The sequence below is a fragment of the Mesorhizobium sp. C089B genome (genome assembly GCF_030323125.1).
In the GTDB taxonomy this organism is placed as follows: domain Bacteria; phylum Pseudomonadota; class Alphaproteobacteria; order Rhizobiales; family Rhizobiaceae; genus Mesorhizobium.
Genome location: NZ_CP100469.1, coordinates 1,907,656 through 1,961,767, shown reverse-complemented (window position 1 = coordinate 1,961,767; position 54,112 = coordinate 1,907,656). Strand labels below are relative to the sequence as shown.

63 protein-coding genes, 2 tRNA genes and 1 pseudogene (1 of these 66 cut by a window edge) are annotated in these 54,112 nt (G+C 61.5%); 41 read left to right on the top strand and 25 right to left on the bottom strand.

Going from position 1 to position 54,112, the window contains the following annotated elements; all coding sequences use genetic code 11:
- The 4 genes from serS to NLY44_RS09975 form a co-directional block, all read left to right on the top strand.
- A protein-coding gene (gene serS, locus NLY44_RS09990; RefSeq protein WP_023706002.1) for a serine--tRNA ligase crosses the window boundary here: on the top strand, positions 1-770 show its 3' portion. Its footprint begins 535 nt before the window's first position; 770 of the gene's 1,305 nt are visible here — the last part of the coding sequence; its start codon lies beyond the left edge, outside the window; its stop codon occupies positions 768-770.
- Positions 770-1,531 (top strand): 5'/3'-nucleotidase SurE, encoded by a 762-nt coding sequence (gene surE, locus NLY44_RS09985; protein WP_023710683.1) that lies wholly within the window; start codon positions 770-772, stop codon positions 1,529-1,531. The genes serS and surE overlap by 1 nt, the downstream gene beginning before the upstream one ends.
- 26 nt (positions 1,532-1,557) lie before the next feature.
- Positions 1,558-2,211: a protein-L-isoaspartate(D-aspartate) O-methyltransferase gene (locus tag NLY44_RS09980; RefSeq protein ID WP_023667683.1), complete on the top strand. Its 654-nt coding sequence runs from the start codon at positions 1,558-1,560 to the stop codon at positions 2,209-2,211.
- Positions 2,212-2,535: 324 nt separating this feature from the next.
- The gene (locus NLY44_RS09975) at positions 2,536-4,035 is read left to right on the top strand and encodes a peptidoglycan DD-metalloendopeptidase family protein (protein ID WP_023753361.1); all 1,500 of its coding nucleotides are present in this window, start codon (positions 2,536-2,538) and stop codon (positions 4,033-4,035) included.
- A gap of 100 nt (positions 4,036-4,135) precedes the next feature.
- Here the strand turns inward: NLY44_RS09975 and NLY44_RS09970 are convergent, their stop codons facing one another.
- Positions 4,136-5,011 (bottom strand): ATP-binding protein, encoded by an 876-nt coding sequence (locus NLY44_RS09970; protein WP_023688224.1) that lies wholly within the window; start codon positions 5,009-5,011, stop codon positions 4,136-4,138.
- A 271-nt stretch (positions 5,012-5,282) separates the two neighbouring features.
- On the opposite strand from NLY44_RS09970, the gene yajC reads away from it, so the two are divergent.
- From yajC to NLY44_RS09945, 5 genes are all read left to right on the top strand, one after another.
- A complete protein-coding gene (yajC, locus tag NLY44_RS09965) occupies positions 5,283-5,630 on the top strand; it encodes a preprotein translocase subunit YajC (protein ID WP_023667680.1) in 348 nt (115 codons plus the stop codon).
- Positions 5,631-5,684: 54 nt separating this feature from the next.
- Positions 5,685-6,680, top strand: a complete 996-nt coding sequence (locus NLY44_RS09960; RefSeq protein ID WP_031201800.1) for a SecDF P1 head subdomain-containing protein — start codon at positions 5,685-5,687, stop codon at positions 6,678-6,680.
- Positions 6,681-6,897: 217 nt separating this feature from the next.
- Positions 6,898-9,450 (top strand): protein translocase subunit SecDF, encoded by a 2,553-nt coding sequence (secDF, locus tag NLY44_RS09955; protein ID WP_023667677.1) that lies wholly within the window; start codon positions 6,898-6,900, stop codon positions 9,448-9,450.
- Between the two features lie 11 nt (positions 9,451-9,461).
- Positions 9,462-9,851: an Mth938-like domain-containing protein gene (locus tag NLY44_RS09950; RefSeq protein WP_023688226.1), complete on the top strand. Its 390-nt coding sequence runs from the start codon at positions 9,462-9,464 to the stop codon at positions 9,849-9,851.
- A gap of 25 nt (positions 9,852-9,876) precedes the next feature.
- Positions 9,877-10,695 carry a phytoene/squalene synthase family protein gene (locus NLY44_RS09945; RefSeq protein ID WP_023751547.1) on the top strand — a complete coding sequence of 273 codons (819 nt, stop codon included), beginning with the start codon at positions 9,877-9,879 and terminating at the stop codon, positions 10,693-10,695.
- 36 nt (positions 10,696-10,731) lie between these two features.
- Here the strand turns inward: NLY44_RS09945 and trmFO are convergent, their stop codons facing one another.
- From trmFO to NLY44_RS09930, 3 genes are all read right to left on the bottom strand, one after another.
- Positions 10,732-12,144, bottom strand: coding sequence for a methylenetetrahydrofolate--tRNA-(uracil(54)-C(5))-methyltransferase (FADH(2)-oxidizing) TrmFO (gene trmFO / locus NLY44_RS09940; RefSeq protein WP_023751546.1), 1,413 nt, complete (start codon positions 12,142-12,144; stop codon positions 10,732-10,734).
- 491 nt (positions 12,145-12,635) lie between these two features.
- Positions 12,636-12,779: a DUF1127 domain-containing protein gene (locus NLY44_RS09935; RefSeq protein ID WP_023667673.1), complete on the bottom strand. Its 144-nt coding sequence runs from the start codon at positions 12,777-12,779 to the stop codon at positions 12,636-12,638.
- A 51-nt stretch (positions 12,780-12,830) separates the two neighbouring features.
- The gene (locus NLY44_RS09930; protein ID WP_006335194.1) at positions 12,831-12,971 is read right to left on the bottom strand and encodes a DUF1127 domain-containing protein; all 141 of its coding nucleotides are present in this window, start codon (positions 12,969-12,971) and stop codon (positions 12,831-12,833) included.
- 235 nt (positions 12,972-13,206) lie between these two features.
- On the opposite strand from NLY44_RS09930, the gene NLY44_RS09925 reads away from it, so the two are divergent.
- From NLY44_RS09925 to NLY44_RS09915, 3 genes are all read left to right on the top strand, one after another.
- Positions 13,207-14,319 (top strand): DUF2157 domain-containing protein, encoded by a 1,113-nt coding sequence (locus tag NLY44_RS09925; RefSeq protein WP_023691115.1) that lies wholly within the window; start codon positions 13,207-13,209, stop codon positions 14,317-14,319.
- Positions 14,316-14,897 carry a GDYXXLXY domain-containing protein gene (locus NLY44_RS09920; protein ID WP_023805337.1) on the top strand — a complete coding sequence of 194 codons (582 nt, stop codon included), beginning with the start codon at positions 14,316-14,318 and terminating at the stop codon, positions 14,895-14,897. The genes NLY44_RS09925 and NLY44_RS09920 overlap by 4 nt, the downstream gene beginning before the upstream one ends.
- A 75-nt stretch (positions 14,898-14,972) precedes the next feature.
- Positions 14,973-16,421, top strand: coding sequence for an aromatic amino acid lyase (locus NLY44_RS09915; protein ID WP_023805336.1), 1,449 nt, complete (start codon positions 14,973-14,975; stop codon positions 16,419-16,421).
- A 101-nt stretch (positions 16,422-16,522) separates the two neighbouring features.
- Here NLY44_RS09915 and NLY44_RS09910 read toward each other — a convergent pair.
- A tRNA-Leu gene (locus NLY44_RS09910) sits at positions 16,523-16,607 on the bottom strand.
- Positions 16,608-16,946: 339 nt separating this feature from the next.
- Here NLY44_RS09910 and tig point away from each other — a divergent pair.
- The 4 genes from tig (at position 16,947) to NLY44_RS09890 (ending at position 21,149) form a co-directional block, all read left to right on the top strand.
- Positions 16,947-18,422, top strand: a complete 1,476-nt coding sequence (gene tig / locus NLY44_RS09905; RefSeq protein ID WP_023697608.1) for a trigger factor — start codon at positions 16,947-16,949, stop codon at positions 18,420-18,422.
- Between the two features lie 260 nt (positions 18,423-18,682).
- Positions 18,683-19,063, top strand: a complete 381-nt coding sequence (locus NLY44_RS09900) for a c-type cytochrome (RefSeq protein WP_023667668.1) — start codon at positions 18,683-18,685, stop codon at positions 19,061-19,063.
- Between the two features lie 152 nt (positions 19,064-19,215).
- Positions 19,216-20,148: a heme o synthase gene (locus NLY44_RS09895; protein WP_023805335.1), complete on the top strand. Its 933-nt coding sequence runs from the start codon at positions 19,216-19,218 to the stop codon at positions 20,146-20,148.
- A gap of 179 nt (positions 20,149-20,327) precedes the next feature.
- Positions 20,328-21,149, top strand: a complete 822-nt coding sequence (locus tag NLY44_RS09890; RefSeq protein ID WP_023805334.1) for a DUF2189 domain-containing protein — start codon at positions 20,328-20,330, stop codon at positions 21,147-21,149.
- A 62-nt stretch (positions 21,150-21,211) separates the two neighbouring features.
- On the opposite strand, the gene NLY44_RS09885 is transcribed toward NLY44_RS09890, so the two are convergent.
- The 7 genes from NLY44_RS09885 to NLY44_RS09855 form a co-directional block, all read right to left on the bottom strand.
- Complete coding sequence (locus tag NLY44_RS09885; protein WP_023681633.1) at positions 21,212-21,610, bottom strand: cytochrome C oxidase subunit IV family protein; 399 nt, start codon at positions 21,608-21,610, stop codon at positions 21,212-21,214.
- 9 nt (positions 21,611-21,619) lie between these two features.
- Entirely contained in the window at positions 21,620-22,342 is a 723-nt protein-coding gene (locus tag NLY44_RS09880) for a heme-copper oxidase subunit III family protein (protein ID WP_023667664.1), read from the bottom strand.
- Positions 22,343-22,355: 13 nt separating this feature from the next.
- Positions 22,356-23,060, bottom strand: a complete 705-nt coding sequence (locus NLY44_RS09875; protein WP_023805333.1) for a cytochrome c oxidase subunit 3 — start codon at positions 23,058-23,060, stop codon at positions 22,356-22,358.
- Entirely contained in the window at positions 23,057-24,826 is a 1,770-nt protein-coding gene (gene ctaD, locus NLY44_RS09870) for a cytochrome c oxidase subunit I (RefSeq protein WP_023681631.1), read from the bottom strand. Before ctaD ends, NLY44_RS09875 begins: the two co-directional genes overlap by 4 nt.
- Positions 24,827-24,848: 22 nt before the next feature.
- Positions 24,849-25,733, bottom strand: coding sequence for a cytochrome c oxidase subunit II (locus tag NLY44_RS09865; protein ID WP_023667661.1), 885 nt, complete (start codon positions 25,731-25,733; stop codon positions 24,849-24,851).
- A gap of 228 nt (positions 25,734-25,961) precedes the next feature.
- Positions 25,962-26,888, bottom strand: a complete 927-nt coding sequence (locus NLY44_RS09860) for a DMT family transporter (RefSeq protein WP_023705987.1) — start codon at positions 26,886-26,888, stop codon at positions 25,962-25,964.
- A 132-nt stretch (positions 26,889-27,020) separates the two neighbouring features.
- Positions 27,021-27,662 (bottom strand): glutathione S-transferase family protein, encoded by a 642-nt coding sequence (locus NLY44_RS09855; protein WP_031201796.1) that lies wholly within the window; start codon positions 27,660-27,662, stop codon positions 27,021-27,023.
- Between the two features lie 160 nt (positions 27,663-27,822).
- Between NLY44_RS09855 and NLY44_RS09850 the strand changes: the two genes are divergently transcribed.
- On the top strand, positions 27,823-28,737 hold the full coding sequence (locus NLY44_RS09850; RefSeq protein WP_023667658.1) for a LysR family transcriptional regulator: 915 nt from the start codon (positions 27,823-27,825) through the stop codon (positions 28,735-28,737).
- A 149-nt stretch (positions 28,738-28,886) separates the two neighbouring features.
- On the opposite strand, the pseudogene NLY44_RS32945 reads toward NLY44_RS09850, so the two are convergent.
- The 4 genes and pseudogenes from NLY44_RS32945 to map all read right to left on the bottom strand — a co-directional run.
- Positions 28,887-29,282 (bottom strand): annotated as a pseudogene (locus tag NLY44_RS32945) (isochorismatase family protein); the annotation flags it as partial.
- A 271-nt stretch (positions 29,283-29,553) separates the two neighbouring features.
- On the bottom strand, positions 29,554-29,952 hold the full coding sequence (locus NLY44_RS09840) for a RidA family protein (RefSeq protein ID WP_023667656.1): 399 nt from the start codon (positions 29,950-29,952) through the stop codon (positions 29,554-29,556).
- A gap of 196 nt (positions 29,953-30,148) precedes the next feature.
- Positions 30,149-30,916, bottom strand: a complete 768-nt coding sequence (radC, locus tag NLY44_RS09835) for a RadC family protein (RefSeq protein WP_023688238.1) — start codon at positions 30,914-30,916, stop codon at positions 30,149-30,151.
- Between the two features lie 113 nt (positions 30,917-31,029).
- Positions 31,030-31,863, bottom strand: a complete 834-nt coding sequence (gene map, locus NLY44_RS09830; protein WP_023805331.1) for a type I methionyl aminopeptidase — start codon at positions 31,861-31,863, stop codon at positions 31,030-31,032.
- Positions 31,864-32,142: 279 nt separating this feature from the next.
- Here map and NLY44_RS09825 point away from each other — a divergent pair, with 279 nt between their 5' ends.
- The 20 genes from NLY44_RS09825 to NLY44_RS09730 all read left to right on the top strand — a co-directional run bounded on the left by NLY44_RS09825 (position 32,143) and on the right by NLY44_RS09730 (position 43,860).
- Positions 32,143-32,439: a DUF982 domain-containing protein gene (locus NLY44_RS09825; protein WP_023688240.1), complete on the top strand. Its 297-nt coding sequence runs from the start codon at positions 32,143-32,145 to the stop codon at positions 32,437-32,439.
- A 146-nt stretch (positions 32,440-32,585) separates the two neighbouring features.
- Positions 32,586-32,861, top strand: a complete 276-nt coding sequence (locus NLY44_RS09820; protein ID WP_023688241.1) for a DUF6074 family protein — start codon at positions 32,586-32,588, stop codon at positions 32,859-32,861.
- Between the two features lie 332 nt (positions 32,862-33,193).
- Positions 33,194-33,862 carry a DUF2161 domain-containing phosphodiesterase gene (locus NLY44_RS09815; protein WP_023688243.1) on the top strand — a complete coding sequence of 223 codons (669 nt, stop codon included), beginning with the start codon at positions 33,194-33,196 and terminating at the stop codon, positions 33,860-33,862.
- Positions 33,863-34,192: 330 nt separating this feature from the next.
- A complete protein-coding gene (locus NLY44_RS09810; protein ID WP_286457061.1) occupies positions 34,193-35,203 on the top strand; it encodes a tyrosine-type recombinase/integrase in 1,011 nt (336 codons plus the stop codon).
- Positions 35,200-35,463, top strand: coding sequence for a tyrosine-type recombinase/integrase (locus NLY44_RS09805; protein WP_286457059.1), 264 nt, complete (start codon positions 35,200-35,202; stop codon positions 35,461-35,463). Before NLY44_RS09810 ends, NLY44_RS09805 begins: the two co-directional genes overlap by 4 nt.
- The gene (locus tag NLY44_RS09800; protein WP_023688245.1) at positions 35,456-35,971 is read left to right on the top strand and encodes a hypothetical protein; all 516 of its coding nucleotides are present in this window, start codon (positions 35,456-35,458) and stop codon (positions 35,969-35,971) included. The genes NLY44_RS09805 and NLY44_RS09800 overlap by 8 nt, the downstream gene beginning before the upstream one ends.
- A gap of 92 nt (positions 35,972-36,063) precedes the next feature.
- On the top strand, positions 36,064-36,264 hold the full coding sequence (locus tag NLY44_RS09795; RefSeq protein WP_023688246.1) for a hypothetical protein: 201 nt from the start codon (positions 36,064-36,066) through the stop codon (positions 36,262-36,264).
- On the top strand, positions 36,261-36,455 hold the full coding sequence (locus tag NLY44_RS09790) for a hypothetical protein (protein WP_023688247.1): 195 nt from the start codon (positions 36,261-36,263) through the stop codon (positions 36,453-36,455). The genes NLY44_RS09795 and NLY44_RS09790 overlap by 4 nt, the downstream gene beginning before the upstream one ends.
- Entirely contained in the window at positions 36,442-36,777 is a 336-nt protein-coding gene (locus NLY44_RS09785) for a hypothetical protein (protein ID WP_245262616.1), read from the top strand. Before NLY44_RS09790 ends, NLY44_RS09785 begins: the two co-directional genes overlap by 14 nt.
- Entirely contained in the window at positions 36,770-37,354 is a 585-nt protein-coding gene (locus tag NLY44_RS09780; protein WP_023688249.1) for a hypothetical protein, read from the top strand. Before NLY44_RS09785 ends, NLY44_RS09780 begins: the two co-directional genes overlap by 8 nt.
- Positions 37,355-37,718: 364 nt before the next feature.
- Positions 37,719-38,117, top strand: coding sequence for a hypothetical protein (locus tag NLY44_RS09775; protein ID WP_156935488.1), 399 nt, complete (start codon positions 37,719-37,721; stop codon positions 38,115-38,117).
- Positions 38,114-39,622: a terminase large subunit domain-containing protein gene (locus NLY44_RS09770; protein WP_050587440.1), complete on the top strand. Its 1,509-nt coding sequence runs from the start codon at positions 38,114-38,116 to the stop codon at positions 39,620-39,622. Before NLY44_RS09775 ends, NLY44_RS09770 begins: the two co-directional genes overlap by 4 nt.
- Positions 39,615-40,184, top strand: a complete 570-nt coding sequence (locus NLY44_RS09765; protein ID WP_156935996.1) for a hypothetical protein — start codon at positions 39,615-39,617, stop codon at positions 40,182-40,184. The genes NLY44_RS09770 and NLY44_RS09765 overlap by 8 nt, the downstream gene beginning before the upstream one ends.
- Positions 40,181-40,351 (top strand): hypothetical protein, encoded by a 171-nt coding sequence (locus tag NLY44_RS09760; RefSeq protein WP_023688255.1) that lies wholly within the window; start codon positions 40,181-40,183, stop codon positions 40,349-40,351. The genes NLY44_RS09765 and NLY44_RS09760 overlap by 4 nt, the downstream gene beginning before the upstream one ends.
- The gene (locus tag NLY44_RS09755; RefSeq protein ID WP_050587441.1) at positions 40,351-40,842 is read left to right on the top strand and encodes a hypothetical protein; all 492 of its coding nucleotides are present in this window, start codon (positions 40,351-40,353) and stop codon (positions 40,840-40,842) included. Before NLY44_RS09760 ends, NLY44_RS09755 begins: the two co-directional genes overlap by 1 nt.
- A complete protein-coding gene (locus NLY44_RS09750) occupies positions 40,842-41,201 on the top strand; it encodes a hypothetical protein (RefSeq protein ID WP_023688257.1) in 360 nt (119 codons plus the stop codon). Before NLY44_RS09755 ends, NLY44_RS09750 begins: the two co-directional genes overlap by 1 nt.
- Entirely contained in the window at positions 41,171-41,935 is a 765-nt protein-coding gene (locus NLY44_RS09745) for a hypothetical protein (protein WP_286457055.1), read from the top strand. Before NLY44_RS09750 ends, NLY44_RS09745 begins: the two co-directional genes overlap by 31 nt.
- A 224-nt stretch (positions 41,936-42,159) precedes the next feature.
- Positions 42,160-42,399 (top strand): TIGR04255 family protein, encoded by a 240-nt coding sequence (locus tag NLY44_RS09740; RefSeq protein ID WP_286457053.1) that lies wholly within the window; start codon positions 42,160-42,162, stop codon positions 42,397-42,399.
- Entirely contained in the window at positions 42,375-42,971 is a 597-nt protein-coding gene (locus NLY44_RS09735) for a TIGR04255 family protein (protein WP_286457051.1), read from the top strand. Before NLY44_RS09740 ends, NLY44_RS09735 begins: the two co-directional genes overlap by 25 nt.
- 292 nt (positions 42,972-43,263) lie before the next feature.
- Complete coding sequence (locus NLY44_RS09730) at positions 43,264-43,860, top strand: hypothetical protein (RefSeq protein WP_156935490.1); 597 nt, start codon at positions 43,264-43,266, stop codon at positions 43,858-43,860.
- Between the two features lie 38 nt (positions 43,861-43,898).
- Here the strand turns inward: NLY44_RS09730 and NLY44_RS09725 are convergent, their stop codons facing one another.
- Complete coding sequence (locus tag NLY44_RS09725; RefSeq protein WP_023688261.1) at positions 43,899-44,204, bottom strand: hypothetical protein; 306 nt, start codon at positions 44,202-44,204, stop codon at positions 43,899-43,901.
- A 109-nt stretch (positions 44,205-44,313) separates the two neighbouring features.
- Here NLY44_RS09725 and NLY44_RS09720 point away from each other — a divergent pair, with 109 nt between their 5' ends.
- The gene (locus NLY44_RS09720) at positions 44,314-44,484 is read left to right on the top strand and encodes a DUF768 domain-containing protein (protein WP_023688262.1); all 171 of its coding nucleotides are present in this window, start codon (positions 44,314-44,316) and stop codon (positions 44,482-44,484) included.
- Here the strand turns inward: NLY44_RS09720 and NLY44_RS09715 are convergent.
- The 8 genes from NLY44_RS09715 to phaC all read right to left on the bottom strand — a co-directional run bounded on the left by NLY44_RS09715 (position 44,481) and on the right by phaC (position 50,855).
- Entirely contained in the window at positions 44,481-44,729 is a 249-nt protein-coding gene (locus tag NLY44_RS09715; protein ID WP_023688263.1) for a hypothetical protein, read from the bottom strand. The two genes, NLY44_RS09720 and NLY44_RS09715, sit on opposite strands and share 4 nt — an antisense overlap.
- A 201-nt stretch (positions 44,730-44,930) precedes the next feature.
- Positions 44,931-45,587: an outer membrane protein gene (locus NLY44_RS09710; protein WP_023688264.1), complete on the bottom strand. Its 657-nt coding sequence runs from the start codon at positions 45,585-45,587 to the stop codon at positions 44,931-44,933.
- A 290-nt stretch (positions 45,588-45,877) separates the two neighbouring features.
- Positions 45,878-46,222, bottom strand: a complete 345-nt coding sequence (locus NLY44_RS09705) for a hypothetical protein (RefSeq protein WP_023688265.1) — start codon at positions 46,220-46,222, stop codon at positions 45,878-45,880.
- Between the two features lie 77 nt (positions 46,223-46,299).
- On the bottom strand, positions 46,300-46,725 hold the full coding sequence (locus NLY44_RS09700) for a trypco2 family protein (RefSeq protein WP_023688266.1): 426 nt from the start codon (positions 46,723-46,725) through the stop codon (positions 46,300-46,302).
- A gap of 52 nt (positions 46,726-46,777) precedes the next feature.
- Positions 46,778-47,008: a hypothetical protein gene (locus tag NLY44_RS09695; RefSeq protein ID WP_023688267.1), complete on the bottom strand. Its 231-nt coding sequence runs from the start codon at positions 47,006-47,008 to the stop codon at positions 46,778-46,780.
- Between the two features lie 122 nt (positions 47,009-47,130).
- A tRNA-Glu gene (locus NLY44_RS09690) sits at positions 47,131-47,205 on the bottom strand.
- A gap of 332 nt (positions 47,206-47,537) precedes the next feature.
- Positions 47,538-48,659, bottom strand: coding sequence for a YcbK family protein (locus tag NLY44_RS09685; RefSeq protein ID WP_023805330.1), 1,122 nt, complete (start codon positions 48,657-48,659; stop codon positions 47,538-47,540).
- A 360-nt stretch (positions 48,660-49,019) separates the two neighbouring features.
- Positions 49,020-50,855: a class I poly(R)-hydroxyalkanoic acid synthase gene (gene phaC, locus NLY44_RS09680; RefSeq protein ID WP_023681617.1), complete on the bottom strand. Its 1,836-nt coding sequence runs from the start codon at positions 50,853-50,855 to the stop codon at positions 49,020-49,022.
- Positions 50,856-50,952: 97 nt separating this feature from the next.
- Here phaC and NLY44_RS09675 point away from each other — a divergent pair, with 97 nt between their 5' ends.
- The 3 genes from NLY44_RS09675 to NLY44_RS09665 all read left to right on the top strand — a co-directional run bounded on the left by NLY44_RS09675 (position 50,953) and on the right by NLY44_RS09665 (position 54,035).
- Positions 50,953-51,363 (top strand): hypothetical protein, encoded by a 411-nt coding sequence (locus NLY44_RS09675; RefSeq protein WP_023753345.1) that lies wholly within the window; start codon positions 50,953-50,955, stop codon positions 51,361-51,363.
- Positions 51,364-51,453: 90 nt separating this feature from the next.
- Positions 51,454-52,671, top strand: coding sequence for an LL-diaminopimelate aminotransferase (locus NLY44_RS09670; protein ID WP_023681615.1), 1,218 nt, complete (start codon positions 51,454-51,456; stop codon positions 52,669-52,671).
- Between the two features lie 50 nt (positions 52,672-52,721).
- Positions 52,722-54,035, top strand: a complete 1,314-nt coding sequence (locus NLY44_RS09665) for a homoserine dehydrogenase (protein WP_023805329.1) — start codon at positions 52,722-52,724, stop codon at positions 54,033-54,035.
- The last annotated feature ends 77 nt before the right edge of the window (positions 54,036-54,112 follow it).

The window sequence follows — 54,112 nt, the reverse complement described above, 5'->3', positions numbered from 1 at the left end:
TGGAGCGCGCCATCGGCCAGTTCATGCTCGATCTGCACACGACCGAGCATGGCTATGAAGAAGTCATCCCGCCACTGATGGTGCGCGACGAAGTGCTTTTCGGGACCAACCAGCTGCCGAAATTCGAGGACGACCTGTTCTTCGTGCAGCATGGCGATGGCCGGCTCGGGTTGATTCCAACCGCCGAGGTCCCGCTCACCAACCTGGTGCGCGAAGAAATCACGGCCCATGAAAAGCTGCCGCTGCGCTATACGGCGCTGACGCCGTGCTTCCGCTCGGAAGCGGGCTCCGCCGGCCGCGACACGCGCGGCATGTTGCGCCAGCACCAGTTCTACAAGGTCGAGCTGGTCTCGGTCACCGACCAGGAGTCTTCGCTCGCCGAGCACGAGCGGATGACGCAGTGCGCCGAAGAGGTGCTGAAGCGACTGGAGCTGCCGTTCCGCACCATGGTCCTGTGCACGGGCGACATGGGGTTTGGCGCGCGCAAGACCTACGACATCGAGGTCTGGCTGCCTGGACAGAACGCCTATCGCGAGATCTCGTCCTGTTCAGTGTGCGGCGACTTCCAGGCCAGGCGCATGGATGCCCGCTACAAGGACAGGGACGGCAACGGCAACCGCTTTGTGCACACGCTGAACGGTTCGGGCACCGCTGTCGGCCGTGCGCTGATTGCCGTCATCGAAAACTATCAGAATGAGGATGGCAGCGTAACCATTCCTGAAGTGCTGCGGCCTTATATGGGCGGTCTGGCGAAGATCGAATCGAAGTAATGCGCATCCTTCTGACCAATGATGACGGCATTCATGCCGAGGGCCTGGCGTCGCTCGAACGCATCGCCCGCACGCTGTCGGACGATGTCTGGGTCGTGGCGCCGGAGCAGGACCAGTCCGGCTACGCGCACTCGCTGTCGATCTCGGAGCCGCTCCGGCTGCGCAAGATCGGCGAGAAACACTACGCCGTGCGCGGCACGCCGACCGACTGCGTCATCATGGGCGTCAAGAAGATCCTGCCTGGCGCGCCGGACCTGATCCTGTCCGGTGTCAATTCCGGCGCCAACATCGCTGACGACGTCACCTATTCCGGCACCGTCGCCGGCGCCATGGAAGGCGCGCTGCTCGGCATCCGCTCGATCGCACTCAGCCAGGGTTATTCCTATGTCGGCGAGGACCGCGTCGTTCCCTATGAGACCACCGAGGCGCTGGCGCCGGCGTTGCTGAAAAAGCTCGTCGCCATGCCGCTGCCGGACGGCGTGCTGCTCAACGTCAACTTTCCCAACTGCCTCCCTGACGAGGTTGCCGGCACCGTCGTGACGTCGCAGGGCAAGCTGGTGCACAGCCTTTGGGTCGACGAGCGCCGCGACGGGCGCGGCCTGCCTTATTACTGGCTGCGCTTCGGCCGCGAGCCGGTCGAGGGCAAGCAGGGCACCGATCTCCATGCTCTGCGCAACCGGCTCGTGTCTGTGACGCCGCTGCAGCTTGACCTCACCGCGCATGAAATCCGTGACCAACTGACCAAGGCGCTGTCTGAATAAGGTGTTCGCATGAAGAAGGTTCTGGCATGAACTTGCCGCTCGACGATCGCGAGGGTTTTGCCGCTTTCCTGCTGCGCCTGCGCGGCCAAGGCGCGGTGCCGAAGGCGCTGATCGCAGCCTTCGAGGCGACGCCGCGGCGCGGCTTCCTCAACGGCCAGTTCCATTCCATCGCCTGGTCGGACGGCATGCTGCCGATCGAATGCGGCGAGGCGATCGAGGGCGCCGATCTGCAGGCGGCGGTGATTGCGGCCCTGGCAATAGAGCCCGGCAACCGGGTGCTGGAGATCGGCACCGGCTCGGGCTACACGGCAGCGGTGATGTCGCGGCTCGCGGCGCGCATCGTCAGCGTCGACCGCTACAAAACGCTGGCCGAGCAGGCCAGGCAACGCTTCGAGGCGCTCGGCATCGGCAATGTCATCGTGCGCCAGGCCGACGGTTCCAACGGGCTTGCCAACGAAGCGCCGTTCGACCGCATCGTAGCCTGGGCGGCTTTCGACAGCCTGCCGCGCTTCCTGCTCGACCAATTGTCGAGCGGCGGCATCGTCATTGCCCCGATCGGGCCGGAGGAGGGCGAGCAGGTGCTGGCCAAGCTGACCAAGGTCGGCAGCCGCTTCGAGCGCGAGGATATCGGCACCGTGCGCCTGCAGCCGATCCTGCGCAGCGTCGCGGCGGTTATTTAGGTGCGCTGACATTCAGGTGAGGCCGGCCTGCAAATGGCAGGTTCCTGCGCTTCCGGTGCTCACATGTTTGAGTACGCTCCGCTCCGGCCTTCGCCGGTCGAAGCCGTCATAAATGCCTCCGCTCTATGAAGGCTACGGCCGGCGTAGGCCGGTTCTCAGAACCTGTCATTTTCGACTCGGCCTGACCTGAATCTCAACGCACCTTCGGCGCGTTCGAAAATGTTTTAAGAAAATTTGCGTCTGATTCTATGGGGTTAACCCGCCAGTAACATTAACGCGCTTTAATCATGACCAGTGTGTACCGGGTCTGTGCGGGTTAGTGCGATGCAATTCAGTGTTTTGAAGGCAAACGGGCGTACTCTGTCGCGGGGCTGCGCTGTCCTCATGCTAGCCGGAGTGGCGGCGGGGTGTAGCTCCCAAGTCTCGCGGTTCAACGGTGTCGACGACGTCTTCACCTCCTCGACCAACAATCAGCGCGCCATCATCGACAAGCAGAGCACCGCTCAGCCCTATCCGGGCGATGTGGCGGCCGAGCCGATCGCTGCGGCACCTGTCGATGGCAGCCATAACCAGTCGGTCAGCCGCTCCAGCCTGGAGCCGGTCACCGTCCAGCAGCTGCCGCCGCCGAGCGCGCCCAAAGCTGCTCCGATGCGTACCGCTTCCGCGCCGGCGCTTGCACCGGCACCGCATGTCGACAGAACGACTACCGGCACCGTCCAGCCGGCGAGGCCGTTCAAGAATGCCGGTGACTCCGATCCGAAACCAGTTGCGGCTGGTACGCCGCATGCGACCGAGATCGTGGTCAGCGACGGCGAGACCATTTCCGGCATCGCTCATCGCTATCATGTGCCCGCCGACGTGATCATGAAGGTCAACGGCTTGAGCGCCACCAAGGGGCTGAAGACCGGTCAGAAACTGGTCATCCCGGCCTATGCCTATTCAAGCAAGGGGGCAGAGCCGAAACTTGCCGACGGCAAGCCGGCAAACAGCCCCAAGGCGCCAGCGCCGGAAAAGGTCGCCGTGCTGCCGCAGCAGCCGAAACTCAAGGACGGCAAGTCCGCCGCGCAGGTTGACGCTTCGGCAGCGAACAAGCCGAAGACCGACAAGCCGGCGCAGACGGCCTCGGCCGCGCCAAAGGCCGGCGCGGGCACCTACACGGTCCAGTCGGGCGACACCATGTCCTCCATCGCCAGGAAGACCGGCGTTGGCGTCGTGGCGCTGAAGCAGGCGAACGGCATGCAGGACGGCCTGCTCAAGATCGGCCAGACGCTGAAGGTTCCGGCAGGTGGCACCGCAACGGTCGCCAGCGCCAAGCCGGCCAAAGTTGATCCGGTGACGACCGCGACCACCCAACCGGCGGCAAAGCCGACGGAGACACTCGCCACCTACACGCCGCCGAAGAAGGACGCCAAGGTTATCCAGCAGGCCGAGGACGACGATGCTGTTGCGCCCGATGCCACCGGCATCGGCAAGATGCGTTGGCCGGTGCGTGGCCGCGTCATCTCCAATTTTGGTGGCGGCAAGGATGGTGTCGACATCGCCGTGCCTGAGGGGACGCCGGTCAAGGCGGCCGAAAACGGCGTGGTCATCTATGCCGGCGACGGCCTCAAGGAATTCGGCAATACGGTTCTGGTGCGCCACGAAAACGGGCTGGTCACCGTCTATGGTCACGCCAGGTCGATCGAGGTGCAGCGCGGCCAGAAGGTCAAGCGCGGCCAGGAAATCGCGCTGTCGGGCATGAGCGGGACCACCGACTCGCCGAAACTGCACTTCGAAGTGCGCAAGAACTCGGCCCCGGTCGACCCCTCTGGCTATCTCGAATAGAACAATAAACGTTTTGCAGGCCGTCTGACCTCCAGTCCGGCCCGCCGGCTCAGCCCGCTCCGCAAGGGGCGGGCTTTTTCAGTGACCTGACGGAAATCAATCAGTCGTTCAGCGGCTTGCCGAGCCGGCCGGCCAGATCCTGGGTGAACTGCCAGGCGACGCGGCCCGAGCGGCTGCCGCGCGTCGTTGCCCATTCCAGCGCCTCGGCGCGCAGCTGCTCCGGGTCGATAGTGAGCCCGTGATGGCTGGCATAGCTGTTGACCATGTCGAGATATTCGTCCTGCGAACATTTGTGGAAGCCGAGCCACAGGCCGAAACGGTCGGACAGCGAAACCTTTTCCTCGACCGCCTCGGACGGGTTGATGGCGGTCGAGCGCTCATTGTCGATCATGTCGCGCGGCAACAGGTGCCGGCGGTTCGACGTGGCGTAGAAGATGACATTGGCCGGGCGGCCCTCGACGCCGCCTTCAAGGGCTGCCTTCAGCGACTTGTAGGAGGTGTCGTCATGGTCGAAGGAGAGGTCGTCGCAAAACAGGATGAAGCGAAACGGCGCCGCCTTCAGCAGGCCCATCAGCCTGGGCAGCGTGTCGATATCCTCGCGATGGATCTCGATCAGCTTGAGCGGCAGGTCGGATTTGGCCTGGGCGTTGATCTGCGCATGCACGGCCTTGACCAGCGAGGATTTGCCCATGCCGCGCGCACCCCACAACAACACATTGTTGGCGGCATGGCCGGCGGCGAAGCGTTCCGTGTTTTCGACCAGAATGTCGCGCACGCGGTCGACGCCGCGGATCAGGCCGATGTCGACGCGGTTGACCTTGCGCACCGGCTCGAGATAGCCGGGGTCGGCCTGCCAGACGAAGCAATCGGCAACCGCAAGATCGGTTTGCGGCACCGGCGGCGGGGCGAGGCGGGTGACCGCCTCGATCAGGCGGTCGAGCTTTTGGTTCAGGGCCTCGATGGTGCTGTCGGTCATGTCTCGTCTTTTATGTTTCCGCACGAACGTGCGTAGGGGCCGAAATCGTCTTGATCCGGGCGAGATAGAAACTGGTTCCAAGCTTTTGTTTGGGCATGATCTTTTGCGAAAACCACGCCCGTATTCCGGGAGCATGCTCTAACACGGGTCAACCGGCCGGAAAAGCAGCTGAAAGCCCGGCCGCGCAGTTGCATTGGTAACTTTACCCACTATATTCCGGCCAAATTTGGCGAGGCCGCCCTACGGCCTTCTTCGTAACCAGGAGTTCTTGATGTTCGTCACACCGGCATACGCCCAAGCTACCGGAACTCCGCTTGGTCCGTTCGGGGATATCGGCATGATACTCCCGTTCGTTCTGATCTTCGTGATCATGTATTTCCTCATCATCCGGCCGCAGCGCGCCCAGTTGAAGAAGCGCCAGGAGATGATCTCGGCCGTGCGCCGTGGCGACACGGTCATCACCGGCGGCGGCTTCGTCGGCAAGGTGACCAAGGTGATCGACGACAATGAGCTTGAGATCGACCTTGGCGGCGGCACCAAGGTGACGGCGCTGCGCTCGACGATCGCCGATGTTCGGGTCAAGGGCGAGCCGGTGGCCAACCAGAACGCCAAGAAGTAAGCCAGTTTCCCAAGCGGAGCGATCCGCGGGCAGAGCTCTGACAAAAGACGGCGTATGGTCCATTTTTCGCGCCTGAAAATGATCCTGATCTGGCTTGCTATGGCCACAATGCTCGTCGACGCGCCCAGTCTTCACGCTGCCGGCGCGGACGTGCTGCTTCGATTGGACGCGACCGATGTGATCGATCGCCGGTTGGAGGCGACGCGTGACGAAATCAGGACGCTGCTGCGCGATGCAAGGATCGGCTATACTGGTCTTGCTAATTCGGGTCGGGCCGTTCAGGTGCATATCACCGACGCCGCTCAGGTCGGCGCGGCCAAGATGGCATTGGAGGCGGTGACTGATCCTGTCCTTGGCAGCGCTGGTCCGGTCCAGGAAGTGATCCTGGATGATACCGGAGCAGCGTTGCTCAAGTTCACGGTAACAGACACAGGTATCAAGTATCGGATGTCGATCGCGCTTGCGCAGTCGATCGTGGTCATTAAGAATCGCCTGCGTGATCTTGGTGTAGCCGACCCAGTAGTGCGGCCAGAGGGCGAAGACGGTATGCTGGTCCGGACCTCGGGCGTTGCGGATTTGCAAAGGCTGAGGAGAATTCTCACCCGAACCGGAATGCTGACTTTTCAGTGGGTTGATGAGTCGATGCCGGTCGCTGATGCGATCAATGGCCGGACGCCCGCTGGCTCGGTGGTGGTTTATTCGAAGGACGATCCACCGGTTCCCTATCTGGTTGAGAGCCGAACGATCGTTTCCAGTGACGACATTGTCAATGCTCAGGCGACTCCCAACTCCGTCACAAATGAGCCGGCGGTTTCGTTCACCTTCGATTCCAGGGCAACGGCACGCGTTGCGCAGGCGACCTCGCAGAATGTCGGCAAGCTATTTGCGATGATCCTCGACAACCAAGTGCTTTCGGTGCCAGTCGTCCGCGAGCCAATTCTTAACGGCCGCGGCCAGATATCGGGCAACCTTACAAAGGAGAACGCCGATGATCTGGCCTTGCTTTTGCGTTCCGGACCGATGCCTGCACAATTGAAAATAGTCGAGTAGCGCACGATAGCGCCCGGCGGTGATCAGAATTAGAATGGAACCGACAGAGGCGATTGACGCCGAAACCGCTGCCGGCGGCAGCGCCAAATTGACCTCAGCGCGCTCGACAATCGGCGAAGTGCGGGTTAAGGGCGAGCCGGTGGCAAATAAGAACGCCAAGAAATAACCGAATTGTCGGCGGAACGATCCGCCAGTACGCCCTGACGGACAACGCCATATGCTGTATTTTTCGCGCCTGAAGATGATCCTGATCTGGATCGCCGTGGCCGTCACATTCATCCTTGCCGCGCCAAATCTCTTCCCGGCCAGCACATTGGCGCAATTGCCCAACTGGGTGCCGAAGCGGCAGATGACGCTTGGTCTCGATCTGCAGGGCGGTTCGCACATCCTCTTGCAGATGGACCAGAACGACCTGGTCAAGGCGCAGCTGGAAACGACGCGCGACGAGATCCGCACGCTGCTGCGCGATGCCAAGGTGGGCTATACCGGCCTTGGCGGCACCGGCAGGACCGTACAAGTGCGCATCACCGATCCAACCCAGATCGATGCCGCCAAGGCGGCGCTTAAGCCGCTGACCGATCCGGTCGCCGCCGGCCTGTTCACCGGTGGCTCCATCCAGGAGATGTCCCTGGATGATTCCGAAGCCGGGCTGCTCAAATTCACCGTCACCGACGCCGGCATCAAATACCGCACCTCGGCCGCATTGGCGCAGTCGATCGAAGTCGTCGAGCGTCGCGTCAACGAACTCGGCACCACCGAGCCGATCGTGCAGCGGCAGGGCGACGACCGTGTACTCGTCCAGGTGCCGGGCCTGCAGGATCCGCAAAGGCTGAAGGAGATCATCGGCCAGACCGCCAAGATGACCTTCCAGATGGTTGATACCTCGATGTCGGTGCAGGATGCGCTGAACGGCCGCCCGCCGGCAGGCTCCTCGGTGCTTTATTCGCAGGACGATCCGCCGGTTCCGTATCTGGTGGAAAATCGCGTCATCGTGTCCGGTGAAGATCTTGCCAAGGCGACGGCAACCTATGATTCCCGAAACAACGAGCCGGTGGTTTCGTTCGTCTTCAACTCGCGCGGTGCGACACGATTCGGCCAGGCGACGCAGCAGAATGTCGGCAAGCCGTTCGCCATCATCCTCGACAATCAGGTGATTTCGGCGCCGGTGATCCGCGAACCGATCCTCGGCGGCAGCGGCCAGATCTCAGGCAATTTCACCGCCGAAAGCGCCAACGACCTCGCCGTGCTGCTGCGCGCCGGCGCGCTGCCGGCAAAGCTGACCGTGATCGAAGAACGCACCGTCGGCCCGGGCCTCGGCCAGGATTCGATCCATGCCGGCAAGGTCGCCGGCATCATCGGCTCCATTCTCGTCGTCGCCTTCATGTTCGTCGCCTACGGACTTCTCGGCTTCCTCGCCAACATTGCGCTCGCCGTGCACGTGGCGATGATCGTCGGGGTCTTGTCGCTGCTTGGCGCGACACTGACCTTGCCCGGCATTGCCGGTATCGTGCTGACCATCGGCATGGCGGTCGATTCCAACGTGCTGATCTATGAGCGTATCCGAGAGGAGCGACGGGCCGGCCGTTCGGTCATCCAGTCGATCGACACAGGCTTCACCAAGGCGTTGGCGACCATCGTGGATTCCAACGTGACGTCGCTGATTGCCACGGTCGTGCTGTTCTATCTCGGCACCGGACCGGTCAAGGGCTTCGCCATCACCTATGCCATCGGCATTTTGACCACGGTGTTCACCGCCTTCACCTTCACCCGTCTGCTGGTGTCGATCTGGCTGCGCCGTGCGCGTCCGAAGGAATTGCCGCGTGCGCCGGTGACCTTCGTTCCGGCCGGCACGAAAATCCCGTTCATGGGCATCCGCCGCTGGACGTTCGCACTGTCCAGCCTGCTGTCGATCGCGTCGGTTATCGGATTCCTGACCATCGACATCAACTACGGCATCGACTTCAAGGGCGGCTCGATCATCGAGGTGCAGTCCAAGCAAGGCGACGCCGATATTGGCGATATCAGAAGCCGGCTGTCGGAGCTCAATATCGGTGAAGTGCAGGTCCAGCAATTCGGCGCGCCGAATGACGTGCTGATCCGCGTTGGCACCCAGGATGGCGGTGAGAACGCCGAGCAGACCGTCATCGACAAGGTGCGCGGCGAGCTGCAGGACAATTACGATTTCCGCCGCGTCGAGGTGGTGGGTCCCACCGTTTCGGGCGAACTGGCCAAGCAAGGCACGATTGCGATGATCATCGCGCTGATCGGCATCCTGGTCTATGTCTGGTTCCGCTTCGAATGGCAGTTCGCGGTCGGCGCAATCGTGGCGACGGTGCACGATGTGGTGATGACGCTGGGCTTCTTCGTCATCACCGGGCTCGAGTTCAACCAGTCTTCGCTGGCGGCGATCCTGACCATTATCGGCTATTCGCTCAACGACACGATCGTCGTCTATGACCGTGTTCGAGAAGATTTGCGAAAATACAAACGAATGCCGCTCCCACAATTGTTGAACAACGCCATCAACGAGACGCTGTCGAGAACGACGCTGACTTCGGTGACGACCATCCTGGCGCTGCTGGCGCTCGTGTTGTTCGGCGGCGAGGTGATCCGCTCGTTCACCATGGCGATGCTGTTCGGCGTCGTCTTCGGCACCTATTCGTCGATCTTCATCGCAGCGCCCTTGCTGATCCTGTTCAGGCTCAGGCCGCAGGGAGCGAGCGCCGATGAGGAGAAGCCGGTTGGTGGCGGCAAGGCCATGGCGACCTGACGGCTGCGCTGGTGGCAAAAGGCATCGTCATCCGCGAGGCGCATTTCCCCGGACGGGCGCCGATCGAAGCCTACGGCAATGGCGGCTTCCGCTTCGCCGACATGTCGCATCGCGGCTCGCTTCTTTGCCTGCCCTCCGGCATCCATGGCTGGGAGCCGGCCGATCCGCTGGCCCTGACGGCGGCGGATTTCGACCTGCTGCTGGCTGAGGCCGGCAAGGTCGAGATCCTGCTGGTCGGTACAGGCAAGGATTTGCGGCCCTTGCCGACAGCACTTCGGGCGGCGCTGAAAGCGGCTGGCATTGGCTCCGACCCGATGTCTACGGGGGCAGCGGTGCGGACCTACAATGTTCTGCTTGCCGAAGACCGCGCCGTGGCCGCGGCGCTCATCGCCGTCGACTGACGTGACCGATACAGCTGACATCGTCATGGAGACGGTGCGCGCCGGCGACCATGACCGCTATGTCAGCGCACTCTATGCACCGGCCAACAAGCGCGCGGCGCTGTTTTCGCTTTACGCCTTCAATGCCGAGATTGCGTCTGTCCGAGACCGCATCCACGAGGCATTGCCGGGCGAAGTGAGGCTGCAATGGTGGCGCGATGTCATCGCTGCTGAAGCCGCAGCCACAGGCAACCCGCTCGCCGATGCGCTGAAGGCGACGATTTCTGCCCATGGCCTGCCCAAAACTGCCTTCGACAACATGCTCGAGGCCCGCATCTTCGACCTCTATGACGATCCGATGCCGTCGCGCACCGATCTCGAGGGATATTGCGGCGAGACGGCGGCCGCGCTGATCCAGCTGGCGGCGATGGTGCTCGATCCCAATCAGGCGCCGCGCTTTGCCGAACTGGCGGGCAGGGCCGGCTGCGCCCAGGCGATGACCGGCCTGTTGCTGCTGTTGCCGCTGCATCGCCGACGCGGGCAATGCTTCGTGCCGGCGGATATCCTTGCAGCGGCCGGCTCGTCGCCGGAGGAGTTCGTCAGCGGCGACGGCGGCCCCGGCGCTCAGCGCGCGGTGGCTGCGATGATTGCATTGGCGCAGGAGCATCTCCGCGCTTTCGAGCAAGGGGCGTCCGCACTTCCGGAAACGCTGCGTCCGGCGTTCCTGCCGCTGGCGCTGACCAGCGCCTATCTCGGCAAGATGGCCAATGGCCGCTCGCCGCTTGGTGGCGCAGCCCGGCTTTCGGCTCTGCGCCGGCATTGGCTGTTGCTCAGGCGCGCAACGCGGGGTTGGCCAGCGAGTTGACGTAAACGTCAATCGCGTTAGGACTCTGAGACTTGGCTATTCAGCAGCTTCCGATGTTTGCGCCGGCAGCCCTAGCCACTCCCGACAATCTGCCCGCGCGCGTGAGGTGATCGCGTGGCGCTTGGCCACCGTCTTGTCCTTGCCGCGCAGGCGTTTGCCTTCGGTCTTCGGTGCTTCCACCGGCGGGAACAGGCCGAAATTGACGTTCATCGGCTGGAACGAGCGTTTGCCCGGCTCGTCGTCGGAAACGATGTGGCCGCCGGTGATGTGGTTGAGCAAGGCGCCGAAGGCGGTGGTGAGCGGTGGCAGCGATGGCGCGTGGCCGAGCCGCTCGGCGGCGGCGAAGCGGCCGGCGAGCAGGCCGATCGCCGCGCTCTCGACATAGCCCTCGCAGCCGGTGATCTGGCCGGCAAAGCGCAGGCCCGGCCGCGACTTCAGCTGCAGCGAGGCGTCGAGCAAGGTCGGCGAATTGATGTAGGTGTTGCGGTGCAGGCCGCCGAGACGGGCGAACTCGGCGTTTTCCAGGCCCGGAATGGTGCGGAAGACGCGCACCTGCTCGGCATGCTTCAGCTTGGTCTGGAAACCGACCATGTTGTAGAGCGTTCCCAGCGCATTGTCCTGGCGCAGCTGCACCACGGCATAGGCTTTTACCGTCGGATTGTGGGCATTGGTCAGCCCCATCGGCTTCATCGGCCCGTAGCGCAGCGTCTCGACGCCGCGCTCGGCCATGATTTCGATCGGCAGGCAGCCGTCGAAATAGGGCGTGCCTTCCCACTGCTTGAATTCGGTCTTCTGGCCGTCGACCAGCGCCTGTACGAAGGCGAGATACTGGTCCTTGTCCATCGGGCAATTGATGTAGTCCTTGCCGGTGCCGCCGGGCCCAACCTTGTCGTAGCGCGACTGGAACCAGCAGGTGTCCATGTCGATCGTGTCGAAATGGATGATCGGGGCGATGGCGTCGAAGAAGGCCAGCGCGTCGGCGCCGGTTGCCTCGGCGATCGACTGGGCGAGCGACGGCGCGGTCAACGGGCCGGTGGCGATGATCGCCTGGTCCCATTCCGCCGGCGGCAAGCCCGGCACTTCCTCCCGCTCGATGGTGATCAGCGGGTGCGTTTCGAGCCTTTTCGTCACCGCGTCGGAGAAGCCGTCGCGATCGACGGCCAGCGCGCCGCCGGCCGGCACCTGGTTGGCGTCGCCGGCGCTCATGATCAGCGAGCCGGCCAGTCGCATTTCGGTATGCAGCAGGCCGACGGCATTGTTCTCGGCATCGTCGGAGCGGAAGGAATTGGAACAGACGAGTTCGGCCAGCCCATCGGTCTTGTGCGCATCGGTGCCGCGCACTGGGCGCATCTCATGCAAAATGACGGGAACGCCGGCTTGTGCTGCCTGCCATGCGGCTTCGGAGCCGGCGAGGCCGCCGCCGACGATGTGGATAGGATTTTTGCTCATGAGCGCCGGAATAATCGCTTGGCGCGCCGTTTGCAATTGGCCGGTGCGAGCGTGGGTCATTGTCGTGCAACGACGGAGCTCGACTTTCTTATGTCCGCGGCGACGCTCTGATGGCGGCGTAAAGCGCCTCGATCGACTGCATGCGCAATTGAAAAGCCTGCCCAAAAACAACAACACCCGCCGCGGGAGGAGGTGCGGCGGGTGTCGTTTTTGGGGCCGATCCTCGGGAGGAGGTGGGGATCGGCCGTATTCGTCATCGCCGGGGAGGAGGTCGGCTTTGACGAAATTCTTTTCGCCGGATCGAGGGAGGCGAAATCCCTGGAAGGCGAACTGCGTTCACTTTGGAGACGAACTGCGTTCGGTTTGGAAACAGCGCCCGCCGCGGGAGGAGGTGCGGCGGGCGCCGTTTTGGTGGTCAACCCTCGGGAGGAGGTGAAGGCTGACCGTATCCGTCAGGGTCGGGGAGGAGGTCGACCCTGGCGAAATTCTGGTTAGATCGTCGCCCTGCGGGCGATGATCTTGATCTCGTCGCGGACGATGCCGAGATCATGGAGCTGACGGTTCGAAAGGCGACCCAGCTCGGTAACGGTGTCGCGGTAAACGCGCCAGTTACGATAGTTGCGGATCAGGTTCATTGTCGTTCTCTTTTTCAAAACTGGTTCGGACCATTTGCGATCCGAAGAGGATTAGACCGCCTTGCGGGCGACGTAGTGGATGTCGCTGCGGCTGATGCCGAGGTCGGTCAGTTCACGGTTCGACAGGCGGCTCAGCTCGGAGACGGTGTCCCGGTAGCGGCGCCAGTTGCGGTAGTTGCGGATCAGGTTCATGGTAGTGCTCGTTTCGTCTTTCTTCGGATCATTCCGTTTGTGTACGAACAGTAAATAGGCTGGGTTATATCGATTTAAAAGTGCTGTTGGCGCATGGCAGCAATGCAAATTGTGCAATGCAACATTAACGCGCGTTCACGGCTTCGTCATGAAGAAACCCGAATCGGAAAATGACGTTGCGTCAACGATTTGAGCGGATCGGCTGTCAGAAAGACCAAGCTGGGGGAGAAGCGGCATGGCGAGTTATTCGTCACGGGCGAGGGCCGATATCGGGCGGTGGCTGCAGGCTGGCCTGATCGACGCGAAGACGGCCGATGCGCTTAAGCGCGACATCGACGCAAACGAGCGCAAATCGCTGAGCTTCGGCACTATATTGGCCATGATGGCAGCGCTGCTGTTCGGCGCCGCGATCCTGCTCTTCGTCGCCGCCAACTGGGACGCGATCCCGCGGCTGGTGCGGGTCGCGGCGCTGTTTGCCGTCATTCTCGCCGGCTATGTCGGCGGCGCGGTGTTGAAGATGCGCGACCATGCGGCGATCGGCGAGGCGCTGTGGATCGTGGCCGCCGCGGCCTTCGGCGGATCGATCGCGCTGATCGGCCAGATGTACCATCTCACGGGTGACGAAGCCTCGGCCATCGTCACCTGGGGCATCGGCACGGCATTAGCCGCGGTGGCGTTGCGCTCGAACCCGCTGACGGTCGCTGCCGTCGGCATATCCGTTGCCTGGCTGTTCGTGCGCGCGTTCGACTTTTATGACCGCCCCGTATTTCCGGATTTCTTCGTTATCATGGCGCCGGTGCTTTTTGTCGTCTCGTTGTGGACGCGCAGCCAGCCGGCACGCCACTTGATCATTCTTTCGGTCATTTTCTATATCGCGGTGCGCGGCCTGGACCAGAACACGCTCGCCCTGGCTATTCCTCTGGTCGCGGTGTCGGCGCTGCTGTTTGCGGTTTCCATCTTCGCCGCCGGGCCGGCCGACCGGATCTTGCAGCTCGGCGGGCGGCTGCCTTTGCACGCCTTGACCGGCTTTCTCACCGGGCTGGCGATGATCCAGATCGAACTGGGCGATGATAACGCCTTCAGCAACGGCTTTGCCGTCGCCTCGGTTATCGCGCTGGCCGGGATTGCGGCGGCGATCGTTCTGGGCGGGCGCGAGAGCAGGGGGCTGCGCTGGGTTGCTTATGCCGGCTTTGCCTTCGAGCTCGCCATTATCTACGTCGTGACCTTGCAGACGATGCTCGGCACGGCCGGCTTCTTCCTGGCTGCCGCGGTGCTTTTCGGCATCCTGGCTCTCGTTATCATCCGTGTGGAAAAACGCATGAAGGCCCCGGAAGGAGCGGCAGCATGATGTCGGGAAAGAAACTTGTCATCTCGGCGCTGGTCCTGGCGCTCGTCCAGATCGGTTTCCTGAGCTGGATCATCGCCGGCCGCGCGGCGATCCTGCGCAACGGCAAGGAGGTCTTGCTGAAAGTCGAGCCGGTCGATCCGCGCGATCTGTTGCGCGGCGACTATATTATCCTCGGCTATGAAATATCGCGCTTGCCGATGAAGCTGATCGCCAACATCCCGGCCGGCCAGCTCGTGAGCGAGAACACGCCGATCGTGGTCCGGCTGAAGCCGGGCGCCGACGGCTATTGGCATGCGACCACGGCCTGGTTCGGCAAGGCTCCGACGCCGGCAGCCGCCGACGAAGCCGACATCGTCGGCCAGGTCGCGCCGGGCTGGACGCTTGATCCTGAATCCACGATCGCACCGCAATACGGCATCGACCGCTTCTACCTACCTGAGGGCCAGGGCATGGCGGTCCAGAACGACATGCGGGTGCGGCCATTCGGCGTGCGCGTCGCGCTCGCGGCCAGTGGCCAGGCACAGATCAAGGCGCTGATGGACGGCGACAAGACATTGTTTGAGGAACCGCTCTACTAGAAGACATTACCCAGGGCATGGATTTCGGCAACGATCGATCGCTTCGCCCTCATGCAAACCAGACGGGCGGAGACAATGCCGATTACGGTGACGACGCGCGAAGATATCAATCTCGATGCCGTTTTGCGCGTCGCCTGGAGAAACGACACGGTCGAAATCGGCGACAAGGCCTTGCAACGCATTGCCGAATGCCGCGCCTCGTTCCTGAAACTCATTGAGTCCGATCCGCCGCCGGTCATCTACGGCGTCACCACCGCGATGGGCGAGCTGGCAAGCCGCAAGCTCGAACTTGACGAGCGCGACCGCCATGCGCGCATCAAAGCGTATGCCGCCGCCACATCCTTCGGGGAGCCGTTGCCCGAGCGCGTGGTCAGGGCGATCGTGCTGGCACGGCTGACCAATTTCATCGAAGGCAATGCCGCCACCACGCCGCGCATCGCGCTAGCCGTTGCGGCGATGCTCGACGGCGGCCCGATGCCGGTGGTGTCGTCGCAGGGGCAGGGCGGCGCCGGCGAGATCCTGGCGCTCTATCCGCTGTTTGCTGCGCTTACCGCCAGCCTTGAGCTTGAGGTGAAGGAGCGGGGATCGCTGATCAACGGCTCGCCTTGCGCGGCGGCACTGGTGGCGGACGCAGCACTTGCCGCGCGTCGTCGCCTCGCCATGGCGCACAAGGTGTTCGCGCTGTCGATCGAATCGTTTCGCGCGCCGCTCGAGCATTATGATGCAGCTCTCGACGGGCTCTGGGGCGACGCGCACGAAGCGGCCGCCTTGCAAGGGTTGCGGCAATACCTGGTTGGCGCCGGCGACGGCCGGCGCAACTATCAGGCGCCGGTCAGCTACCGCATCGTGCCGCGCGTGCTCGGCCATGCGCACCGGGCGCTGACCGGCGCCGAGCAGGCGGCCACCGTCTCGCTTGCCTCGATCTCGGATAATCCGGTCTATATCCCGCCCGACGCCGCGCACCCGCTCGGACGCTGCATCTCCACCGGCGGCTATCACAATGCCATTGCGACGCCGGCATTAGACGATCTGGCGGCGATCTGGGCCGATCTCTGCCTGCTTTGCGACCGCCACGCCTCAAAACTGCTGAACGGCAAGGTGTCGCTGCTGCCCGATCTGTTGATGACCGGGCACCACTGGGCCGACAGCGACGGCCACGGCAATGTCGGCTATGTCCCGATGGCGATCACCGGCTATCTCGAGCAGGCCAAGCTCGCGGCGCAGCGCACCTTCATCCCGGGCACCGAATCGGCGGGCGCCGGTCAGGACGACGTCGCCACGACGGCATTCTTCGCCTGGACCAAGGAGGCGACCGCCGGACGCTGCCTCGATGCGGCGATGGCGATGCTGGCCATGATCGCCTCGCAGGCGCTGCACGTCACTGAACGCGCCGCGCCGCCGGCATTGCAGGATTTTGTCGCGGATATCAGGAAGATCGTGCCGCCGGTCGACGCCGACCGGGTGCTGGGGCCGGAGCTGGCGAAATTGGCGGAGTGGTTTACCGGTCAAGTGTTTGAAGTGTAGGCCGTCGCCGCCAGTCCTCCTACGCCACGGCTTCGGAGGACACCCTTCGCTTTATCAAGCTCCTGGGTGGCCTGCCACCCGAAGCTCGATAGAGCGAAGGGTGGTGCGGATGAAGGGACTCGAACCCCCACGCCTTTCGGCACTGGAACCTAAATCCAGGGCGTCTACCAGTTCCGCCACATCCGCATTTGTCGGCAATCCCATGTAGCCATCATTCTGTCAATGTCGGGGCGAAAATGGCGTCAATTCGCTGCAACGCGAAGATGGTTGAAAATTGGCCTCGCCTGTGACAAAAGGCGTGTCAAATGTGACGGGACGCGCCGATCCGCTTCTGCAGAATGTGATAAGAAGTAGGAAAACAAGAACTTATTCACATCTTGGAACGCAGTTTGGAACAATTTGAGCCGTAATTTCGGTCAAATCGCCAGGTTCCGTACCAAAAGCCATTCCCGGCAAGATTGTACCGGCAGGCTGTGAACGGCAAGACGCCGTGGCAGCCTCTTTGGTGAAGATAAAGGTTTTACGATGCAGGTCACCGAAACGCTCAACTCCGGTCTCAAGCGCGAGATCAAGATCACCGTGCCGGCCGGTGATATGGAAGCCAAGCTGATGGCGCGGCTGTCCGACGCCAGGAACAAGGTCCGCATCAACGGCTTCCGTCCCGGCAAGGTGCCTGTGCAGCATTTGCGCAAGGTCTACGGCAAGTCGTTCATGGCCGAAGTGGTCAATGAGATCCTCAACGATTCGACCCGTTCGATCATCACGGGGCGCGGCGAAAAGGCCGCCATGCAACCTGAAGTGATCATGACGGAAGATGAGAAAGAGGCCGAGAAGATCCTGGCCGGCGGCGCCGACTTCGAATTCCGCCTCAACTACGAGGTCATCCCGGCGATCGAGATCAAGGATTTCTCCGACATCAAGGTGACGCGCCAGGTATTCGAAGTGCCGGACAGCGAGATCGACGAGCAGGTCCAGCGCGTTGCCGAATCGGCGCGCAGCTTCGAGCCGAAGACCGGCAAGGCCGCCGAAGGCGACCGCGTTTTGATCGACTATCTCGGCAAGATCGACGGCGAGGCCTTTTCCGGCGGCGCCGGCACCGACCAGCCGCTGGTTCTGGGTTCCAAGGAATTCATCCCGGGCTTCGAGGACCAGCTGATCGGCGCCAAGGCCGGCGACGAGAAGCAGGTCACGGTCACTTTCCCGGAAAACTACCAGGCAGCGCATCTGGCCGGCAAGGAAGCCACCTTCGACGTCACCGTCAAGGAAGTGTCCAAGCCCGGCGCGCTGGAAATCAACGACGAGATGGCCAAGAACCTCGGCCTGGAATCGCTGGAGCGCCTGCGCGACGTGGTGCGCGGCCAGATCGAGAACCAGTTCGGTTCGATGACCCGCCAGAAGGTCAAGCGCCAGCTGCTCGACCAGCTTGACGCGGCCTATTCGTTCGAGGCGCCGTCGAAGCTCGTCGATGCCGAGTTCAACAACATCTGGACCCAGGTCAACCGCGATCTCGAAGCCGCCGGCCGTACCTTCGCCGACGAGGAGACGACGGAAGAAGAGGCACGCGCCGAATATCTGCGGCTTGCCGAGCGCCGCGTGCGTCTCGGCCTGGTTTTGGCCGAGATCGGCGAGAAGGCCGGCGTCACCGTTTCCGACGAGGAACTGCAGCGCGGCCTGTTCGAGCAGGTGCGCCGCTACCCGGCCAACCAGCAGCAGGAAGCCTTCGAGTTCTATCGCAGCAATCCGGAAGCCCTGAACACGCTGCGCGCGCCGATGTTCGAGGAGAAGGTCGTCGACCATCTGCTCAGCCAGATCTCGGTCACCGACGTCAAGGTCAGCAAGGAAGAGCTGATGGCTGACGACGAAGAGGGCGATACCGCCAAGGCCAAGCCGGCGAAGAAGGCCGCTGCCAAGAAGGCCGACAAGGCTGAAAAGGCCGACGACGCGGAAGAGCCGAAGAAGAAGGCAGCCCCGAAGAAGAAGGCCGCCAAGGACGCCGAATAAGCGTCTGACGACAAGATCAGAAAAGGCCGCCCTCGAGGCGGCCTTTTTCGTTGTGGCGGATGTGCCTTGAGCCACCGCAGCCCACCTGAACCTTTGTACGGTCGACCTGTTCTACCTACCGGCCAGATTCTGTGGTACACAGGTGGCGCAATTCCATCTGGGGAGGAGCGGAGAATCTATTCTGCCGTGCAGGGCGCATGCTGGTGCTACCGGCATGTGCAGACCGTCTGAGGAAAATTTGACGATCAGGGAGGAATGCCATGCGCTTGGTTGCGTTTTTCGCCGTCGTTTCCGTTGCAACTTTCATCGCCAATCCATCGCGGGCACAGGACGCCGCGGCGGGCGAGAAGGTCTTCACCAAATGCAAGGTCTGCCACGTCGCAGACCAAGACACCAACAAGATAGGCCCTTCGTTGCATGGCGTTATCGGCCGGACGGCCGGCACGCATCCGGATTTTAAATATTCCGAAGCCATGATCGCGGCCGGCACATCCGGCGTCAAATGGGATGAGCCGACACTGACGACGTATCTTCACGACCCCAAGGCAATGGTCAAAGGGACGAAGATGGCGTTTCCCGGCCTCAAGAAGGACGAGGACGTCGCCAACGTCATCGCCTATCTGAAGCAATTTTCCCCGTAACCTGGCTCTTCGGCCGGCCAGAGCGTTTCACCGTTTCACGGAAACGGCGATCCGCTCGATCTCTTTGTTCTTACGCAATTCCGGGCGGAAAACCCCATACACTTTCCTGGAATTGCTCTAGGCTGCCCGGTTTCCATCGATGGTCGTCTCAAATGTCGGTCAAGGAAAGCCTCAAGGATACCGGCGTCCGCCTCTCGGAAGCGACGGCCAGTGATTTCTTTGCGCTCTTGAAGCCTCGGGTCATGGCCCTTGCCGTGTTTACCGCCTTCGTCGGTCTGATGGTGGCGCCCGGCGCGATGAACCCGGTCATCGCCGTGATCGCCATAGGTGCGATTGCGGTTGGAGCGGGAGCGGCCGGCGCGCTCAACATGTGGTACGACGCCGACATCGACGCGCTGATGTCGCGCACGTCAAAGCGGCCGGTTCCGTCGGGCCGCGTCACGGCCGGCGAAGCGCTCGGCTTCGGCCTGGTGCTTTCCGCACTTTCGGTCATGACGCTCGGCGTGCTGGTGGGCTGGCTTGCCGCGTCACTGCTGGCCTTCACCATCTTTTTCTACGTCGTCATCTATACGATGTGGCTGAAGCGCTCGACGCCGCAGAACATCGTCATCGGCGGCGCGGCGGGTGCCCTTCCTCCGATGATCGGCTGGGCGGCGGCCACCGGCGCCATCGGCATTGAAAGCCTCATCCTGTTCCTGATCATTTTCCTGTGGACGCCGCCGCATTTCTGGGCGCTCGCACTGTTCAAGGCCGGCGACTATGCCGCTGCCGGCATCCCGATGATGCCGAACGTGGCCGGCCAGGCCTCGACCAGAAGGCAGATCTTCGCCTATTCACTGCTCCTGGCACCGATCGGAGTGCTGCCCTGGGCGTTCGGATTTACGAGCGGGGTCTATGGGATTGTTTCGGCTGCGTTGGGCGCGGGTTTCATCTGGCATGCCTGGAACGCCCTGGTCATCCTCGACAAGGAGATGAAACCGGCCAAGGCGCTGTTTGCCTATTCGATCTTCTATCTTTTCGCGATCTTTGCGGTGCTGCTTGCCGATACCATCGCGATGCGCGCGTTCATGTCAGCCGGAGGGTGACGGCATGACGCTGTGCTCGGAAACCTCGCCTTCCGGGAGCCTTTTGTAAGAACGGGCGACAAGCTCCAGTCAATGGAGTATATTGATTGCGGTGCAGGTCGCGGTTCGCGTGGCCAGTCATGCAGAACGGCAGCACCGTGAAACCGCGACCTTGCCGGACCTGGTCTGGAGGAACGGGCATGACAAGTTTTCACGTGATTGCAGGCGCCAGCGAAACGCTGGAACACACCAAAATCCGAAAAATCAGTGTTTCCGATCTTTTCGATGCGCTCAAGCGCGGTGTTGACGATTTTATGGTCAAACCGTCGCACATCGTCTTTCTCTGCCTGATCTATCCGCTTGTCGGCGTGGTGCTCGCTGCCTGGACTTCGGGCGCCAATGCGTTGCCGATGTTGTTTCCGCTGGTGTCCGGCTTTGCGCTGATCGGTCCATTCGCGGCGATCGGCCTCTATGAGATCAGCCGCAGACGAGAAGCCGGGCTCGACACCTCCTGGACGCACGCTTTCGAGGTCAGGAATTCTCCGGCCCTGCCAGCCATCGCCGCAGTCGGGATCATGCTGGTTGCAATCTTCATCGCCTGGCTTTTGGCGGCGCAGGTGTTCTACGAATATCTCTTCGGCCCGGCTCCGCCTGTATCGATTTCGGGCTTCATCAATGAAATATTTGCCACCGGACGCGGGTGGTCTCTGATTGTCCTGGGGCACGCCATCGGCTTCGTCTTCGCCGTGGTGGTGTTGTGCACGACGGTCGTCGCCTTCCCATTGTTGCTCGACCGCGACGTCGGCGCCTACGAAGCCATCCACACCTCGGTGCGAGTTGTGCTGGCGAACCCGATCCCCATGGCTGTCTGGGGACTGATTGTCGCCGTCGCCTTGATCATCGGCTCGCTGCCGGTGTTTGCCGGGCTGGCGGTCGTGCTGCCGATCCTGGGTCACGCCACTTGGCATGTCTACCGCAAGGTTGTGGAGCCGCCATCGTCCGCGAGGACGGTCGGCCTCTGACCCCGCAGATCAACTGATGGGAAGCTTCATCTCCGGTCTTTGACCGGAGATGAAGCTGTGCGTCAGGGCCCCGGTCCGAAGAAGGACAACCGGGTGAGAAGCGTGTAGTCCGCTTCGAAGAGCATCATCGCCACGAACACCAGTATCAGAAGCGGCGGCAGGATGATCGCATAGGTAAGCGCCAGCCGCTCCCAGGCCATGTGCATGAACACGGCGACGATCAGCCCGGCCTTGAGGATCATGAAGATCAGGATCAGAGACCATCTGAGATAGCCGTGGATGCCGAGATAATCGACCATGTAGGAGCAGGCGCTAAGGATGAACAGCCATGCCCAGACCACCAGATAGAGCTTGATTGGATGTTCCTGATGAATCTCCGCGACGCCGGTCGATGACCCTTCATGCGCATGATCAGAGTGCAGCGCGTGTTGCCCGAGGCCGTTTGCGGTTGCTTCAGCCATGTCAGCCTCTCACCAAAGATAGAAGAATGCGAAAATGAACACCCAGACCAGGTCGACGAAATGCCAGTAGAGCCCCATGATTTCGACGTTCTCGTAGCGACCCCTGCGGCTGGTGAAGAAGCCGGGGCGACCGACGTCGTAGTCTCCACGCCAGACCTTTCGCGCCACGATGATGAGGAAGATCACCCCGATCGTCACATGCGTGCCGTGGAAGCCGGTGATCATGAAGAAAGTCGAGCCGAATTGTGCCGCGCCCCAGGGATTGCCCCACGGCCGTACCCCTTCGGTGATCAGCTTGGTCCATTCGAAGGCTTGCATGCCGACGAAGGTGGCTCCTAGCGCTGCCGTCAGAAGCATGAGGATTGCGGTTTTACGGCGGTCGCGGCGATAGCCGAAATTGACCGCCATGGCCATCGTTCCGCTGCTCGATATCAGCACGAAGGTCATGATGGCAATCAGGATCAGTGGAATGTCCGAACCGCCGATGCGAAGCGCAAAGACCTCGCTCGGATTGGGCCACGGCACGCGCGTGGAAACGCGCGCTGTCATGTAGGAGAGCAGGAAGCAGCCGAAGATGAAGGTGTCGCTGAGCAGGAAGATCCACATCATGGCCTTGCCCCAGGACACGTTCTTGAACGCGCGCTGATCCGAGGACCAGTCGGCGGCTATGCCTTGCCAGCCTGCGGGCCGCGTCTCCGTTTGGCCGGTATGCGTCAGTGTGGTTTCTGCCATGCTCCTCGACCTCCTAGGTCAGCAACTGCCGGCAAACATCGATGAACGTCACGGCCCAGCCGGCCAAAAGAGCGAAGATGGCGAGCCAGACGAAAAGCAGGAAATGCCAGTACATGGCGCATAATTCGACGCTGAGGCGAAGCCGTTCCGGGCGTGCACCGTTCCAGGCGCCGGCGGTTGTCCTGCTCAGGCCCACCAGCCCTCCCACGATATGCAGGCCGTGCATCCCGGTTATCAGGTAGAAAAAACTGTTGGCCGGATTGGAGGCCAGAAAATAACCATTGGCGGTCAGGTCCCGCCATGCCATGAGCTGCCCGATGAGGAAGGCGATCGCGGTGAGCCCAGCCGCGGCAAGGCCGAGCCTGACCGTGTCCATCTGGCGCTTGCGCGCCGCGATCGAGGCGCATTGCAGCGCGATGCTGCTCAGCACCAGCACGCCGGTGTTGAGCCATAGCAGGCGTGGGATGGGCAGCGGCTGCCAGTCCGACAGCGCCATACGCATGAAGTAGGCGCTGGTGAACAGCGCAAACAGGCAGCCGACCACGGCGAGGAAGACACCGAGGCCGATCTTGGCGGTCGGCAGGCTCGATCGGTCGAAGGCGACAAAATCTCCTGCCACACCTTGCTCGAGCCATGGTTTCGCCATCAGCCGCTGATGCGAGAGCCACCAGCCGGCAAAGCCGGCGATCACGAGAAGGAAGACCAGGATGACGCTCATGCCGGCTCCCTGGAGGGGCCGAACGTGCCCGGCATGTTTTGCGGAATGAAGTCCTCCTTGGCGCCGGGCACGCTGTAGTCATAGGCCCAGCGATAGACGATCGGCAGATCCTTGCCGAAATTGCCATGCGCCGGTGGCGTCTGCGGCGTTTGCCATTCGAGTGTCGTGGCTCGCCATGGATTGCCACCGGCCTCGCGCCCATGGCGGATGCTCCAGATAAGATTGAACAGGAAAACGATCTGGGCGAAGCCGACGATAAACGCCATGATGCTGATGAACGAGTTCAGGTGATGCGCCGACTCCGTCATGACCGTCACGTCGGTCAGTTCGGCATAGCGCCGCGGCACGCCCATCAGGCCGATGTAATGCATGGGAAAGAAGATCAGGTAGGCGCCGAGAAATGTGACCCAGAAATGGAACCGGCCGAGCGTCTCGTTCAGCATCCGGCCGGTGACCTTCGGGTACCAGTGGTAGATCGCGCCGAAGATGACGACGATCGGAGCAACACCCATGACCATATGGAAGTGAGCGACGACGAACATCGTGTCCGACAGCGGGACGTCGACGACGACGTTGCCGAGAAACAGCCCGGTCAACCCGCCATTGACGAAGGTGACGATGAAAGCCATGGCAAACAGCATCGGTATGGTGAGATGGATGTCGCCCCGCCACAGCGTCAGCACCCAATTGTAGACCTTGATCGCCGTCGGGATGGCGATGATCAGTGTCGTGGTGGCGAAGAAGAAGCCGAAATAGGGGTGCATGCCGCTGACATACATGTGGTGCGCCCAGACCACGAAGCTCAGCGCGCCGATGCCAACGATGGCCCAGACCATCATCCGGTAGCCAAAAATGTTCTTGCGCGCATGCGTGCTGATCAGATCGGAGACGATGCCGAAGGCCGGCAGCGCCACGATGTACACTTCCGGGTGGCCGAAGAACCAGAACAGATGCTGGAACAGGATCGGGCTGCCGCCATTGTGCTGTAGCTGTTCCCCCATCTCGACGACCGCGGGCATGAAAAAGGAGGTTCCAAGCGCGCGGTCAAGCAGCATCATCACGCAGGCGACGAACAGCGCCGGAAAGGCGAGCAGCGCCATGACGGTGGCGGTGAAGATGCCCCAGACGGTCAGCGGCAGGCGCATCATCGTCATGCCGCGCGTGCGGGCCTGCAGCACCGTCACGACATAGTTCAGACCGCCCATGGTGAAGCCGATGATGAACAGGATCAGCGAGACGAGCATCAGGATGATGCCCCATTCCTGGCCGCCAGGTGTGCCGGTCATGATGGCTTGCGGCGGATAGAGCGTCCACCCGGCGCCGGTCGGTCCGCCGGGCGCAAAGAAGCTCGACACCAGCACCAGCACGGCAAGGAGGTAGATCCAGTAGCTCAGCATGTTGACATAGGGAAAGACCATGTCGCGGGCGCCGACCATCAGCGGGATCAGGTAGTTGCCGAAGCCGCCGAGGAAGAGTGCCGTGAGCAGGTAGATCACCATGATCATGCCGTGCATGGTGATGAACTGGTAGTAGGCCTCGGGGGTGATGAAATCGAACGTGCCGGGGAAGCCGAGCTGCAGCCGCATCAGCCAGGACAGCACCAGCGCGACCAGGCCGATGGCCGTTGCGGTCGCCGAATACTGGATGGCGATGACCTTGGCGTCCTGCGAGAAGACATACTTCGTCCACCAGCTGTGCGGATGGTAAAGCTCCATTTCCGCGACTTCGGCGGGCGGGACGGCATCTGCAGGCGTGATATCGACCATAGGCGGAGCACCTCCGTGCCCTTCAGCGGGACCCGACAGTTTCGAGTTTTGCCGCAACTTCTAGAGCTGACGCCGTCGCGTTGCCCGGCGCCTGTTCCACCGAGCCCGTCTGCTGCGGCGCCGACAACTGCGCGAACGTCTGCTGCTGGTCGAGCCAGGCCACATAGTCCTGCTCGGTATCGACCATGACGATGCCATGCATCATCGGGTGCCCCTGGCCGCACAGTTCGGCGCACAGAACCTGGAAGGTCCCGGTCTTGGTGGGGGTGAACCAGAAATAGGTGACCGAGCCCGGTATCATGTCCATCTTGGCGCGGAATTCCGGAACGTAGAAATCGTGCAACACATCGATCGAGCGCAGCAGCATCTTGACCGGCTTGCCGACCGGCAGATGCAGGTCGGCCGCTTCGACCACGACGTCGTCCTGGCCGCTGGGATCCTTGGCGATCACGCCCAACGGATTTTCAGCGGTGACGTCGCGGGTGTCGGATGTGCCGAGTTTGCCGTCCTTGCCGGGCAAGCGGAAGCTCCACTGCCATTGCTGGCCGACGACTTCGACCACGGTTGCGTCGCTTGGAACGTTGACGAACCGGCTCCAGACAAACAGGCCGGGAACCAGCATGGCGGTAACACCCACTCCGGTGACGATCGTCAGCCACCACTCGAGCCGCTTGTTCTCCGGTTCGTAGGCCGCCTGGTTGCCTTCGCGGTGACGGAAGCGGAAGACGCAATAGGCCATGAATAGGACGACTGCGGCGAAGACGACGCCGGTAATCCAAAAGGTGATGATGATGGTGTTGTCGATATAGTCCCAATTCGAGGCAATCGGAGTCCACCACCATGGGCTCAGGAAGTGGAACAACACCGAGCCCACGACGATCAAAACGAGTACAACCACTATGGGCATGTCCCGTTCCTCCCGGTATTTCAGGGGGCGCGAAGCCGTCCCGGGAAAATACCAAGTGCATCATGCGTGATTTGCGATTGAAATTCTAGAGCCGGTTGTGGAAGGAGCGAAAAATTGCTTCTGCGGCGCCCGGACCTTGCTTCGTTGGTGACGCCGGAGCGACACCTGACCCCCCAAATCAGGGAGGGCAGGGGCTGGTTTGATTCGGCTTGCCTTGTTCCAGCGGGATCAAAGCGCCTTGATGATGATGCAGCCGGCCAAAAGCAGCACGACGCCGGCGAGCCGCATGCCGGAGACAAGCCGCTGCGGCAGGCGGAACCAGCCGAAGGTGTCGACGAAGATGCCGGCGACCTGCTGGCCGGCCACCGTCAGGCTGACGGCAGCTGCCGCTCCGATGACGGGGATGGCGGTGAACACGGTCGTGACATAGGTGGCGCCGGCAAAACCTCCGAGCCAGCCCCACCAGGGCATCGACGACAGGCCGGCGAGGCGAGGGCGGGGCGTCTTCGTCAGGGCAAGCGCGATCAGAAGCACCGCGGCCATGGCCAGCATCGCCACCAGGAACGAGATGGTGCCGACCGCAAACGGCGCGCCGCCAAGGTCGTGCCGAAGCAAGGCGTTTACAGCGCCTTGCACCGGAAGCACGGCGCCTGCCAGCAGCGCCAGTCCGATCCACCCTGGTCTTGAGGATGCGGTATTGTCGGCCGCGCCCTTCTGTCCCAGAACGATGAGGGCAGCCCCGGCAAGCAAGACGAGCATGCCGAAGGCAGGCCCGGCTCGCAGTCCGGCTTCGGGGATCCCGAGCCAGCCGAACGTGTCGAGGGCGAAGGATGCAAGCATCTGCCCAGCGATGAAGAGCCCGACGGACACGACGGCGCCAAGGCGAGGGAACAGAAGAATGGTCGAAACGACGTAGAAGGCCGAAGCCATGCCGCCGATCGCATGCCACCATTCGGCTTGCCGAACGGCAAGCAGAGCCGGTGTCGTTCCGGTGAGGGCCGTGATCGACAACAGCACGATGGCGCCGACCGCGAGCTGAAGCGTGGTCGCGGCAAAGGGTGAGCCGACCGCCTTTGAAAGTTGGGCGTTGGCGCCAGCCTGCACTGCGAGCAGGCCACCGGCGACAAGCGCCAGAGGGATGAAGAGGATTTCCACGATCGTATTCCTTGAATGCGGGGTGCGGCGGCTAGGGCATGACCCCAAAAAGTGGGTGCCGGTTTTTGGAAAAGATCATGCTCCAACAAAGGGTTAGATCATGATGAGATTTCAACCAAATCTCATCATGATCTAAGCGGCAGCCGATGCTTCGGGTAGGGCGGGAACGGCAATGCCTCTGACAACTGCGGAGCGTCGGCCTATGGCGGCATACCAACGCGCCAGGTCTGGCGCGTCATCGAGGCTGAGGCCGAGCCTGGTGACGGCCGCGTTGATCCATGGCCATGTCATCACATCGGCGATGCCGTAGCTTTTGCCGACGATGTGCTCATGGTTCTTGAGCCGGCTATCGAGAACGCGGAAGACACGTCCGGTTTCGCGCTCAAAACGCTCGATCACGTAAGGGATTTTTTCCGGCGCGAAGATTTTGTAATTCCACAATTGGCCAAGCGTCGGGCCGACATGTGCCGCCTGGAACAAGGTCCAGGTCAGCGTGTCGTCCGCCTCCTGCGCGCCCACCGGCTGAAGCTTGCCCGACCGTCGCGCCAGGTAGTGTAGGATGGCGCCGGATTCGAAGACCGTGCGGCCGGCGTCCCGGTCGACGATCACCGGGATCTTGTTGTTGGGATTGAGCGCCAGGAAATCAGGCTTGGTCTGGTCGCCCCTTTCGATGTCGACTAAGCGGACCGAGTAGGGCAGGCCGACCTCTTCCAGCATGATCGAGGCCTTGTGCCCGTTGGGTGTCTGGCAGGTGTAGAGTTCTATCGGCGTCATGGCTCTTCTCCGCGACTGTTTCTTTTGTCGTCGGACTCCATATGGCGCGCGTGCATGCGCAGATCGACATGCCGATTCGCCCGCTTGCTCTGCGTTTTTGCACAGCGAAGCGTCATTTTGACTCGCAGAGCGCAGCGCTTTCTTTTATCTTTCTGCAAGAATGCACAGCTCACGCGATATCGACTGGGAAGATCTGCGCATGGTGCTGGCCGTCGCCGATGGCGCTTCGCTGGCGGCGGCGGCTCGGATCCTGGGCGTGAACCACACGACTGTGCTGCGGCGCGTCAACGCCTTCGAGGCGCGGCTGGGTATCCGCCTTTTCGATCGGCTGCCGACTGGCTATGCCCTCACCGCGGGCGGCGAGGAACTGCTGGGCGCGGCACGCACAATGGCCGAGACGGTCAATGAACTGGCGCGCAAACTGTCGGGGCAGGATCTCAGGTTCGAAGGCAGGTTGCGGGTCACCACCACCGATACGCTGATGGCGTCGGTGCTGCCGCCGATCCTGGCGGCGTTTCATAAGCTCCATCCCGGCATACGGGTCGAGGCGATGACGCAGAATTCCATCGCCAACCTGACGCAAAGGGATGCAGACGTGGCGATCAGGCCGGTGTCGCAACCGCAGGAAATCCTGGTCGGCCGGCGCATTTCGGGCGTCGCCTTCGCCGCCTACGCGACACGTTCCTATGCCGAAACGCTACCCCCGGAGCCGAGATTGGGTGCGCTGCGCTGGATCGCGCCCGACGACAGCCTAGCCAACACCGGCGTCGCCCGCTGGATGCGGTCGTCGCTGCCCGATGTCGAGATCGCCATGCGCGCCGATTCCCTGGTGACGATGTCGCATGCGGCGGGCGCCGGAATCGGGGTTGCGGCGCTGCCCTGTTATCTCGGCGACAGCCTGCCCGGGCTTGTAAGGGTCGGAGGGCTGATCGAGGAGATCGGCTCGGCGCTGTGGGTGCTGGTGCACGACGATTTGCGCCGCACGGCGCGCGTCCACGCCTTCACCAAATTCGTCTCCGGCGAATTGCAGCAGCGGCGCGACCTTCTTGAGGGCAGGCTCGGCGCCGGAGCTTGAGACGCACGCCAGCTGACGCTGGGGTTCAACTCCGCAACAGGTTCCCAAGCTCGGCAACCGTCACCACGCGCCCGAACACCTTGCCTGATGTCGAGGGTTGCATTGTGCGATGCCTCGTCCAGTCCGCCATTGGCGTCGCTGATGAAAGCCACCTTGTAGTCGCGCATGAAGGCGCTCCGCGCGGTGGATTCGCAGCAGATGCTGGTCACGGTGCCGATGATGATCACCGTGTCGACCCGGCCTGCGCCACGGATGTTGCGCAACACGGTCTCGAGCTGCGTGTTGTGGAAGGCATCGTAGCGGTGCTTCTTGATGACGACATCCCCAGGCAAGGGCGCAAGCGCGGCGACGATTTCGGCGCCGGCGCTGCCTTCCCGCATTCCTTTGGTTTTCAGCTTCGGCTGATAGCCGGTTTCCAGCGGCGAGATATCGAAATGGTCGCTGAGCACATGCTGGGTGTAGATAACCGGGACGCCTTGCGCGCGGCAAAGCTCGACCACCTGCCGCATCGCCGGAATGCGATGGCGGGCCATGGCCACTTCCATGACGGCGCCCTCATCGACAAAGTCGCTTTGCATGTCGATGACCAGAAGGGCTGCGCGTTGCTTGTCGAACGGCCATGGTTCGTCGCCGGGCTGGGGCATTGCGTGTTTCCTGTTTCCGACGCTGATCAGGTGAGCAGCAGGCTCTTCATCGAGACATCGCAATTCCTGCCGATGACGATGTGATCGTGGATGGATGGAGAGATCAAAGTCGTGGCAATCTCGCAGCGAGCTCCGGGATTGGTTTGGGCGACTTGACGCGTCCTCGCTTGGCCTACGGGTCGATGACCGCGATCGCATCGATCTCTATCAGGTAGCCGGGAGACATCACTGCTATCCCGACCACTACGTTTGCCGGCTTGTGATCGCCGAACAGCTCGACCTGGGCCGCTTCGATGATCGGCACGTGTTCGTCGCGTTTGTAATCGACGATGTAGATCGTGATCTTGCAGACTTGCTCGGGCCGAGCGCCGGCGGCAGCAAGCGCTCGGCCGAGATTCCCGAACGCCAGGCGCGCCTGGACTGCGAAATCACCATGGCCAACGAGCTTGCCGTGTATGTCTTCTGGCTGCTGGCCCGAGACGAACACCAGCTTGCTTCCTGTCGCAACGACGACCTGGGAGTACATTTCCGGAATCGGCAGGTCATTTGGATTTATGCATTCGAGCGTCATTGAATAGATCTCCTGCAATGGCTGTCGGGAACTGGCTGCTTCGTATTCGCGGGTCTACCACATTGTCGCCGAAGCGGGCGCTTCCGTCGCAATATCACTTCTACACCGCAAGCGTGGGCATTTGAGCCAAGCCGGAATGTTGCTGATTGGCTCGCGAGCGGTGGCGTTTGGATGACGGCACCGGCGCCCATCAGGCTCAGATCAGCAGCAGGCCCTTCATCGAGGCGTTGCCTTTCTTGCCGATGATGATGTGGTCGTGGACGGCGATGCCGAGCGGCTTGGCGCTGTCGATGATCTGCTTGGTCATTTCGATGTCCGCACGCGATGGTGTCGGATCACCTGATGGGTGATTATGCACCAGGATGACGGCGCTGGCCGACAGTTCGAGCGCGCGCTTGATCACTTCGCGCGGATAGACCGGCGTGTGGTCCACGGTGCCGACCTGCTGTACCTCGTCGGCGATCAGCACGTTCTTCTTGTCGAGGAACAGGATGCGGAAATGTTCGCGGTTCTCGAACGCCATCGCCGAGCGGCAGTACGCAAGAAGCTGCGTCCAGTTGGATAGCACCTCGCGGTCGCGAACCTCGGTCCGCGCCATGCGCTGCGCGGCAGCGGCAATCACCTTCAGGTCGACCGCCACGGCGGGGCCGATGCCCTTCACCTCCTGCAGCAGCGCCACCGGTGCGCCAAGCACTTCGCCAAAAGTGCCGAAGCGCGCCAAAAGCGCCTTGGCGATCGGCTTGGTGTCGACGCGCGGGATCAGGCGAAACAGCAGCAGTTCGAGAAGTTCGTAGTCGGGCAGGGCGTCTGCGCCGCCGGCAACGAAGCGCTCGCGCAAACGGTCGCGATGGCCGTGATAGTGTGGCTTCTCCGTCGATTTGTCTCTTGGTGCCTTGTCCTTCGCCGGTGGTTCAAGCCACCGCTCGGAGAAGAACCCCCGTTCGTCGTCGCCACTCTTCCCCATCGACCCCCCACACTCCCCGAAGGCTTCGACGGCAGATTAGAGCGGTAAGCAGCGCGCGGTCGAGTTTTTTCGGCGACGGCGCCTCAAAGCCGCGGCTTGAGGCGATCTTGTTTTCAGCTGACCGCCGGCAGGCCGGGGCGGTCGAGCTTGTTTGGCGACAGGGTGAAAATCTCGCAGCCAGTTTCGGTGACGCCTATCGTGTGTTCGTACTGCGCCGACAGCGAGCGGTCGCGCGTCACCGCCGTCCAGCCGTCCGACAGCACTTTCACATGCGGCCGGCCAAGATTGATCATGGGCTCGATGGTGAAGATCATGCCCGGCCGCATCTCGACGCCTTCCGAGGCGGTGCCATAGTGCAGGATGTTGGGTGCGTCGTGGAACAACTGGCCAACGCCGTGGCCGCAGAAATCGCGCACCACCGAGCAGCGCTCTGCCTCGGCATAGGTCTGGATGGCGGCGCCAATGGCGCCGGTGCGGGCGCCGGGCCGGACCGCCGCGATTCCGCGCATCAGGCACTCATGAGTGACTTCAAGCAGGCGTTCGGCGGCGCGCTTGATGGTGCCGACGGGATACATGCGCGAGGAATCGCCGTGCCAGCCGTCGAGGATGTAGGTGACGTCGATGTTGACGATGTCCCCGTCCTTCAACGGCTTGCTGTCTGGAATGCCGTGGCAGACGACGTGGTTGATCGAGGTGCAGGACGATTTGGTGTAGCCGCGATAATTGAGCGTCGCCGGCAGCGCGCCTTGGTCCATGCCGAATTCGAAGACGAAACGGTCGATGGTCGCGGTGGTGACACCCGGCTGGACCATCGGCACCAGTTCATCGAGGCAGCGCGCGGTGAGATCGCAGGCCTTGCGCATGCCGGCAAATCCTTCCTCGCCATAGAGGCGGATCTGGCCGGTATTCCTGAGGGGTGCCGTGGTGGCGTCGAGATAGGTGACCATAGTGTCCGTTTGCCTGTAAGCGGGCGGCGCATACCAGCCCGTTAGAGAATTTCCCCAGATTTGGCACTGCAAGCCGCAAGGTTCAAGGAAGAACTGCCGGCAATGGACTGATACTGGCGATATTCCTGGCTTGCGCGGCCGCTCAGATGACATCCAGGTGCGCGATCTCCTCCGAATGCCGAGATCGCACTGACGACACATTTTCGCGCAAAAGCAGCCAAAGCAACTTTTGACGACGAACGGCGTTGCTGTGGTCGACGCCAGTTCGGGAGATATAGAATGGACAGATTGCAATTCGAGGTGCCGGTGCGCATCGCGCCCGCGCCCGGGCTGCCGGTAGAGGAAATATACAGCGTCGAACAGGCGCTGGATATCCTGCATGACTGGCCAAAGAAGCGACAGGGCAAGGTCTATGAAGCGGCGTTCAATGCCTGTTTCGGGGCCACGGTGGATGTGGTCAGGACTGAGGACGCATGGCGCGCCTTCATGGCGTTTTGCCGGGTCAGTGGCCTGCTGGCCAGGGACATGATGGTTACGGCCAAGCGCGCCGGCGAGGCGAGGGGCCTGAGGGTCTAGAGTTCTGCTTGGCCTGGAGGCCGGCCAACCGACTCGTTCCAATCGGCGCGGACTCCGCGGCGTTAAGGTTCCGTTTCCGACTTCACAGCTAGGCATGAGCCATAGAGCAGCGTCTGATTCGTTGCGTCGGTTTCATGGTGCAGAATATGTCCTCAGCCAGTGTGCGTGCCTTCCCGCTAGACCGGCAGACCGTGCTGGTGCGCGAGGTCGCCGCAAGGCTGGGCAGACTGCACGGCGACACGGCCACGTCGTTCTGGAAGGCCACGGCGCGCGAACTCCTCGACAAGGCGGTCGCGGCCGGCTGCGATGCGGCTTCGGCGGCCAACGATGTCCGCCGGTTTTTTGCCGCGGTCCAGGACGAGATGCATTTCAAGGCGGACGATACCGCACCAGGGCAGCGCCGGACGCGCACCCGCCCCTAGCCTCAAAACACACGCGCTCATCATTGTGTGGCCAACCGTGGACCGGTCTTGGCGTCGACGGATCTCGGGTCTTACGCTGTCGATTGTGCCGTCCCAGCCACGGCGGGCGCCTTGTTGAACGCGAGACAGGCGATGAAATACTGGTCGCGCTCGGCCCTGGCGACGTCGGTCATCGCCAAGGAAATCGTCGAGCGCTATGGCGGGACTATCATGCCGGAGACCTGCCTGACGGCCGCCTTTGCAAACAGTGGGTTTCAACGCGGCTTAGCGCAAGGCGTCGGCCTCTCGGCGATCCCTGTGCCGACCCGATCCGAATCGGCTATGCCTGCGCGATGCAGGAAACGTCTCTCTACATCCCGGTGAAGCGGTTTCTCGAGAGCCTGGAATTCACGGTCAAGGGCGAAGTCGGGCACTGCGATATCGTGGCGGTGCGCGACGGCGAGCCGCCTGTGCTGGTCATCTGCGAATTGAAATTGCAGTTCAACCTCGAACTGGTGCTGCAAGGTGTCGATCGCGCCGCGGCATGCGACGAAGTGTGGCTGGCCGCGCGCATGTCGGCGCGTGGCAAAGGCCGCGAGCACGACCGCCGTTTTCGCGCGCTGTGCCGGCGGCTCGGCTTCGGGCTTCTGGCTGTCAGCGGCAAGGGGGAGGTCGAATTGCTGCTCAGCCCGGCCGCTCTGCCGCCGCGTCGCGATCCAAAGCGGCGCTCGCGGCTGATGGAGGAACACCGGCGCCGGCGCGGCGATCCGGTGGTCGGCGGCGGTTCGCGCGCGCCGATCATGACCGCCTACCGGCAGGATGCGCTGGCCTGCGCCGCAGCCATGACCGACGGGCCGAAACGCCCGCGCGATCTGAAAGCGATTTCGCCGCGCGCGGCCAGCATCCTCCTGGACAATGTCTATGGCTGGTTCGCCAGGGCCGAGCGCGGCGTCTACGCGCTGACCGAGGGTGGTCACGCGGCGTTGCAGCGCTGGCCGCAGGTGGCGCACGACCAGGGATGAGTGGCCGGAGATTGCCGCGAGCAGGCGCCAGGGGACTCGGCACGGCAGCGCGTGCGCCGGTTCAACCGATGCGCCGCGCCACCGTTCCAGCCGCTGCTAGTTCGGCGGCTGCTACGAGGCTTCTTGTTTTCCTGAAAGATCTGGTACGCCCAAGGGGAATCGAACCCCTGTTACCGCCGTGAAAGGGTCGCTATCAGTTCCAACCGTGTGCACACATGTGTAAGACAATCAACTGGTTAACCGTTATGATGTTCACTTGTGTTTATGCTTGTCCAACTCTGTTGAGGGGTATATATTGGACAAAGTGTTGGACACGGAAGGCGCCGGCAAATGGTCGAGAAGGTACGCGACAGGAAGATGGACACGCCAAACGCTCGCAAGGCGTTGCCGGCGAGGGGGAAGCCCTATTACCGCACCATCGCCAAGGGCCTGCACCTTGGATACCGAAAGGGCCAGACTGGCGGCCGGTGGGTCGCACGGCACTATATCGGTGGGCAGGACTACGTTGTGGAAACCATCGCCGACGCCGACGACAAGCTGGAGGCCAACGGCACCACTGTCCTTACGTTCTCCCAAGCCCAGGATCGCGCCCGCCAGCTTCAAGCCGATCGTCACGCGCCTACACCCAAGGCGGGGCCCTACACGGTCAACGATGCTCTGGATGCCTATGTCCACTGGATGGAGGGCAAGAGGAAGTCGGCGAGGGACACCAAATGGCGTCGCAAGCTGATCGAGGCCGAGCTGGGCGATAAAGAAGTTGCCAAACTCACCGCCGATGAAATCCGGAAATGGCACCGCAAAGTTTCAGAAACGCCGCCACGGCTCCGGACCAAGGAAGGGGAGCAGCAGCGTTACCGCGATCTCGGGACGGACAGTGCATCGATCCGCCAGCGCCGCGCCACGGCAAACCGTGTGCTGACCATTCTCAAGGCTGCCTTGAATTATGCATGGCGGGAGGGGAAGGTAGACTCTGATAAGGAATGGCGGCGCGTGGAGCCATTCGAGGACGTAGAGACCGCGAGGGTGAGATACCTATCCATTGCCGAGGCGAAGCGTCTGGTGAATGCCTGCGAGCCTGATTTTCGCAGCATTGTCCAGGCCGCACTTCAAACCGGCGCCCGTTATGGGGAGTTGGCTCGGCTCACCGTCGCTGATTTCAACTCTGATGTCGGTACGCTGACCATTGGTGAAAGCAAGTCGGGGGAAGTCCGGCACGTCGTCCTGACCGAGGAAGGCAAGAAGCTCTTTGGCCAGCTCGCCAGCGGCAAAGAAGGCACGGCGCTGTTGATGACCAACGCTGCCGGTAACCCTTGGGGAAGTCTCACCAGTCGCGGCCGATGACGGACGCGTGCGCTGCAGCCAAGATCAATCCGGTGATCGGCTTCCATGGCTTGCGCCACACGTGGGCGAGCTTGGCGGTCATGAACGGCATGCCGCTGCTTGTCGTCGCTGCGCAGCTAGGCCACACAGACACCCGAATGGTGGAAAAGCACTACGGCCACCTGTCCAAGTCCTACATTGCCGACGCGGTGAGGGCTGGCGCACCAAGGTTTGGAATTGAGGATACCAATGTCGTCCCTATGGAGGCGACCAATGTCTGAGGACTGGATTTCCTTCGATGAGGCGCTGGCCTATGTCGAGGCCCGCAAAGTTTCCAACCCCGCGTCCAGGCTATGGGATGTCATCCGGCGGAAGAGGATCAAAGGCAGCTTTCCCGGCGATGCGGATGACGATTCCAATTCCGATGCTTGGACTGACTATCACCTAAACACGCGCGCAGCATTTATGAGTGCGGCCGATCGCTATGCGATGACCAGGGTGTATCTCCCTAGCCTACTGGCATGGCTTGACCGTCTTTCAGGAGGCCATATGGCGACGCAACCGAAGCCGGCCTACGGGCGGAAGCCGGGAACGGGGAAGACGACAACGGACGCGCCATTCGTCACCATGATGCGAGATCTGTTGGCGTCAAAACAGGCAAACAGCATGGCCGACGCTGCGAGAAAGGTGATTGCGGGAAATCCTAGCCTCCAATCCAAGACGACGACTGAACCCAGCATCGTTCGGCGTCTTAGCGACCTTTACAAGAAGGTATACCCCGGAGAATAACGGAGCCTCCGTTATTCTCAGATGCTCCGTGCCTCCGCATGGTTCAAATAGGCATCCTCTCCATTGGTTCACTTGAACCGGAAAGGATTACTATGAACACCGTTACAGCGGCTCTCACCATCCCGGAATTTTGCCAAGCCAACCGCATCAGCCGGGGTAGCTTCTACAATCTCAAGAAGGCCGGCAAGGCGCCGCGCCTGATGATCGTCGGCAACCGCGTCCTCATCTCTCCAGAGGCCAATGCGGAATGGCGGCTTGCCCGCGAACAGGATGCCGTCGAGGTGGCGGCATGAACAGCGGTGTCGATCACGAACTGTCCGACAAGGCCGATGAGGCTGCTATCTGGCTCACTGCGAACTGGTGGAAGGCAGAGCGGCCCTTGGTGCCATTTCTGCGAAAGCGGTTCGGGCTCTCCAATCACGAAGCCATTGAGTCCATGCGCGAGAGCGCCCGCATGAGGGGGCTCACCAATGCAAAGCCCTGAAATGGAAACCGCCGCTACCGACTGGCATCGGAGCGGCGGCAATGGAAAAACGTCACCCCATACTTCTATCGCTGCTGCGCTCACTCCGCAAGAGAAATGGCGTCTGGCCAACCCCTTGGCGCGCTGGGCTCACATCGCTGTCCAGTCCGCTCTCAAGCGCGGACTCCTGGTCAAGCAGGACTGCGCGGTCTGCGGCATCTCAAAGACAGACTTCCATCACGACCCGGATCACTATGACCGGCCGCTGGATGGCGTGTGGTTGTGCCGGAAGCATCATAAGCGTGAACACCGCCGGCTGAAGTGCGAGGCCGCCGATGGCTGAGGGCGTAGCGCGCAAGGGCCGCAAGACCAAGATCGCAGGCCAGTTCTCATGGCGCCTTGTCGAAATGCAGGAGTCCCCGGCCTATCGGGTACTCTCGCAATCTGGCCACCGGGTGCTGGACCGGCTTGAGATCGAACTAGGCCACCACGGTGGCAACGACAACGGCAAGCTGCCGACGACCTTCGACCAGTTCGAGGATTATGGGATCCACAGACACGCTATCGCGCCGGCGGTGCGTGAGGTGGTGGCGCTCGGCTTCGTTGAGATCACTCAGGAAGGCAGGGCTGGCAATGCTGAATGGCGTCAGCCTAATTTATTCAGGCTGACCTATCGCCATCTCGACAAGGCAGAGCCGACAAATGACTGGCGCCAGATCGATACCCTGGAGGCTGCAGAGATGATTGCGAGAGCGGCCAGAGCTGCATCTGAGAAACAAAACTCCAGTGGCGGAAAACGCCAGATTTCAGTGCGGATTGTGCACCACAAACAGGAAATCCTTAGTGCGGATTCCACCACTACAGGGCTTAGTGCGGATTCCACCACTACATCTATATCTCGGGGTGCAGGTCATGGGTGAGGTAGTGCCATTCCCCAGCCAAGGTGTTCGCACTGTGCCGTGCCATCGTATCGCTGAGATGTACGAACTCCAGGTCTACGAAGATGGCAGGTGGCGGGCCTACTCCATCCACTACTCCCTGGAGGACGCAAAAAGCGGCTGCAAACGTGATCGGGACGAAGGTGATCGCCTGAGTCCACCGAGCATCCGGAGCATGTTTTCTCCTGAGACATGGCCAACCCCAAATCAGTGTCACCCAACTGCCTTGCCGCTGTATCAAGGCGGTAAATTGCACTCACTTGAACGCACATAGACTAGCAAAAACAGTGACTTGTCGGGTGTTCACTGGTACTCTGTCCAACGTTTAGCCAATTCGAGGCGGAAAATGCAAGCAGACGCAGCAGAGATGGAAGGCGAGTCCAGCCCGAAGCAGGGCGGAAAGGTTCGGCTTAGGACGCTGGACGATCTGGACCGCCGCACGACTGCTGCCCGCGTGGTGTTCGAGTTACGTGACACCCTGGCTGCCGATCTCGGTGGCAAGGCCAATCTGTCGAGCATGAAGCTGGAGCTTATCGACAACGTGGCCGTGCTTGGCGCCATGCTGAAGGACAGCGCCGCCAGCTACATCACAGGCGAAGAGGTGGACATCACCGAGTTCATGGCCCTGACCAACGCACAGCGCCGGCTGCTGGCCGATCTCGGTCTAGAGCGCCGTGCCTTGAAGGACATCACCCCGACGCTGCGAGACTACGCCGCCACTAGGTACGCAGGTGCTTCCTCGTGAGCCTGGCCAACATCACCATCGATACGGCGCTTCGTGACCCGAACCTGCTTGGTGCTGCTCTCGGCCCATCAGTGACGTGGGACACATGGATTGCCATCCTCCGCGCTGCCTATGGTCTGGATCTATCCCCCGACGAGCTTACCGCCTTCAATGCCGTTGCCGGTGGCAGGGCGCCGCCCGTCAAGCGCGTTCGTGAGCTTTGGTGCATCATCGGCCGCCGCTCGGGAAAGTCGCGTGTAGCGGCTGCCCTGGCTGACTTCATTGCCGCCTTCCAAGACCACAGTGGCAAGCTTGCTCCAGGCGAGACCGGAACCATCCTCGTGCTGGCCGCCTCACAACGGCAGGCTCGGGCCGTCTATGACTACATCAAGGCATTCTTCGAAGCTTCGCCAATCCTCTCTCAGCTTGTCGAGAGCGTGACAAACGATGAGATCAAGCTTGCCGGCAACATTGGCATCTCGGTCCACACGAACAACTACAGGACCGTTCGCGGTCGCACCCTGATCGCCTGCATCTTTGACGAGGTGGGCTTCTGGCGTGACGAGTCCACATCACTGCCCGATGTCGAGACCTACCGCGCCGTGCTGCCTGCACTGGCAACGACCGGCGGGATGCTGATCGGCATCTCAAGCCCGTATGCCCAGCGTGGGCTGCTCTACACCAAGCACCGGGATTGCTACGGCAAGGACGATGCACAGGTTCTGGTGGTGCAGGCCGGGACCAAGGTCTTCAACCCGACCATCGACGCAGACATCATCGACCAGGCGCACCGGGATGACCCGGAATCGGCTGCTGCTGAATGGGATGCAAAATTCCGCGGTGACCTGTCCACATTCGTTGATCGGGCCGTGGTGGAGCGCTGCGTTGATATCGGCATCCATGAGCGCCCGTACCTGCGGCAATACCGCTACGTGGGTTTTGCCGACCCGAGCGGCGGCGCTCACGACTCGATGACCCTTGGCATTGCCCACAGGGAAGGCGACAGGGGCGTTCTGGACTGCCTGCGAGAGGTGAAGCCTCCCTTCGCCCCGGCCGATGTCGTCGGTGAGTTCACCAGGGTTTTGAACACCTACAAGATCACCAGCGTGACCGGCGATCGATATGCCGGCTCCTGGGTTTCGGATGCATTCCGCAAGGAAGGAATTCGCTACGTCGCGTCTGAAAGATCCCGCTCGGAAATCTATCTGGACGCGCTGCCGCAGCTCATGGGCGGAACCGCCTCGCTGCTGGATAACATCCGGCTTGTCGGTCAAATCTCACAGCTTGAGCGGCGCACCACGCGCACCGGCAAAGACAACATCGACCACATGTCCGGCGCCTCGGATGACCTGTGCAACGCGGCTCTTGGCGCCATCATGCATGTGCCGTCCCTGAACCGCGCCGACGCGAACCATTATGGCGGTAGCAACCGCACGCCAGTCGTCAATCTGTCCCACGCCAACATGAAGGCAAAAACAGGACGATATGGCCCTGTGCAAATGAAAGGACCATCACGCAATGGCTGACTTCGCATCACGCAGGCAGGAGGCGGAAAGCCGCCTTGTTGAACTGAAACACATGCACGGCATCGCCATGCTTGATGGCAAGCCTTTCGACCTTGCCGAGATGGCCGATGTCGAGCGTGAACTTTCGGGGCTGGAGGCCGCTGAAGGTGAAGCCGTCCGCCGCGAGCGCCTTGAGGCTGCCAAGACTGAGGAAGCCCGCCTTGAAGGCTTGCGGCAAACCCTGATCGTTGTGGAAGAACACCGCCTCGAAGCCGCTGACCGCGCCGAAAAGGCCGCTCGCGACGTGGCAGAAGCCTTAAAAGAATTCCGTCTTCGCAGCGCCGACGCAGCCCGCCTGCTTCGTGCGCTGGGGGTGAACAACGTCCTTGCTCTGGACGAGACCGATCACAGGATGAGTTGGCGCCTCACGGCAGCGCTGAAGCCGCTGGTCGGCCATGTCCGCCGCTTCGGCCAAATCGTCTTTCCGGAAGCTCGCAGCCCCTACGACCAGCCTTGGCGCGCCGAAGAACAGGCGATCGTCGGCCGCTACATTTCCAAAGCTCTCAAAGGAGACATGCAGTGAAGAACAACAACCCGCTGACGCCCATCCTGAAGGGGAAGGCAGCAATCGAATCCTACGTGATCGAACACTGGATCTGCCACCCCAACGGTGACCGGCTGGAAAAGCGCGCCTCGTTCGAAGAGGCAAAAGCCCGCGCCAAGGAACTGCTCGCAAAGGGAGTATTCTGATGACCAAGGCAATCGACCCGGCCACTCTGAAATCGGCGACCAGGCAAACCCCCGATATCGATCCTGCCCGCGTCTCACTACAGAACGCCGGCCAGATTTGGCGCGAATTCATGGTTCGCTGCCCAGCGGACATGGTTTCCGACGACCTGAAGCACCCTGAAATCTGGCGCAGGCTGCAGGTATCGGGCAGCCGCAACGCGCTGAAGAAACATGACCGGGTTTATGTCGTCTCCTATGACGAGGCCTGGGTTGCTGAAGCGATTGTGGCGAGTGCAGACGGCAAAGGCGCCGTGCTGGCGAAGCCACGCATCACGACCATGCCCGAGCGCTACGACAAGCTCTTCCAGGATGACAAATATCGGGTTGCGTGGAATGGGCATGGCTACGTTGTGGAGCGCAAGGCTGACGGTCATGTGATGACGGCCGCCGTAGCGAATCCCGATCTCGCAGCACGCCTCCTGACCCAACTTTATCCGGCGAGGGCTGCCTGATGGCGACGACAAACGGAGTACAGGTCTCTGACCCCGATATCCATGTCATGCGCTACAAATGGCTGGCAATCCCGAATGGCAACCAAGGGAATGCGGTTTCCCTCAACACCTATCAGGACAGAACCGTCCAGGTGTTTGGCACCTTCGGCGCGGCTGGGTCGGTCACAATCCAGGGGTCGAACGACGGCGGCACGACTTGGACCACGCTGACAGATCCTCTTGGCAACGCGCTGACGTTCACAGCGGCGGGAATGAAGCCAATCGGTATGCTGTCGCACCAGACCCGGCCTAGCGTCACAGCAGGGGACGGCACCACGGCAATCAGTGTGTGGATGCACGCGAGAGGGGGCAACAAATGAGCAACGAACTTACCATTTCCGAGGATTCTGGCGAGGCCCGAGCAGGCTCTGCGACAGAAGGCTTTACGACCGGGAACCAGGGGACTGATTTTGCCTCTCGGCTTCCTGAGCCCGGTCGTAAGGCAGAAATCGCCCGCATCATGGCAACCGACATCCACCGGTACTATGACGAGAAACTTGACGCGGAATACGCTGCCTTGCTGGAGGCCGAGCAGTCGGAAATCAACCCCGACCTGATCAATCCGACACGGCCGATGGATGCCGATCAATCCCGCACCGCTCTCTGCAGTTCGGAGGCCGGCCGCAGGTTGGTTTCCGACTGGGACGAGATGGGCGGTTTTCGCACTCACCTGAGCCACGTCCAGGCCGATGTCGGTAACATGGTCAAGGCAATGGGCGGGAATCGAGAGCAGCGCGTCTTCATGGAGCGTTTTGATCGCGATCTGCCGGAAGAGGCGCGGTACGCCGTCTATGCGGAAATTGCAGCCGGCCCGAGCATCTATGTGACCCCGGCGCCAGCGGCAGAAGTGAAGCGGTTTCAGGCTACCCCGGCAGGCAGCACCCTTGTCGCGGAATGGGGCTCTTTCGCTCCTGAAAAGGTGGCGATGCTGCGAGCCCGCGCCAAGCGGCTGACCGACAATCTGACCGACGACGAGGCGCATGGATTCTGGTTCTGGCTGGACGAGCTGCAGCCGGCAATTGCCGCGGTGATTTTCCGCAAGATGGCGGGGTGATCGATGATCGCCTTCCACGGCTCGCCCCACCTGTTCGGTGACCACGGATGTAGTGGCACCGGCAGGACTTAAGTCGCGGACAGTACCGGCCGCGCGGCGAAAAAATCCGAGAAATGCACCCAAGTGCGAATTTTTTGGCCAATTGCCAAGCCTTGGTATTGCATTTTAAAGGATCTCGCGGCGTATGCTGCCAAAACGAAAAATGCTGGGGGACTCGGGCTGCAATGATTGAACGCGACGAATTCTTTCCGAATTCCGAGCGCGTGATTTACGCAAGATCGCCATTGGTCCAGGTCATCTGCCAAATTCGCTTTCCGAAAATACTCCGCATTGAGGCCAGTCCGCCGGCCGATTTTCAGGACCAGGTTCGGGATCTTTATCCCATAGTCGAGCAGCAGCTTCCGCCGGGAATGCAAGATCTGCCGCCCGAAGTGGCAAAATGCTCGGTGCCGCCGGCCCGCTAAAATCGCAATATCAGTTTTTGTCACAGGACAGGGCAACAACGATTGCTTTGGCACCAGACGCCCTGTCGGTGACCTCGTCCAACTACAGCAGATGGGAAGATTTTGAAGCCCCTGTCAAACTGGCGATCGATGCGCTTAGCAACATATATAAGCCAAGTTTCCTCACGAGAATCGGCCTGCGATACCAAAATGCAGTGGTGCCCGGCGATTTCGGCATCGAAGGATCGCCTTGGGCGGCGCTGTTGAGCAAAAATGTTCTCGGCGGGTTGGCCCACCCTGGATTTTCGAATGACCGAATTACTGAGGCCTTCAGCGTCGTTAGAGCGATGCTGCCTGGTCAGCAAGAAGGCATTCTTCTACAGCACGGCCTCGGACAACGTGAAAACGGACCCGACAAAGCCTACGTATTTGATATAGACTGCTACACGGAGAAGCAGAATGACGTCGCTAGTACGCATTCCCACCTGCGAAGATTCAACGCTCGGGCGAGATACGCCTTCCGGTGGTGCATTTCCGACTTTCTTCATGACACACTTGGACCAAAGCCCGTCGCTGAAATGGTCCGTCACTGATCACGGGATTGAATCTCAGGCAAACTTCGTGACGAACATTGAGGTCACTGGGCGCGCAAGCAATTTGCCCATCTCCGCCGCCTACAGGGCGGTCTGCCTATATGTCTTGGGGCAGTTACGGGGCACCGCTCTTCGCGAGGCGTGCGAGGCGCTCAGTGGCATCTATGAGTTCGATCAAGCTAGGCTCGCGGCGGATCGGAGGCCTGTTATCGATCAGCCGCAGAAACGCGTCATGGCAAAGAATGTTCGGCGGGTCGAACGTCAGCCGCTTACCTTCACAGACTGATTGGGCATGACCGCGGGGGAGGTCGCTGTCCAACTGCCATCGGGACCGTCGATATACGCGACGGTCGATCCGAACTTGGAGTTTCGCCAAGGCGAAATTATCTCTGGCATCGTTCAGTATCGCTACTATCCCGAGGACGGCAGCGTCGAAGAAATTCCCCACGCATATGCCCTCATAGCGTCGCAAGATTGCGACCTTCTGCAGGATCATAATAGCAAAGTAGCCACTGGTCTTAGCCAGTTGAACAGCGTTTTGCTCTATGAAGCGCACGAAACTCCTGTACTCCGTGGCCAAGTGGCCGGCAGCGATATCTGGAAGCGGATTGTTCAGAATAATGACGAGCGATACCACGCTTTAGAGGCTGCCCACGCACGATTTGATCTCTGTAATGTGGGCTTGCCCGACCTAGTCGTTGACTTTCGACGGTTCTTTAGTATTTCACCGGCGGACTTAGCAAAACAAATTCAGGCTGGCACGGCGATGCGAAGGTGTCGTCTGGAGATGCCTTACCGTGAGCAGTTTCAAACACGGGCGGCATTTTACCTTCAACGGGTCGGAGTCCCAGAACCTCATAAGATTGCAAAGGTGGCGAGCCCAGCCTGAGCCTCCCCGTTCAAAACCCGCTTTTTTTGTTTGCTGAACTAGGCCTTATCAACAAGCCGCGTCTTCCGCTTCGGCGCCACATGGCCTTCCACCAATCGCACGTGCTCGGCGTCGACGGTCACCAGCGGCCGGAGACTAATGGTCACTTTCTCGCCATCGACCCGCGTGACTTGGCCGGTCAATTCCATGTTTTGCCCGATCACTGCTTTCGAAGTCGAATCGACAACGGAATGCGGGAAGGCATTGGAAGGAATCGTCACGCTGATGCGATCGGGTGTCACCCGACCGCGCACAACCGCCGTGACGGCGACCTCGTCGCCAACTTTGATATTTCCCCGAGCCATGTGCAAGACTCTGGGGCGGGCGGCTGCGGCGTCAAGATGAGAGGTTGCTAAGAAATGAGCACACTCGGCATGACGTTTCTCGACAAGTGGGTGGCCAAGCAGCTGCCCATTGTGGCGCTGGAAGATTCCGATCACCATCGGTGACTTGAAAGACCAGTTGATGACAGCTGCCGAGAAGGCCGGCATCGACGCCGACGAAATCAACGGCGAGGTTGAAACCGTCTTCGAACTGCTCTTAGAGGTGATGCGGCGGCGACAGGTGCGCGAAGCTGGGCATTAGCCCGGAGGCTTCTCCCGGGGCTGTGCCGGCCCTGTCCCGTTCCATTGGATGAACTGCGCCTTCCGGCCGGTGATGGTCTCAATCGACTTCAACAGGGGTCCATGGACCTCACGTAGAGCTTGGTAGTGTTCGCCGTGGTACGCCAGGAGCGGTCCGACGATGCTCTTGTGCAGCGCTTCGGCTGCCGCCAGGAAGCGCTCGATTTCAGCCTGTGAAAGCCGTTCGGAAGGTTTGGTTCTGGCCATTGGCGATCTCCGTTGAAGGGGTTCGCCGCAACGAGGACAATAATCCTACACATCGTCCTGACTTACAAGCGCAGACACAAAAAAGCCCCGTCGCAGACTGAGCGTGGGGCTTCGTGTGATTTTCGCGGCTCCGCTCGGGAGAGATCGACGGCTTGTCTATGCAAGCTCTGAACACGGCAGCCGGCCAGAGCCTCTCTACTGCTAGAATTTCATCGCGACGCCGACGCGGAAGTCGTGCGTCTGAACCGTGTGTTCGAGTGTGCACCCGCCACCGCAATATTCTAGCGATTTCTTGCCAAAGAAGGAGAAATCATACTCTCCGCGCAAAAACACGTTGTGGGTGAGTGCGACGTCTAAACCTGCTCCAACGATGCCGCCTACCAAGGTGGCATCGCGCTCCGCGTCACCGCCTGGATAGAACGTCTTCAACTTTGCGGCGGTTACCCCCGCCGTGACGAACGGCATGTACGCTCCCATGTCCATGCCGACCCGACCCTTTACAGAGCCAAACAACCCGGTGGAAGCGTCGAGGACGCCTGGGCCTGGAATGTCGTTGAAGGTGTTCTTCTTGAAGCGGTACCCAAGCTCGCCTTCGACGCCGTAGACAATCTTGCCCGACTGGAAGTTATAGCCCGCAAAGCCGCCGATTGTTGCCGAGCCGGGGCTGTGAGTAGCTCCGGCGCCAATGTTCGGCTCATGGATCTTGTAGTGTTCCAGCGTTCCCGCGCCGAAGATACCAGCGTAAGGTCCTTGCCAGGTCCATTCGGGGGTGTCCACAGGAGCAGTAATGGTGTCGGCGGCGATTGCCGGCGCGGTCACCGAAAGCGCGATAAGTGAAGCGAAAAGAAAGGCTTTCATCGGAATCCCCAGCACAATGTCAGGAACTTAGTGCCATAAACCTGCAACCTTGTATGTAGCTAGTAAGCCACACCTGTCGGCTAAGTTGCCGCCGTTGAGTCCGTCGACGTGAATTGAAGGGATCGCCGGCCAGTCGACTATGAAGGTTTGCTCGCTGGGAGCATCAGCGCCACGGCATTTCGGCCACCGGGAGAGTGGCACTGCGCGCGTCTAGGGGCGCGCTTCACTGGTTGCGGCAAACTCGGCGTCTTCACTAAGCCCATTGCCTCACGCTGGCGGGCTTTCCCACATTATGGTTTTGCGCGCTTAAGAGAAAGACGAGTTTCCGCTACGTTTGCCAATGCCTCGCGGCGAATCCGTGTGGTTAGCTTTTGCATTATCAGCTTGGCAACGTCCGGAGCATTTTCTGACTCGACTAGGTCCTGCAACTGCTCTGCTTCGGTCCCACAACTTGCCATCGAGGCTTCCGCGATGTCCACCATGCTGCCATCTAGTTGAGCATATTGGCTCGACTGAACCTGCACACATGCGCTGTACGCCATGACTCTCATGTTCGCCACGCTCTGCGTCTGGGCAGAGGCTGGAACGAGCCAAAGGCAGAGCGACATGGCGACGATTGTTTTCTGCCAGTGCATGATCCTCTCCCAAGCCTGCGATGTTGGGACAATTGCTGGAGAACAAGCGAACGGAAGCTGCCTCACGGTGGCGGACTTTAGCGCGCCATCCAGCCTTCGGGGCCGCCAACCGGTCGCGCTTTGATGCTTTCGAGCAGCTTCCGTTTTCTCTCTGCCTCGGCTGCGTCTGCAGCTATTTGCTTCGATTGATCGCCATCAGGCAACCTCAGCGGCACTGCGAATACGACTCTGCTCACGGTCTGAGATTTGCTGTCCTTGCCCCCCTCAGCGCCGATCCCCCAAACCCTGATAGATCCTTTGCCGCCCACAGACGTTTCGGCTGTCACTGCGACGTCAAAGTCAACGCGCGCGAAAACGCCGAATTCAGGCAGCGCAGATAGATTGCTGCCCAGAACGCCAGGGAACGCCGCATTCACATTCTTTCCGATATCGGTGCCTTGGGCCTTGGCGATGCCCGAAAGGATTTGCCCCAGGGTTTCAGAAATGAATTCGTCCAAGTCCATCGCAAGTCGCCTTTATTGTTGATCCGTCAAGTCAACGCAGCAGAGATACGTCTTACGGTGGTGGGCTTATGAAATCGCTTGTCGTCACGGTAACGCGGCCGTTTTCATTGAACCGCTTAGCGTCGTACTTTTCAGAAGCCTTGTCCTGAACGGCCTCCAAGCCATAGTCTTCGATTGCTTCCGTCGAGGTGACAACCACCACGCGTTCTTCCCCGTCTAATGCTTCAAGCAAAAGCTCAAACTCGCTGCTGTTTCCTCGCTCACCCGTAAAAATCAAACCCATAATTCCTCCTCCAAGCCGAAAACGGAGTGTGACAGGAATCACGAAGCGCGACAAACGCCGGCAGAGAATTGGCCAAACGTTGGACAGGGACGGGGAATTTTCTGCTAAGTGCTTGAAAGATCTGGTACGCCCAAGGGGAATCGAACCCCTGTTACCGCCGTGAAAGGGCGGTGTCCTAACCGCTAGACGATGGGCGCGCTCAGACGAAGCGGCTTATAATTGCGTTGTTGCCAACCGGCAACCCATCAGCCGCCAGATGCGGAAACTTTTTTCAAGAGGGGCGAAAAGGGCCAGTTTGGTGAGCCAGCCCAGGTTTTCTGCCCTCGCGTCATTGCACATCTTTGGAGATTAGCCTGAACGCCCCGCGCAGTCGTCATCCTATGGTCTGCGCTGCGTCGCTGCGCGCCTTGCTTCGCCATAGGATGACGAAGTCGCGGGTGCCTCGGCTAATCTCGAACGTCGCTGATAGCTAATCGGGAAAAACGGCAGGCTGCTAACGGCCCCTCGGCCCGTTTGCCGAATGGGGATGCTACCCCCGCCGGCGGCAGCGCCAATTCCAGTCGCGCTCGGGGCCGACGTCGACGTGAACGGATTCGGTATGGCAGTAGGTGCCGACGCCACCGCGGCCGGGCATGGTTCGGATGTAGCTCGCCAGTTCCCATTTGGAGACGCCGGGAACCTGGATGTCGGCGGCGGCGCAATACATGTGCAGCGAATTCTTGGCGCCGTTAGCGCGCCGGTTGCGGGCCGGGTCGCGGTAGCCTGATGTGACCATCATCTTGCGGCCGTAATGGCCTTCGATGGTCTTCAGCACACGCACCAGCGACGGCTTCAGGCAGGCGACGTCGACGCTCTCGTTTTGCTTCAACAGGCCGTTGGGCGCCAGCCGGGCGAGGCCGGCGGCGGAAGCCACCTGATAGGCGCCGCCCGAACCCTCGTCCTCGTTCAGGTCGACGTCGCTTTCGTCGTCGAGGCCGGATTTGCGCTTGATCTCGAACAGCGCCGTCTGGCGCACGCCGGGCAAGGCATCGCTGCCGGTGATGTGGTTGCTCTCGTTGCCAAGCGAGGCAAGCTGCAAGGGCTTGTCGGCCGAACTGGCTGAGGCCAACGTGATGATCGGCTTTGCCGGGGCGGCCTTCTGGGCAGCAACCGCAGGCTGTTCGCCCGAGCGCGAGTTGACCAGCGGAGCAGGTGCCGCCGAGGTTGGCGTGGTGCTGAACAGTGAGGCCAGGAAGCCCTTCTTCGGCGTGTCGATCTGCAGGGGCGCGGCGGTCACGTAGACCTCGCCGGGCGCGGGTGCCGCGGCAGTCGGTTTCGGCGCGGTCACGCCGGCATCGGCGGCGGCGATCTTCTGCGCCACGGCGTCCGTTGCGGCCGCGGTCTGTGCTGACTGCTGCAGCGACTGCGGCGTCTGGCCGACAATGGTTTCGGAGCCGGCGGGAACATTGACCGGGAAGCCGGTGCCGGGCTTGGCCACCGGCACATAGGCGACCTGCTCGGGCAGTGTCGCATCGCCCGCTGCCGTCATCATCATCTGCGGCCCGGTGGATGTGACCTGCACGGTCGAATCGCCCGGCGCCGCAGGGCTGGCGCCGGAAGCCGCGGCGATGTCAGAAGCGGTCGCGTTGTAGCCAGGCATGCCGACGGACATTGTGGGGTCGCCAGCGGAGGTGCAGGACGCCAGAAGCACGGAGAAAAGCGCTGCCGCTATAGTGCGACCTTCTCTCCCCGCGAGACGCGATCCTACTGATTTCAAAACTAAATTCCCCCTCGGTGTCCGGTCGGCCTGCTATTGGTGCGGCGTCGAAACGTTCACGTCCAATAACCTTGTGTTCCCAAACCGGAAACGAGACTTGTGTCAATTCTGCAAGGCTCTGAATTATTTGCTCGTTGGAGGCCAATTGAGGCTTCTTGAAGGTTGACGACACCATTTCGCCCCGTTTTGCCGGCCCGTCAACTCACCAGACATTACATTCCGTTACACACAGGCACCTGCAAAAGGTGCCGGCCGTTACACGCGGACCTTCACATAGGTGCCGGGGGCATCACCCAGGGTTTTCATATGCTTGCCCGGTTTGCGGGCCGGAACGAGGGTGTCGTCCTGGGTTTCGATCCAGTGCTGCCAGTGCGTCCACCAGGAGCCGGGATGCTCCACCGCGGAGGCGAGCCACTGGCCAAAATCGCCCGTCGGTTTGCCGCCGGTCCAGTACTGGTATTTCTTGGCTGCCGGCGGGTTGACGACACCGGCAATGTGGCCGGAACCAGCCATCACAAACTCGACGTCGCCGCCGAAATATTGCGAGCCGAGAAACACCGAAAGGGCCGGCGCGATGTGATCTTCCTTCGACGCCAGGTTGTAAACCGGGATGGTGACGTCGGCCAGCGACACAGTGCGGCCGGCGAGTTCCATCACGCCACGCGTCAGATTGTTCTCGAGATAACAGTTGCGCAGGTAGAAGGAGTGGTTTGCAGCCGCCATGCGGGTGGAATCGGCGTTCCAGTAGAGCAGGTCGAAGGGCAGGGGATCCTTCCCGCGCATGTAATTGTTGATGACATAAGGCCAGATCAGGTCGCCCGAGCGCAGCATGTTGAAGGCGGTCGCCATCTTGGTGCCGTCGAGGTAGCCCTTTTCGTTCATCGACTTCTCGACCGCTGCCACCTGGTCCTCGTCGACGAAGACTTTCAGGTCGCCGGCATGGGTGAAGTCGACCTGCGTGGTGAAGAAGGTCGCCGATTTGATGCGGTTGTCGCCTTCCTGTGCCAGCAGTGCGAGTGCGGCCGCCAGCAGCGTGCCGCCGACGCAATAGCCGATGGCGTTGACCTCTTTCTCGCCGGTCGCCTTCTCGATCATGTCGAGGCCGTATTGCAGGCCTTCCCGTATGTAAGCTTCCCAGCCCTTGGCGCCGTGCCGCTCGTCGGGATTGATCCAGGAGATGACGAACACGGTATGGCCTTGCTCGATCGCCCAGCGGATGAAGGACTTTTGCGGGTTGAGATCGAGGATGTAGAACTTGTTGATCCAGGGCGGGCAGATCAGCAGCGGGCGCTTGAGCACCGTCTCCGTCGTCGGATCGTACTGGATAATTTCGGCGACATCGCTGCGGCCGACCACCTTGCCGGGAGATGTCGCGACGTTCTTGCCGATCTCGAAGGGCGAATAGTCAGCTTGTCTCAGCTTCAGGTCGCCCTTGCCGGCGGCGATGTCTTCGGCCAGCATCTTCATGCCGCGCACCAGGTTTTCTCCATTCGAGGCGACGGTTTCTCGAAACAGCTCCGGATTGGTCAGGATGAAGTTCGACGGCGAGATGGCATTGGACACCTGCTTGACGTAGAAGCTCGCCTTGTGGCGGGTGTGGTCGTCGAGGCCTTCGGCGTGCTCGACCAGGTCGGCCGCCCAGCGCGAGGTGACGAGATAGGCCTGTTTGAGGAAATCGAAGAAAGCGTTGCGACCCCATTCGGGGTCTTGAAAACGCTTGTCGCCGCGCTCGGGCTTGACAGCATCGTCCGGCGCTTCGGCATTCGGGCTAACCTTCTGGATGGCGTTGCCCCAGACCGTCATGTAGCCGGCGAACAGTCGCGTCTGCGCTTCCAGCGCGCGTTGCGGGTCGGCCAGCCAATATTCGCTGAGCTTGGAAAAGGTTTTGACCATGTCGACCACGGGTTCGGCGACATGATCGCGCACCTCGCCTTTTTCGCGCGGCTCGGCCCAGGCCGAGGCGGCTTTGCCGGCCTGTTCGACCATGCGCGCCATGTTCAACGCGAAGCGTTCCGGGTCTTTCACCAGATATTGCTCGACGGTCGAAGATTGATCATCTTCCGCTTTGCTCGAATCAGGTGTTTTGGACATGGCTCGCGGGGTTCCTCCCGAGGCGTTTTCTTGACATATTATCATGGGACATCTGACCGGGTCCAATGCGCTGTACCCCGGCTGCCAGGAAAACAATATGACGATTAACACCGGCAAGACCATTTTTTCGGGAGCAGGCCGCTTTTGCCGCGTCGCGGTTGCAATCGCCTGTCTGACGCCAGGGCTGCTGGCGGCAAGTGGCTGCACGAGCGCCAACACCGGCAACGGGATGAATGTCGGCCTGACCCAGGGCGCGCAGGACACCGGCTCTTATCCCAATCTCAACATCCCACCGCAGGTGGCGGCAAAGCAGCTCACCCCTGAGGAGACGCAGGCCAAGCTTGCCCAGTTGAAGGGCGAACAGCAGGGGCAAGTGGCCAAGGGCGGCGGCGGTGCCCCGTCCACCAGCCCGGCGGCGCTGAATTCGCTGGCGAAGAACCATGGCAAGGACACGCTGAAGCAGATCGAAGCCAAATGCGATCCCGCCCTCGACCCTACCTGCAAATAAGGCTATATCGCGCGCCGAAAGCGGTCTTTGCCAAAGGCGCCTAGCCAAGCCAACTGTGCTAAAGCCAATCTTAAATCGTCTGGAACTGACATGGAAGAATTTCACAAGGTCCGCCGGCTTCCGCCCTACGTGTTCGAGCAGGTCAACCGGCTGAAGGCCAGCGCCCGTTCGCGCGGCGCCGACATTATCGACCTTGGCATGGGCAATCCGGACCTGCCGACGCCGAAGGCGATCGTCGACAAATTGTGCGAAGTGGTGCGCGATCCGCGCACGCATCGCTATTCCTCCTCGCGCGGCATCCCAGGTCTGCGCCGCGCCCAGGCCGCCTATTATCAGCGCCGTTTCGGCGTGAAGCTCAATCCCGACACGCAGGTGGTGGCGACGCTCGGTTCGAAGGAAGGCTTCGCCAATATGGCGCAGGCGATCACCGCGCCGGGCGACGTGATCCTGTGCCCCAACCCGACCTATCCGATCCATGCTTTCGGCTTCATCATGTCGGGCGGCGTCATCCGTTCGCTGCAGGTCGAGCCGGATGACGGCTTCATCCCGGCGCTCGAGCGCGGTGTCCGTCATTCGATCCCGAAGCCACTGGCATTGATCCTCAACTATCCGTCGAACCCGACGGCGCTGGTCGCCTCGCTCGATTTCTACAAGGACGTGGTCGCCTTCGCCAAGAAGAACGACATCATCATCCTGTCGGACCTTGCCTATTCGGAGATCTATTTCGACGGCAATCCGCCGCCTTCGGTGCTGCAAGTGCCGGGCGCCATCGATGTCTGCGTCGAGTTCACCTCGATGTCGAAGACCTTCTCCATGCCCGGCTGGCGCATGGGCTTTGCCGTCGGCAATGAGCGGCTGATCTCGGCGTTGACGCGGGTGAAGTCCTATCTCGACTACGGCGCCTTCACGCCGATCCAGGTGGCGGCGGCGCATGCGCTGAATGGCGACGGCGCCGACATCGCCGAAGTGCGCGAGGTCTATTTGAAGCGCCGCGACGTCATGGTCGACGCCTTCAGCCGCGCCGGCTGGACCATTCCGGCACCGGCTGCCTCGATGTTCGCCTGGGCGCCGATCCCGGAGCCGTTCAAGCATCTCGGCTCGCTTGAGTTTTCCAAGCTCCTGATCGAGCACGCCGACGTGGCGGTGGCGCCGGGCATCGGCTTTGGCGAGCATGGCGACGATCATGTTCGCATCGCGCTGGTCGAGAACGAGCACCGGATCCGGCAGGCGGCGCGCAACATCAAGCGCTTCCTGGCGTCCAGCGCCAAGCAGCCGAACAATGTGGTGCCGCTCGCCGCGCATCGCTAAAGTCGCCGCACATCTTATTCGAGTAGATTTTTTGAGGGGCGTCGCCGGGCATGGCTGAAGCGTTGCGTGTTGGAATTGCCGGTCTGGGTACTGTCGGTGCCTCGGTGGCGCGCGTGCTGCGCGACAAGGCAGCGGAACTGACGCGCCAGTGCGGACGCGATGTCATCGTCGCGGCCGTTTCCGCGCGTGATCCCAAGCGCGACCGTGGCGTCGACCTCAGCGCCGCCAAATGGTTCGACGATCCGATCAAGATGGCGCAGGCCGCCGATATCGACGTCTTCGTCGAACTGATCGGCGGCGATGAGGGGGCAGCGCGCGCGTCGGTCAAGGCAGCACTTGAAGGCGGACGTCATGTCGTCACCGCCAACAAGGCGCTGTTGGCCAAGCACGGCGTGGCGCTTGCCGAAATCGCCGAGAAGAAGGGCGTGCTGCTCAACTACGAGGCGGCAGTTGCCGGCGGCATCCCGGTCATCAAGACGATGCGCGAGGCGATGGCCGGCAATTCGGTCACCCGCGTCTTCGGCATCCTCAACGGCACCTGCAACTACATCCTGACCCGCATGGAGGCCGAGGGCATCTCCTTCGACGAGTGCCTGAAGGACGCGCAACGGCTGGGTTATGCAGAGGCCGACCCGACCTTCGATATCGAGGGCCATGATACGGCGCACAAATTGTCGATCCTGACCAGCCTGGCCTTCGGCACCAGGATCGCGGCCAATGACATCTACATGGAAGGCATTTCCAACATCAGCCAGGCCGACATCCGCGCCGCGGGCGACCTTGGCTACCGGATAAAATTGCTCGGCGTCGCGCAGCGCACCGACAGCGGCATCGAACAGCGTGTGCACCCGACCATGGTGCCGACCGCGTCGGTGATCGCACAGGTGCATGGCGTGACCAATGCGGTGGCCATCGAAACCGACATTCTGGGCGAGCTGCTGCTCTCCGGCCCCGGCGCCGGCGGCAACGCCACCGCGTCCGCCGTGGTCGGCGATATCGCCGACATTGCCAAGAGCCGGCCGGGCTTCCAGCACGGTCCGGTGTTCGGCCTGCCGGCCAAGGAACTGCGGCCCTACAAGAAGGCGCAGATGCGCAGCCATGCCGGCGGCTATTTCATCCGACTGACCGTGCATGATCGCATCGGCGTCTTTGCCGCGATCGCCAAGCGCATGGCCGACAACGACATTTCGCTGGAATCGATCGTCCAGCATGCCGTCAGCGGTGAGACCGACGCGCAAAAGACGGTGATCCTGGTCACCCACGAGACGACGGAAGCAGCGGTGCGCAAGGCTGTCGACGGCATCACCAAGGACGGCCACCTCACAGACAAGCCGCAGGTTATCCGCATCGAGCGTGCGGGCTAGGCCAAGTCATTTTTCTCCTTTAACCGATTGATGCTGCTGCTGAAAAGTGGTTTCAGACGCCATAATGCTCTATCTCT

Bases quoted from the DNA above. Each gene is read 5' to 3' on its own strand.
- secDF (WP_023667677.1), top strand. From the start codon at position 6,898: ATGCTGTATTTTTCGCGCCTGAAGATGATCCTGATCTGGATCGCCGTG.
- phaC (WP_023681617.1), bottom strand. From the start codon at position 50,855: ATGTCCAAAACACCTGATTCGAGCAAAGCGGAAGATGATCAATCTTCG.
- NLY44_RS09675 (WP_023753345.1), top strand. From the start codon at position 50,953: ATGACGATTAACACCGGCAAGACCATTTTTTCGGGAGCAGGCCGCTTT.
- NLY44_RS09820 (WP_023688241.1), top strand. From the start codon at position 32,586: ATGTCCTCAGCCAGTGTGCGTGCCTTCCCGCTAGACCGGCAGACCGTG.
- NLY44_RS09740 (WP_286457053.1), top strand. From the start codon at position 42,160: ATGATTGAACGCGACGAATTCTTTCCGAATTCCGAGCGCGTGATTTAC.
- surE (WP_023710683.1), top strand. From the start codon at position 770: ATGCGCATCCTTCTGACCAATGATGACGGCATTCATGCCGAGGGCCTG.
- NLY44_RS09875 (WP_023805333.1), bottom strand. From the start codon at position 23,060: ATGAGCGTCATCCTGGTCTTCCTTCTCGTGATCGCCGGCTTTGCCGGC.
- NLY44_RS09785 (WP_245262616.1), top strand. From the start codon at position 36,442: ATGCAAAGCCCTGAAATGGAAACCGCCGCTACCGACTGGCATCGGAGC.
- NLY44_RS09840 (WP_023667656.1), bottom strand. From the start codon at position 29,952: ATGACGCTCGAATGCATAAATCCAAATGACCTGCCGATTCCGGAAATG.
- NLY44_RS09790 (WP_023688247.1), top strand. From the start codon at position 36,261: ATGAACAGCGGTGTCGATCACGAACTGTCCGACAAGGCCGATGAGGCT.
- NLY44_RS09710 (WP_023688264.1), bottom strand. From the start codon at position 45,587: ATGAAAGCCTTTCTTTTCGCTTCACTTATCGCGCTTTCGGTGACCGCG.
- NLY44_RS09765 (WP_156935996.1), top strand. From the start codon at position 39,615: ATGGCTGACTTCGCATCACGCAGGCAGGAGGCGGAAAGCCGCCTTGTT.
- NLY44_RS09900 (WP_023667668.1), top strand. From the start codon at position 18,683: ATGCGCTTGGTTGCGTTTTTCGCCGTCGTTTCCGTTGCAACTTTCATC.
- NLY44_RS09665 (WP_023805329.1), top strand. From the start codon at position 52,722: ATGGCTGAAGCGTTGCGTGTTGGAATTGCCGGTCTGGGTACTGTCGGT.
- NLY44_RS09795 (WP_023688246.1), top strand. From the start codon at position 36,064: ATGAACACCGTTACAGCGGCTCTCACCATCCCGGAATTTTGCCAAGCC.
- NLY44_RS09715 (WP_023688263.1), bottom strand. From the start codon at position 44,729: ATGGCCAGAACCAAACCTTCCGAACGGCTTTCACAGGCTGAAATCGAG.
- NLY44_RS09725 (WP_023688261.1), bottom strand. From the start codon at position 44,204: ATGGCTCGGGGAAATATCAAAGTTGGCGACGAGGTCGCCGTCACGGCG.
- NLY44_RS09705 (WP_023688265.1), bottom strand. From the start codon at position 46,222: ATGCACTGGCAGAAAACAATCGTCGCCATGTCGCTCTGCCTTTGGCTC.
- NLY44_RS09895 (WP_023805335.1), top strand. From the start codon at position 19,216: ATGTCGGTCAAGGAAAGCCTCAAGGATACCGGCGTCCGCCTCTCGGAA.
- map (WP_023805331.1), bottom strand. From the start codon at position 31,863: ATGGTCACCTATCTCGACGCCACCACGGCACCCCTCAGGAATACCGGC.
- NLY44_RS09865 (WP_023667661.1), bottom strand. From the start codon at position 25,733: ATGCCCATAGTGGTTGTACTCGTTTTGATCGTCGTGGGCTCGGTGTTG.
- NLY44_RS09850 (WP_023667658.1), top strand. From the start codon at position 27,823: ATGCACAGCTCACGCGATATCGACTGGGAAGATCTGCGCATGGTGCTG.
- tig (WP_023697608.1), top strand. From the start codon at position 16,947: ATGCAGGTCACCGAAACGCTCAACTCCGGTCTCAAGCGCGAGATCAAG.
- NLY44_RS09800 (WP_023688245.1), top strand. From the start codon at position 35,456: ATGTCTGAGGACTGGATTTCCTTCGATGAGGCGCTGGCCTATGTCGAG.
- yajC (WP_023667680.1), top strand. From the start codon at position 5,283: ATGTTCGTCACACCGGCATACGCCCAAGCTACCGGAACTCCGCTTGGT.
- trmFO (WP_023751546.1), bottom strand. From the start codon at position 12,144: ATGAGCAAAAATCCTATCCACATCGTCGGCGGCGGCCTCGCCGGCTCC.
- NLY44_RS09755 (WP_050587441.1), top strand. From the start codon at position 40,351: ATGACCAAGGCAATCGACCCGGCCACTCTGAAATCGGCGACCAGGCAA.
- NLY44_RS09825 (WP_023688240.1), top strand. From the start codon at position 32,143: ATGGACAGATTGCAATTCGAGGTGCCGGTGCGCATCGCGCCCGCGCCC.
- NLY44_RS09670 (WP_023681615.1), top strand. From the start codon at position 51,454: ATGGAAGAATTTCACAAGGTCCGCCGGCTTCCGCCCTACGTGTTCGAG.
- NLY44_RS09735 (WP_286457051.1), top strand. From the start codon at position 42,375: ATGCTCGGTGCCGCCGGCCCGCTAAAATCGCAATATCAGTTTTTGTCA.
- NLY44_RS09885 (WP_023681633.1), bottom strand. From the start codon at position 21,610: ATGGCTGAAGCAACCGCAAACGGCCTCGGGCAACACGCGCTGCACTCT.
- NLY44_RS09920 (WP_023805337.1), top strand. From the start codon at position 14,316: ATGATGTCGGGAAAGAAACTTGTCATCTCGGCGCTGGTCCTGGCGCTC.
- radC (WP_023688238.1), bottom strand. From the start codon at position 30,916: ATGGGGAAGAGTGGCGACGACGAACGGGGGTTCTTCTCCGAGCGGTGG.
- NLY44_RS09695 (WP_023688267.1), bottom strand. From the start codon at position 47,008: ATGGGTTTGATTTTTACGGGTGAGCGAGGAAACAGCAGCGAGTTTGAG.
- NLY44_RS09685 (WP_023805330.1), bottom strand. From the start codon at position 48,659: ATGTCCGTCGGCATGCCTGGCTACAACGCGACCGCTTCTGACATCGCC.
- NLY44_RS09960 (WP_031201800.1), top strand. From the start codon at position 5,685: ATGGTCCATTTTTCGCGCCTGAAAATGATCCTGATCTGGCTTGCTATG.
- NLY44_RS09855 (WP_031201796.1), bottom strand. From the start codon at position 27,662: ATGACGCCGATAGAACTCTACACCTGCCAGACACCCAACGGGCACAAG.
- NLY44_RS09975 (WP_023753361.1), top strand. From the start codon at position 2,536: ATGCAATTCAGTGTTTTGAAGGCAAACGGGCGTACTCTGTCGCGGGGC.
- NLY44_RS09915 (WP_023805336.1), top strand. From the start codon at position 14,973: ATGCCGATTACGGTGACGACGCGCGAAGATATCAATCTCGATGCCGTT.
- NLY44_RS09930 (WP_006335194.1), bottom strand. From the start codon at position 12,971: ATGAACCTGATCCGCAACTACCGCAACTGGCGCCGCTACCGGGACACC.
- NLY44_RS09730 (WP_156935490.1), top strand. From the start codon at position 43,264: ATGACCGCGGGGGAGGTCGCTGTCCAACTGCCATCGGGACCGTCGATA.
- NLY44_RS09880 (WP_023667664.1), bottom strand. From the start codon at position 22,342: ATGGCAGAAACCACACTGACGCATACCGGCCAAACGGAGACGCGGCCC.
- NLY44_RS09890 (WP_023805334.1), top strand. From the start codon at position 20,328: ATGACAAGTTTTCACGTGATTGCAGGCGCCAGCGAAACGCTGGAACAC.
- NLY44_RS09810 (WP_286457061.1), top strand. From the start codon at position 34,193: ATGGTCGAGAAGGTACGCGACAGGAAGATGGACACGCCAAACGCTCGC.
- NLY44_RS09775 (WP_156935488.1), top strand. From the start codon at position 37,719: ATGCAAGCAGACGCAGCAGAGATGGAAGGCGAGTCCAGCCCGAAGCAG.
- NLY44_RS09925 (WP_023691115.1), top strand. From the start codon at position 13,207: ATGGCGAGTTATTCGTCACGGGCGAGGGCCGATATCGGGCGGTGGCTG.
- NLY44_RS09970 (WP_023688224.1), bottom strand. From the start codon at position 5,011: ATGACCGACAGCACCATCGAGGCCCTGAACCAAAAGCTCGACCGCCTG.
- ctaD (WP_023681631.1), bottom strand. From the start codon at position 24,826: ATGGTCGATATCACGCCTGCAGATGCCGTCCCGCCCGCCGAAGTCGCG.
- NLY44_RS09750 (WP_023688257.1), top strand. From the start codon at position 40,842: ATGGCGACGACAAACGGAGTACAGGTCTCTGACCCCGATATCCATGTC.
- NLY44_RS09805 (WP_286457059.1), top strand. From the start codon at position 35,200: ATGACGGACGCGTGCGCTGCAGCCAAGATCAATCCGGTGATCGGCTTC.
- NLY44_RS09980 (WP_023667683.1), top strand. From the start codon at position 1,558: ATGAACTTGCCGCTCGACGATCGCGAGGGTTTTGCCGCTTTCCTGCTG.
- NLY44_RS09815 (WP_023688243.1), top strand. From the start codon at position 33,194: ATGCAGGAAACGTCTCTCTACATCCCGGTGAAGCGGTTTCTCGAGAGC.
- NLY44_RS09780 (WP_023688249.1), top strand. From the start codon at position 36,770: ATGGCTGAGGGCGTAGCGCGCAAGGGCCGCAAGACCAAGATCGCAGGC.
- NLY44_RS09700 (WP_023688266.1), bottom strand. From the start codon at position 46,725: ATGGACTTGGACGAATTCATTTCTGAAACCCTGGGGCAAATCCTTTCG.
- NLY44_RS09945 (WP_023751547.1), top strand. From the start codon at position 9,877: ATGGAGACGGTGCGCGCCGGCGACCATGACCGCTATGTCAGCGCACTC.
- NLY44_RS09935 (WP_023667673.1), bottom strand. From the start codon at position 12,779: ATGAACCTGATCCGCAACTATCGTAACTGGCGCGTTTACCGCGACACC.